The sequence below is a fragment of the Pseudomonas sp. NY11955 genome, from assembly GCF_048068035.1.
Taxonomy (GTDB): Bacteria; Pseudomonadota; Gammaproteobacteria; order Pseudomonadales; family Pseudomonadaceae; genus Aquipseudomonas.
The window spans coordinates 1-41,016 of the sequence record NZ_JBLUPS010000025.1 but is presented as its reverse complement, the minus strand read 5'-3'; the positions used below and the strand labels follow the sequence as shown (position 1 = coordinate 41,016).

The 41,016-nt window shown below is 59.3% G+C and carries 23 protein-coding genes and 5 tRNA genes; 10 read left to right on the top strand and 18 right to left on the bottom strand.

Annotated elements, in window-relative coordinates; all coding sequences use genetic code 11:
* Positions 1-160: 160 nt before the first annotated feature.
* Positions 161-2,374 (bottom strand): DNA internalization-related competence protein ComEC/Rec2, encoded by a 2,214-nt coding sequence (locus tag ACNFBR_RS28220; RefSeq protein ID WP_416737775.1) that lies wholly within the window; start codon positions 2,372-2,374, stop codon positions 161-163.
* 142 nt (positions 2,375-2,516) lie between these two features.
* On the opposite strand from ACNFBR_RS28220, the gene ACNFBR_RS28215 reads away from it, so the two are divergent.
* Positions 2,517-3,155, top strand: a complete 639-nt coding sequence (locus tag ACNFBR_RS28215; protein ID WP_416737774.1) for a DUF2062 domain-containing protein — start codon at positions 2,517-2,519, stop codon at positions 3,153-3,155.
* Here ACNFBR_RS28215 and ACNFBR_RS28210 read toward each other — a convergent pair.
* The 3 genes from ACNFBR_RS28210 to ACNFBR_RS28200 all read right to left on the bottom strand — a co-directional run bounded on the left by ACNFBR_RS28210 (position 3,039) and on the right by ACNFBR_RS28200 (position 5,504).
* A complete protein-coding gene (locus ACNFBR_RS28210) occupies positions 3,039-3,818 on the bottom strand; it encodes an ABC transporter permease (protein WP_012271145.1) in 780 nt (259 codons plus the stop codon). The two genes, ACNFBR_RS28215 and ACNFBR_RS28210, sit on opposite strands and share 117 nt — an antisense overlap.
* A complete protein-coding gene (locus ACNFBR_RS28205; protein ID WP_012271144.1) occupies positions 3,815-4,747 on the bottom strand; it encodes an ABC transporter ATP-binding protein in 933 nt (310 codons plus the stop codon). The genes ACNFBR_RS28210 and ACNFBR_RS28205 overlap by 4 nt, the downstream gene beginning before the upstream one ends.
* Positions 4,748-4,880: 133 nt before the next feature.
* Positions 4,881-5,504 carry a glutathione S-transferase gene (locus ACNFBR_RS28200; protein ID WP_416737773.1) on the bottom strand — a complete coding sequence of 208 codons (624 nt, stop codon included), beginning with the start codon at positions 5,502-5,504 and terminating at the stop codon, positions 4,881-4,883.
* Positions 5,505-5,786: 282 nt separating this feature from the next.
* On the opposite strand from ACNFBR_RS28200, the gene ACNFBR_RS28195 reads away from it, so the two are divergent.
* The 4 genes from ACNFBR_RS28195 (at position 5,787) to ACNFBR_RS28180 (ending at position 10,286) form a co-directional block, all read left to right on the top strand.
* A complete protein-coding gene (locus ACNFBR_RS28195) occupies positions 5,787-8,234 on the top strand; it encodes an acyl-CoA dehydrogenase (protein WP_416737772.1) in 2,448 nt (815 codons plus the stop codon).
* A gap of 77 nt (positions 8,235-8,311) precedes the next feature.
* Positions 8,312-8,722, top strand: a complete 411-nt coding sequence (locus tag ACNFBR_RS28190) for a PA2817 family protein (RefSeq protein ID WP_416737771.1) — start codon at positions 8,312-8,314, stop codon at positions 8,720-8,722.
* Between the two features lie 217 nt (positions 8,723-8,939).
* Positions 8,940-9,485: a fimbrial protein gene (locus ACNFBR_RS28185; protein ID WP_416737770.1), complete on the top strand. Its 546-nt coding sequence runs from the start codon at positions 8,940-8,942 to the stop codon at positions 9,483-9,485.
* 57 nt (positions 9,486-9,542) lie between these two features.
* Positions 9,543-10,286: a molecular chaperone gene (locus ACNFBR_RS28180; protein WP_416737769.1), complete on the top strand. Its 744-nt coding sequence runs from the start codon at positions 9,543-9,545 to the stop codon at positions 10,284-10,286.
* Here the strand turns inward: ACNFBR_RS28180 and ACNFBR_RS28175 are convergent.
* From ACNFBR_RS28175 to ACNFBR_RS28145, 7 genes are all read right to left on the bottom strand, one after another.
* Complete coding sequence (locus ACNFBR_RS28175; protein ID WP_416737768.1) at positions 10,270-11,721, bottom strand: hypothetical protein; 1,452 nt, start codon at positions 11,719-11,721, stop codon at positions 10,270-10,272. The genes ACNFBR_RS28180 and ACNFBR_RS28175 overlap by 17 nt on opposite strands.
* A gap of 60 nt (positions 11,722-11,781) precedes the next feature.
* Positions 11,782-13,962: an autotransporter outer membrane beta-barrel domain-containing protein gene (locus ACNFBR_RS28170; protein WP_416737767.1), complete on the bottom strand. Its 2,181-nt coding sequence runs from the start codon at positions 13,960-13,962 to the stop codon at positions 11,782-11,784.
* A 130-nt stretch (positions 13,963-14,092) separates the two neighbouring features.
* Entirely contained in the window at positions 14,093-16,072 is a 1,980-nt protein-coding gene (locus ACNFBR_RS28165) for a hypothetical protein (RefSeq protein ID WP_416737766.1), read from the bottom strand.
* 209 nt (positions 16,073-16,281) lie between these two features.
* Positions 16,282-20,259 carry an RHS repeat domain-containing protein gene (locus tag ACNFBR_RS28160; RefSeq protein ID WP_416737765.1) on the bottom strand — a complete coding sequence of 1,326 codons (3,978 nt, stop codon included), beginning with the start codon at positions 20,257-20,259 and terminating at the stop codon, positions 16,282-16,284.
* Positions 20,256-23,087: a hypothetical protein gene (locus ACNFBR_RS28155; RefSeq protein WP_416737764.1), complete on the bottom strand. Its 2,832-nt coding sequence runs from the start codon at positions 23,085-23,087 to the stop codon at positions 20,256-20,258. The genes ACNFBR_RS28160 and ACNFBR_RS28155 overlap by 4 nt, the downstream gene beginning before the upstream one ends.
* Before the next feature lie 50 nt (positions 23,088-23,137).
* The gene (locus ACNFBR_RS28150; RefSeq protein ID WP_416737763.1) at positions 23,138-25,582 is read right to left on the bottom strand and encodes a hypothetical protein; all 2,445 of its coding nucleotides are present in this window, start codon (positions 25,580-25,582) and stop codon (positions 23,138-23,140) included.
* Between the two features lie 28 nt (positions 25,583-25,610).
* Complete coding sequence (locus tag ACNFBR_RS28145; protein ID WP_416737762.1) at positions 25,611-27,431, bottom strand: hypothetical protein; 1,821 nt, start codon at positions 27,429-27,431, stop codon at positions 25,611-25,613.
* Positions 27,432-27,676: 245 nt separating this feature from the next.
* Between ACNFBR_RS28145 and ACNFBR_RS28140 the strand changes: the two genes are divergently transcribed.
* The 4 genes from ACNFBR_RS28140 (at position 27,677) to ACNFBR_RS28125 (ending at position 37,762) form a co-directional block, all read left to right on the top strand.
* The gene (locus ACNFBR_RS28140) at positions 27,677-28,732 is read left to right on the top strand and encodes a hypothetical protein (protein WP_416737761.1); all 1,056 of its coding nucleotides are present in this window, start codon (positions 27,677-27,679) and stop codon (positions 28,730-28,732) included.
* 14 nt (positions 28,733-28,746) lie between these two features.
* Entirely contained in the window at positions 28,747-33,912 is a 5,166-nt protein-coding gene (locus tag ACNFBR_RS28135) for an RHS repeat-associated core domain-containing protein (RefSeq protein WP_416737760.1), read from the top strand.
* Between the two features lie 227 nt (positions 33,913-34,139).
* On the top strand, positions 34,140-36,674 hold the full coding sequence (locus ACNFBR_RS28130) for a fimbria/pilus outer membrane usher protein (RefSeq protein ID WP_416737759.1): 2,535 nt from the start codon (positions 34,140-34,142) through the stop codon (positions 36,672-36,674).
* Positions 36,671-37,762: a fimbrial protein gene (locus ACNFBR_RS28125; protein ID WP_416737758.1), complete on the top strand. Its 1,092-nt coding sequence runs from the start codon at positions 36,671-36,673 to the stop codon at positions 37,760-37,762. The genes ACNFBR_RS28130 and ACNFBR_RS28125 overlap by 4 nt, the downstream gene beginning before the upstream one ends.
* Positions 37,763-37,859: 97 nt before the next feature.
* Here ACNFBR_RS28125 and ACNFBR_RS28120 read toward each other — a convergent pair.
* The 5 genes from ACNFBR_RS28120 to ACNFBR_RS28100 all read right to left on the bottom strand — a co-directional run bounded on the left by ACNFBR_RS28120 (position 37,860) and on the right by ACNFBR_RS28100 (position 38,419).
* A tRNA-Gly gene (locus tag ACNFBR_RS28120) sits at positions 37,860-37,935 on the bottom strand.
* Positions 37,936-38,018: 83 nt separating this feature from the next.
* Positions 38,019-38,094 (bottom strand) — tRNA-Gly (locus ACNFBR_RS28115).
* 3 nt (positions 38,095-38,097) lie between these two features.
* Positions 38,098-38,173: transfer RNA gene (locus tag ACNFBR_RS28110), tRNA-Glu, on the bottom strand.
* A gap of 91 nt (positions 38,174-38,264) precedes the next feature.
* Positions 38,265-38,340 (bottom strand) — tRNA-Gly (locus tag ACNFBR_RS28105).
* Between the two features lie 3 nt (positions 38,341-38,343).
* Positions 38,344-38,419 (bottom strand) — tRNA-Glu (locus ACNFBR_RS28100).
* 333 nt (positions 38,420-38,752) lie between these two features.
* Between ACNFBR_RS28100 and ACNFBR_RS28095 the strand changes: the two genes are divergently transcribed.
* Positions 38,753-39,520, top strand: coding sequence for a hypothetical protein (locus tag ACNFBR_RS28095; protein ID WP_416737757.1), 768 nt, complete (start codon positions 38,753-38,755; stop codon positions 39,518-39,520).
* 37 nt (positions 39,521-39,557) lie between these two features.
* On the opposite strand, the gene ACNFBR_RS28090 is transcribed toward ACNFBR_RS28095, so the two are convergent.
* Both ACNFBR_RS28090 and ACNFBR_RS28085 read right to left on the bottom strand, forming a co-directional pair.
* A complete protein-coding gene (locus ACNFBR_RS28090; RefSeq protein ID WP_416737756.1) occupies positions 39,558-40,040 on the bottom strand; it encodes a GAF domain-containing protein in 483 nt (160 codons plus the stop codon).
* A complete protein-coding gene (locus ACNFBR_RS28085; protein ID WP_416737755.1) occupies positions 40,041-40,928 on the bottom strand; it encodes an ATP-binding protein in 888 nt (295 codons plus the stop codon).
* Between the last annotated feature and the right edge of the window lie 88 nt (positions 40,929-41,016).

Below are 41,016 nucleotides of genomic sequence, written 5' to 3'. Positions count from 1 at the left end.
CGATATCGAGCCATGCGCCAAAGGGCCGCGCGCCCTTGCCACAGGAATAATTGGCCCGAAACAAATGTAGGAGCGAGCTTCGCTCGCGATGCGCCGCGCGGGCGGCGCTCGGTCTCATAGGCGCCACACCTGTAACGGCAAACACCTGCAAGCCCACACCTCAATTCCCCCGAACCCGCCAAAACCGTCGCTGTCCCCTCACCCCTTCCACCTCCCCATGCCGCCCCAACACCAACCGCAACGCCCCCTCCACCGCCGTGTCATGCATCACCACCCCATGCCGCCGATACCGCTCCACGACCTGCGCATGCGGGTGCCCGAAACTGTTGTTGCGCCCACGCGAAACCAATACCCCACGCGGTGCGATTGCACGAACAAACACTTCAGTGGACGAACTGCGGCTGCCATGGTGCGGTGCTTGCAACCAGTCGACACGCCGAGCCTCGTTAGCCGCCAGCCAGGCCCGTTCGGCGCCGGCCTCCATATCACCGGCCAACAACAGTCGCTCACCCTGGGCCTCGACCAGCAGCACGCAAGACCGATCGTTGCTGCTCTGCCCATCAGCCCAACGCCACAGCGAAAAGCGCACGCCGTCCCATTCCCACAGTTCACCACTGACGCAAGGCTCCAGCTCAACGCCCTCCAGTGCTTCCCCTCCGACTATCCGCCCGACCGGCAAACCACGCTGAATGGCCCCTGCCCCGCCGGCATGGTCGGCATGCGCATGGCTGATGACCATCAGATCAAGGCTGGCCACGCCCAGCTTGTGCAACGTCGGCAGCACCACTCGCGCCCCCAGGTCACTTTCGCCCATGGCCGGCCCGGCGTCATACAGCAAGTTGTGATGCCGGGTACGCAGCAGCACCGCCAGCCCCTGGCCAACGTCCAATTGCCAGACCTCGACCTGCCCGAATGGCACTGGCTCCCTGGGCACCCACAAGGCCAGCAGCATCACCCCTCCCAACCCGCGCAGCGGCACACCACGGGGCAGTAAAACCAACAGAGCACCCAAACACACCAACAACCACGCCCACCAGGGCAAAGCCGGCGACACCCATGCCGGGCGCTGCTGCGCCACCAGCGCCAGCAGCCGGAACAGCCCATCCAGCAAGCCACCCGCCAGCCACAACAGCGCCTCCCCTACTCCGCCCAGCGGCAGCAACAATGCACCCAGCAGCGCCAACGGCAACACCGCCAGGCTTATCCACGGCACCGCCACAAGGTTGACCAACGGCGCACTCAGACTAACCGGCAAGCCTGTAACCAGCAGTACCGGTAGCAAACCGATAGCAACGACCCATTGCGCCCGCGTCCAAGCCTGCCAGGGCCGCCAACCGCCCAATCGGGCACTGAAGCAATAAATGAGCGTGGCCACGGCGGCAAACGATAGCCAGAACCCCGGCAACAGCGCCGCCAGCGGCTCGACCAACAGCACCATGACCAGCGCCAGCAACAACGGCAGCATTGCACCAAGGTGGCGAAAGCGCAGGCGCCACAACAGCACCACGGCCAACATCAGGCAGGCGCGTTGAACCGGCACGCCTGCACCGGCAAGCCAGCCGTAGGCCAGCGCTGCCGCCATGGCCAAACCGCAGGCCCAGGGTAACCACGGCAACCGGGCCGGCCATAGCCCCCAACGTGCCAACCCGGCGACCAGGCCATACAGCAAACCGGCGACCAGGCCGATGTGCTGGCCGGAAATAACCAGCAGGTGCACCGTGCCGGTGGCTTGCAATGCCTGCCAGTCTTCGCGTGCCAAGCCCGCTCCATCGCCAAGCACCAGCGCCACCAACGCTTGCTCTCGGCCATTGGCCTCGACCGCCAGCAGGCGCTGACGCAGCGCATCGCGCCAACCACCGGTGACCGGTGCCAGCATCTGCCCAGCCTTGACCGTACCCGTGGCACCTATCCGCCGCGCCAGCAAATACGCCTCGCGGTCCGGCCCATGCGGATTGAGCAGCCCGGCCGGGCGCTGCAAGGTCACGGCCAGCCGCCATTGCTCGCCTGCCCGCAGCGGCGGCCCATCGAACCAGCTCAATTGCAGGCGCTGCGGCAGTTCGGCCCGCCGCGAGCGTGCCGCTTCCAATTCGAAACGCACACCTTGTGCCGTTCGGCCAGGCAAGCCAACCACTCGCCCCTCCAGCCACAAGGTACGGCCATCCAGGCCAGCAGCCAGGCGATCATCAAGGGCTTGCTGCGCAGACCAGCAAGCCCAACAAAAGCCCAAGAGAAAACAACCCAACGGCCAACCCCGGGTAAACAGGCTGGCGACAGCGCAGGCAGCCAGCGTTATCAACCATCCGACCGATGGCAATACGGGGAGAAAGCCCAGGCACAACAGCCCGAGCGCGAGCGCAAACATCCCTGTGCGCATGAGGTAGAGCTCCAGAAGGCGAATCACCTTCTGAGGCATAGCCCAATTGCCGGCAGAGCTTGCTCAACAATTGTCACAAACTCTAAACGAGGCTGAGCAGGATTAAGGGCATACTGCCCGGATCAACGCTCCGGGAGCCTACATGCCGCGCCGACTTTTCAAACGCTACATGCCGGACCCGACCAGCATTCGGGAACACAAGTCCTTACGCTTTTTCGGCAAGTTGCTGCACGACCCGAACCTCTGGCACCTGAATCGCCATTCGGTGGCACGGGCCATGGGTGTTGGCCTGTTCGCGGCGCTGATCCCGATGCCCGCGCAGATGCTACTGGCCGCCGCGCTGGCCATTCCGGTGCGCGGCAACCTGCCGATCGCCATCAGCCTGGTGTGGCTGACCAACCCGCTGACCATGCCGCCGGTGTTCTTCGTCACCTATATGACCGGCGCCTGGCTGATGCAGCTGCCGCCACGCAGCCTGCCCGATGAACTGACCTTCGAGTGGATCACCGACCAGCTGGCCACGGTATGGCAGCCGTTTCTGCTGGGTTCGGTGGTGTGCGGGGTGGTGTTGGGCATCGTCGCCTACTTCACCACTCTGTTGTACTGGCGCTGGTGGATTGGCCGGCAGTGGCGCCGGCGCAAGCTCAGGTGTGCGAAACAGGGCTCATGCCCGCATGCCGCGGCCGCTGACCAGCAGGCGCACGCACAGCAGGTAGAGCACCGCGGTGGCCACCAGCATGAAGGTGATCGCCGTGCCAATGCTGATATCCGACACCCCTAGGATGCCGTAGCGGAACGAGTTGACCATGTGCAGCACCGGGTTGGCCAACGACACGGTCTGCCAGAATGGCGGCAGCAGGTTGATCGAGTAGAACACCCCACCGAGGTAGGTCAGCGGCGTCAGCACAAAGGTCGGGATGATCGAGATATCGTCGAAATTGCGTGCGAACACCGCGTTGACGAAGCCCAGCAGCGAGAAGATGGTGGCAGTGAGCAGCACCACGATCACTGTCACGCCCAGATGATGCACCTGCAGGTCGGTGAAGAACATCGACAAAATGGTCACGATCACCCCAACCGCCAGTCCGCGCAGCACGCCACCCAGTACATAGCCGACGAGAATGGTGTGCGGCGATACCGGCGACACCATCAGCTCTTCGATCGAGCGCTGAAACTTGCTGCCGAAGAAGCTCGACACCACGTTACCGTAGGAGTTGGTGATCACCGACATCATGATCAGCCCTGGCACGATGTACTGCATGTAGGTGAAGCCACCCATATCGCCGATCTGCCGGCCGATCAGGTTACCGAAGATGACGAAGTACAGCACCATGGTGATCGCTGGCGGCAGCAACGTTTGCGGCCAGATACGCAGGAAGCGCCGCACCTCGCGGTAGACGATGGTGTTCAAGGCGACCCAGTTGGTGCGCAGTTCCACACTCATACGGCCACCTTCGACAAGTTTTTTTCCACCAGGGACACGAACAGCTCCTCGAGTCGGTTGGTCTTGTTGCGCAGGCTCTGCACCTCGATGTTCTGCAGCGCCAGTTGGCCGAACAGCGCGGTGATACCGATGTCCTTGTCCACCTGCACTTCCAGGGTATGCGGGGTCAGCAACCGGCTCGGGTAGCCTTGCAGCACAGGTGCGCTGGCCAGGTCCTGCTTCAGATCGAGCACGAAGGTTTCCACATGCAGCTTGCCCAGCAACTGGCGCATGCTGGTGTTCTCGACGATGGTGCCGTGGTCGATGATGCCGATGTTACGGCACAGCTGCTCAGCTTCTTCTAGATAGTGCGTGGTCAGAATGATCGTGATGCCTTTCTGGTTCAGCTCGGTGAGAAAGCTCCACATCGAGCGACGCAGCTCGATGTCCACACCAGCGGTGGGCTCATCGAGGATCAGCAGGCGCGGCTCGTGGATCAGCGCGCGGGCAATCATCAGGCGGCGTTTCATGCCACCGGACAACGAACGCGACTGCACATCACGCTTGTCCCACAGGCCCAACTGGGTCAGGTACTGCTCGGCGCGTTCCTTGGCCAGCTTGGGCGGGATACCGTAGTAGCCGGCCTGGGTCACGACGATGTCGAAGGTTTTCTCGAACTGGTTGAAGTTGAACTCTTGCGGCACCACGCCCAGGCAACGCTTGAGCGCCGAGGGCTCGCGGTCCAGGTCGTGGCCAAACACATTCACCGTGCCACTGGTCTTGTTCACCAGGGTGGAGAGAATGCCGATGGTGGTGGACTTGCCAGCGCCGTTGGGGCCGAGCAAGGCGAAAAAATCGCCTTCGGCAACATCGAGGTCGATGCCTTTGAGGGCCTGAAAGCCATTGCCGTAGGTCTTGGTCAGCTGTCGGATGGACAGGGCGGAACTCATAGCGGGTCACTTACCGAAGAAAAAGGTGCAGGACACGCCAGGTAAAGTCACTGGCGCAGTGAGTGCGGCCATGGTGCAAGGCCAGGCCGCACAAGTACAGTCACATCTATTGATAATGACTATCGAAGCAGGGTCAGGTGAGCGCGGTCATCACTGCGGCCTGGTAGGCCGGGCGCTGTTTCAGGCGCTCATACCAGGCTTGCAGATGGTACATGGCCGGGCGCTCGATGGGCATTTCGAACCAGGCGTAGATAAAGCTACCCAGTGGGATGTCGCCCATGCCGATCTGGTCACCGGACAGGTAAGGCTGCTTGGCCAAGGTTTCGTCGGCGATGGCCAGCAACTGCGCGCACTGTTTGTGCGCGGCGTTGATCGCCACCCAGTCGCGCTGGTCTTCCGGCGTGCGCAAAAGGCCCCAGAACAGCGGGCGGAACGGTGCGGCGAAGGACGAGGTGGTCCAGTCCATCCACTTGTCGGCCAGGGCACGCTGCCGTGGGTCTTCGAGGTACCAGCCCTGCTCGGCGCCGTACTCGGCGCACAGGTAGCGGACGATGGTGTTGGACTCCCACAGGGTCAGGTCGCCGTCTTCGAGCATCGGCACCAGGCCGTTCGGATTGCGCGCGCGGTAGTGCGGCTCGTTGACCACACCGAAGGCGCCACCGGCGTCGATGGACTCGAAGTCCAGGCCCAGCTCGTGGGCGATCCACAGCGCCTTGCGCACATTGCTCGAATTCTTGCGGCCCCAGATCTTCAGCATGGCAACGTCCTTATGAATGCACAGGTGATGCAGTCTACTCCAGACCTTCACCGCCTGTACCGGCCTCTTCGCGGGCAAGCCCGCTCCCACAGGAATACCGGTGGCTTGAAGATTGTGGTGATCCTGTGGGAGCGGGCTTGCCCGCGAAGAGGCCGGTGCAGGTGGACAATCCACTGAAACTCCCGCCGCCAAGCCCTGTCACTGTTCTGAACAGGCCGTTCACAGCGTTGCGTCTAAGCTGTCTGGGACGGCTCAAGCCCTTGGTTCCAAGGAGGACCGATTATGTTGCTGTTGTGGTTGGTAGTGCTGGTCATCGGCGCGGCGTACCTCACGCATCGGCGCCTGGCGCCCCTGCAGATACTGGGCATCATGGCGGCCTATGTGCTGCTGATGGGCATTTTCAGCAGCGCCCCCGGTTGGTTGCTGGCCTTGATCTGGGTGGTACTGGCCTTGAAGATCGCCCTGGTTGCGCTCCCAAACTGGCGCCGCAAAGTGTTCACCGGGCCGGTATTCAGCTGGTTCCAGCGTACTCTGCCGCCCATGTCGCAAACCGAGCGCGAAGCGATCGATGCCGGCACGGTGTGGTGGGATGGCGAACTGTTCAGCGGCCGCCCCGACTGGCGTACCTTGCTGGCCTACCCGGCACCGAAACTGACCGAAGAAGAACAGGCCTTCATCGACGGCCCCACTGAAGCGCTATGCGCCATGGTCAGCGACTGGCAGATCGGCCAGGACCTCGACCTACCACCTGCAGCCTGGGCGCACATCAAACAGAACGGTTTCTTCGCCCTGATCATCCCCAAGGAATACGGCGGCAAAGGTTTCTCGGCTTACGCTCACTCCCAGGTGGCGATGAAGCTGGCCACCCGCAGTGGCGACCTCGCGTCCACTGTGATGGTGCCCAATTCCCTCGGCCCGGCCGAACTGCTGCTGCATTACGGCACCGACGAGCAACGCAACCACTACCTGCCACGGCTGGCGCGTGGCGAGGAAATCCCCTGTTTCGCCCTCACCGGCCCGCTGGCCGGCTCCGACGCCGGCGCCATGCCCGACACTGGGGTGGTCTGCAAGGGCCAATGGAACGGTGAAGAAGTCATCGGCCTGCGCCTGAACTGGGAAAAGCGCTACATCACCCTCGGCCCTGTCGCCACCCTGCTTGGCCTGGCGTTCAAGGCCTACGACCCGGATCACCTGCTGGGTGAAAAGGAAGAACTGGGCATTAGTCTGGTACTGATCCCCACCGACACGCCCGGCGTTGACATCGGCAGGCGCCACCTACCGCTGGGCGCCGCCTTCATGAACGGCCCCAACAGCGGCAAGGACGTATTCGTGCCACTGGACTTCCTGATCGGCGGCCAGGCCATGCTCGGCAAGGGCTGGATGATGCTGATGAACTGCCTGTCGGTGGGCCGTTCGATCTCCCTGCCGGCGGTCGGCACCGGCGCTGCCAAGTACACCAGCCTGGTCACCGGCCAGTACGCCAACATCCGCGAGCAGTTCAACGTGCCGCTGGCCGCCTTCGAAGGTATCCAGGAATCGCTGGCGCGCATCGGCGGCAACGCCTGGCTGATGGACAGCGCGCGCCTGCTGACCGCCAAGGCCGTCGACCTGGGCGAAAAACCTTCGGTGCTGTCGGCAATCCTCAAGTACCACCTGACCGAGCGCGGCCGCGAATGCATCCAACACGCCATGGATGTGCACGGCGGCAAGGCCATCATCATGGGCCCGAACAACTACCTGGGCCGCAACTGGCAAGGGGCACCGATCTTCATCACGGTCGAAGGCGCCAACATCCTTTCGCGCAACCTGATGATCTTCGGCCAGGGTGCCATCCGCTGCCATCCGTTCGTGCTCAAGGAAATGGCCCTGGCCGGCCGAGAGGACCGTGATCAGGCACTCAAGGCATTCGACGACCTGCTGATGAAACACATCATGTTCGCCGCCGGCAACGCGGCCAGCACGTTGGTGTTCAACCTGGGGCTTGGGCGTTTCGAGCCAGTGCCAGGGGATGCTTTGAGCCAAGGTTACTTCCGCGCCCTCAACCGCCAGGCCGCCGCCTTCGCCCTGCTGGCCGACCTGTCGATGATGCTGCTGGGTGGCGCCCTCAAGCGTCGCGAACGCCTGAGTGCCCGTTTGGGTGACGTGCTGAGCTACCTCTACCTGTCCAGCGCCGCGCTCAAGCGCTATCACGACCTGGGCTCGCCGGAGCACATGCAGCCCTTGCTGCGCTGGGCCCTGGAAGAGAGCCTGGGCCAGGCGGAAAAAGCCCTGGACCGCCTGCTCGACAACTTCCCCAACCGTTTTGTCGGCTGCGCGCTACGGGTGCTGGTGTTCCCCTTCGGCCGCCGTCATACCGGGCCGAGCGATGAGTTGGATGCCGAAGTGGCGGCGCTGATTGGCCGCAGCAAGGGCGATCCGGCCCTGGAGGAACTGCTTGCAGGCTGCTTCCGCCCGCAGGCCGATGGCGACCCAGTGGCGGCACTGCAGCGGGCCGCCGACTTGCTGGATGAGACTGCCCCGCTGTACAAGGCGCTACACCAGGCTATCAAGGAGGGCAGGATTCAGCCTGCACCCGGGCAGTCGATAATCGATGCGGCAGTGGAAAGCGGTGCGCTGCAGCCTGGTGACAGGCAACGATTGCACGAAGCAGAGCACGCCCGCCGCGTAGTGATCGATGTGGATGCCTTCGACAAGGCGCAGTTACTGCCTGAACCAGGCAAGGTACGCTGAGCAAGGGGCCGTTTTGCGGCCCCTTCTGTAACCCGCGTATACTCCGCCCCCGTTTCGACCACCCCGAGGACCGCCCCATGGCCAACCCACACTTGGAATATCACCTGCAACTGCTCAACCACCTGCGTACCATTCTGGTGGCGCTGGGGGAAGCTGAGCAGGTCCCAGAGGAAAGCCACGCCCTGTTCCTCGAACGCTTTGACGAGCTGCGGACCCTGCTGCCGCAGAATCCACTGGAAAGCCAATATCTGGGCCAGGACCTGATCTGTCAGGTGATTCAGCGCTACCCGCAAATCGCCCACCTGGTGCCCCGCGACCTGCTGTGGTTCTTCGGTGGAGACTGCCTGCATTACATGCCTGACGAGGAGCTCGACCTGTACCAGCGCCTCGAAGAGCGCCGCTACGAGGCGGATCAAAACGACGAGCCTTTCGACTGGCATCAGGAGAAGCAACTTCTCTCGTTGCCAGGCGACTCTGCCAACCACTGACCCCCTCGACGGTCGCGCCTGATTTTCGGGCGCGATTTACGCAGCAACCAATCGTAATCTCCCGTATTGAAATGGATTCGCCTTACAGACGCTCAGTGCCGCCGAGCCTAATCTGCACGCGTCTCTGTGACAGCTGAGCAGCGCTGTCCAGGGCAGAAAATGAGCCCGTCATCCGTAACGATGATCGCGCTCTTCAACTGACCATCGGGTATTACCAATGAAAAAAACCTTGATCGCCCTCGGCCTGGCCGCGGCCGCCAGTACCGCCCATGCCTTGCCGGACACCGGCACCATCCTCTTCACCGGCAAAGTCAACGGCAACACCTGCTCCATCGAGATTGTCGACCCTTACAACGGTGCGGTCCTGAACCCAATCGTGCTGCCCGAGGCAGATGCGTCTCAGCTCTCGGGTGCCGCTGGCAAAGATTCGGCCCCTCTGGCCTTTGGCCTGAGCATCACGGCCGGAACCAATTGCGACACAACAGGCAAGAAAGGTGTCGTGTCCTTCTCTGGCAAAGACGGCCCAGCAGGCGCAGGCGATACCCTGCATGCACTGCACACTGGCAGCGCCGCTGGCGTAGCGCTGGCAATCAAGGACAACACCGGCACCCTCATCCCTTGGGGGGCCGAATCCAAGGAATATGACCTGAACGACACTGGCGAAAGCACGATGCTGTTTTCTGCCAACCTGCGCTCGACCGCAGCCACTGTCAGCCCCGGGCCAGTTAACGCCACGGTTCCTTTCGTGTTCGACCTGAAATAAGCCCCAGGCCGCGCCGAATACGGCGCGGCCCCTACTTCACAACGCCCTGTGCAGATCATGCCTAACTTCGGATACCAACGCCTTCGACGCGCCCTGCTCCCTTTGTGCCTGGCCCTTTCACTGCCAGTTGCCGAAGCCGCGCTGACCATCAACGCCACTCGGGTAATTCACGCCAGCGACGCTCACAGTTCATCGGTAGTGGTTGCCAACCCGACCAACAGGCTTTTTGCCGTGCAGACGTGGGTCAACACCCAGGCAGACGATACACTCACGGCCGTACCTTTGGCCCCCACCCCCGTGCTGTTCCGCCTGCCCCCTGGCAAAGAGCAGCTTGTGCAGATCAACCGGCTGCCCAACGACCTGCCGCAAGACCGTGAGTCGCTGTTCTTCTTCAATGTCCAGGAAATCCCGCAGGAGGAAACATCCGGCCAGAACCACCTGAACATTGCCATGCGCACACGCATCAAGCTGTTCTATCGGCCCAGCCAACTCAAGGGCTTGCCGAAGGATAACATCAAGCATCTGAGCTGGTTCCTGCAGAAACGAGATGACAGCCTGTATCTGGTGGTCGACAACCCGACGCCCTTTCACTTCACTTTCGACCAACTGGAAGTCAGTGGTGCCGGGGAGTCGGAAAAGCCCAGCGCCATGGCCATGGCACTTCCGTTCGCCCAACAGTTCTACCGCCTGACGCAAGTCCGCAAGGTGCAGGGGCTACAGGTGACCTTCAATACCATCAACGACTATGGCGCCTCTACCGCCGTCATGCAGCAGCCTCTGGCACTCAAGCCAGCAAAGTGATCTCCAGCGGCTCGAAATTCGGCAACGCCGGCCAGGTACGGCCGGCGTCGAAACTGACCTTCACCTCGACCGTGAAGTTCTGCCCCAGCAACAAACTACCCAGGAACGTAAGCGGCACCGTTAAATCACCTGTTGCACCGATCCCTGACTCCAATTCACTCTCGGTGACCGCATGATTGTGCATGACTGGCAGATTACTGGCGCCTTCGCTGGACACCCCGCGAATCTCGATGCGGACCCACTGATCCACACTGATCAGCTTCCAGGGCGCCAGGGTAATTGCCGGATCCCGCGTCTGCTGCTTCAAACTGAATGTCGTACCTGTCGTACCCGATAGCTGTGGAATAGGCATGCTGGAGCGCGGAAGCGGTGCTATCGCGACCCGCCTGACATCCGACCACCATTGGCCGTCGCTCCCGTCTACTGCGTAACGCAGCGGGACTGTCTTGCCACTCAGGGCAACCACATTACGCTCGGCAACTCGATAGCTGCGCACACCCTCCACACCCGGCAACAACTGCTCGCCGAACATCCCAAGCGCCCACTCCACCGTGAACGGCTCGCCCGGATAGATGACTGCCGGTTCAGGTATACGTATTTCCAGAGGCTCATGAATGTCGATCAGCATCAGGGTCACCAGCTCCTGATTGCCAGTCGCCAGCGGCACCTCTGGCCAAGGAAGTACCCGTGGCACCGGCTTGGCATCGACGATAACGGCCTTGGGGACCGCCACCTGGCTTTCGTTTCCTGCACGGTCACGCACCAGATACTGCCCATAGCGGACGCCATCACCGCGCGCCCGGATCATCTGGCCGTCATATTCGATGATCACGGGCGTGCCAGCATTCGCACTGGTCAAAGTGAGTTCACCTACCTGGGTGTTGTCCAGTGGCTGATCATCCCAGTAGTACACGATCGTATCGCCGGGCATGAACACTTGGTAGTCCGGCACCTGCCCGCGCAACACTTCACCATGCTTCTTGAGAAATTCGTCAGTCAACGGCAGCGAGCCCAGCTCTGGAAACTCCAGGCGCCCTCTGTCACCGCCCAGAACCGGAGCGGTGCGATCGATGGTCAAGGTCAAGGGCTTGGAGCCGGTTTCCACGCCGTTATAGCCCAGAACGCGGTAAGTAACCTTGAATTCGCCCTCTTTAAGCAATGAGTCGACCGGCACATCGATAAACAGCTCATTGGGATCGATGGCCGCATACCAGGTCTTTTCATCAACGAATTCGCCATCCCAGTACAGGGAGAGTGTTTCCGGCCTATCCGGGCTAGGACTGGAAATCGGCCACTGCGGTACCTCGATACGCAAGGGCCTGCTGAGATCTGCAACTGGTAATAATCCCGGCGCGCCATCTGTGATGTCGTCCAGCGCCGCCGGTGCCGACGGAGGGTCTAGGACATCGTAATTGCGTATTGAATCCATTGGCATGATGCCTTCCTCCAAGACCGAAAACGGCAAGGGCGAGCTTTCGCTCGCCCTTGGCCAACATTACCAGCGATAACTCACACCGATATTTGCACCCCACGGCTGCTCGATTTGCTCACCGTTGCTGTAATCGAAATCAGCATGCATCTGCAGGCGCTCGTCCAACGCCACCGCAATCCCGACCCCCAGTTCACCTCGCGAACCGGCCAGGTCATTGTCGAAACGGTGGTCATTGACCTTTACCTGGTTATTGCTCACGAACTCATGTGCATACGCGGCGCGCACATAGGGCTGGGCAAAACGCCCCTCCCCCAGGTCGAAGGTGCGTCCCAGCGTGGCACCGGCCTTGCCCAGCAGCGACCGGGTATCGTCACCCTGTGCCTTCAGACCGTTGTCCAGGTGGTAATCCTTGCCCGCGATGTTCACTGCCGACCACTGGGTATAAGGCTCGACGAAGTAACCATCACCCAAGGCGATATGGCGGCCAAACTCCACAGACCCACCAACGCCCAGGTTGTCATAGCTGCCCTTGGCACGCTCGCCATCACTCAACGTTACCTTCGAATCGTTGTCGAAGCGGTTGAGTTTGACCACGCTATCGAAGTAGTAGCCACTGCTTGCATCGAGCCACGTGGCATACAGGCCGAGGTAGTAGCTTTTGACTTCGGCAGAACCGCCACGGGTCAGGTTGAGGTCGGACGAACTGTGCCCGGCCATGACCCCAGCCAACCACTGCCCATCGCCCCAAGGCAACGGCGTATCGGCCCCTAGAGAAAACCCTTGTTGCGTCTGCTTGTAACCTGCTTGGTCGCTAACGTTGTACTGATTGCCGTAGGCTCTGGCCCAGGCCCCAGCCTTGCGCTCGTCCAGGCGCAATTCGCCCATGCGCCCACGCAAGCTGGTCAGCTCACCGTACCAGACCGTCGGAGCAGTGTTGAACAGCGCCAGCACCGAAGCGGTGCTAGGGCTGATGACTTTGCTGGAGCCGTCTAGGAACCAATCGTTGCCGCGCTGCGCCAAGGCATAGGAAAACGCGCCCAAGTCGACCGGCCCGTTGAGCAACGAAAACGAAGCATCGCCACTCTCGACGTGAACCAGGTGCAACGAATTCGGCGCGGTCGGCTCGGCACCACTGCTACCAACCAGCAAGCTATGGTTGCCGCTGGCATTCCCGGCTACTTCAAGAAAATCGGTCTGCCCGGTGGCGAAATCGGCATCCATGATGAAGGTGCCGCTCCCCGACAACTCTCCCAGGGTCAAACGTTGGTACTGGTTGGCTTCGCCAAAGCGCACCTCACCGCCGTTCATCTGCAGTTGGCCGACCTGACTGTCCTCGACCATGGTCCAGCGGCCTTGGTTGGCGAGCGTCAGGCTGGCCACATTTTCCAGGCGACCGGTCAGGCTGGCATGGTTATCCAGGCTCACGTTCGCGGTCGAGCCTGCTTCAGCACGAATGTCACCTACCAGTTGGGCGTTGTCGACACTCAGGTTCGCCGTGGAATCGCCCAGCACCTCCAGCAGGGTACCGTTACTGCCCTTGAGGGTCGACCCCGCGCCGACCAGGATATTGGCGCTCGCTGGCCCCAGGAAGGCATCGCCCACGACGATTGCCGAACCGTCCAGGCCTTCGACATGAGATCCGACCAGGCTTACCTCGGCCGCATCGGCAAAATCTGGGTCGGCCAGAATCTCCAGACCGGTGCGTGCCCCACTGATGGTGCTGCCGCTGGCAGTCAGGCTGGCGTCACCGAACATTTGCACCGCCCCCGAGTTGCCATTGCTGACCAGCGAGCTGTTTTCCAGCACCAGTGTAGAGCCGGCACTCAGCGACGCGCCCCCACGCCCCCCTTCGACATGGCTGTCACTGACCGTCACCGTCGAGCCCACACCGCCTTGGCGAACAAGGCGTAAACCGAACAGATCGGCGCGTATGGAACTATTGCCGCTGATAATCCCGTTCGCCGCAACCAGCGCTACGCCTTCCGACGCCCCCCCCTCAACCGTAGTGCCTTGTAAGTTCAAACCACTGCCTGCGTTTGCCCTGATGCCCTGGGTGGTGGCGCCCGTGGCATTCAGTTGCCCCCCCGAATTGACCAGGTAACTGTCAGACGCGGTCGAAGCATCAATGTTCAATTCACCATCGACAATGGTTTGCGCCCAAACCGGCGCCGTCCAGAGCAGCAACAAGGGTGCTCTGAGACTGCGTGTTACAACATTAAGACCGAAAATATGAATGGACGTCATAAGAAAGGCTTGCCTGTAAGAAATGCGAAAACGACGTATGGGTCGAAGGCTCACAAAACTACAAAGAAATACCTTCAAGATATGTAGGAAAAGCCGACAAATGCCGAATGGACGGCCTTTCCTCAAACCCTCAGGGGCCCACTGGGCAAGAGCCGTTAGCGTCGTGCATTGAAACAACACGCTCTTCGAGGTCCGATACATAGGTGCGACCTCCGAACTCAAACTCATAGTGCACCCTTCCTCGCCCATCGCGATCGGGAGGTGCGGCGTGATAAATCGGCAGAATATGATCTGCATAAGGCTGAACACGCCAAACGAAACCATTGATGTTGGTTGTTGAGAGTACAATTTCTTCTTCTAAATCCACGCCAGCTACCGGTACATCGCCATCAAGCCCTTGAACGGCAGTCCATTTCATCGTCACCTTGTCACCCACTTTGAGCCCGTATTGCGCCAGATCCGGCACCTGAACACGGATTGCAGGGACAGACGGGTCACTTGGATCCCAAAGCGCATCGCAGGTCAGCCAGCCTACAGGGGGTTGGGTATTGCCGCCCAAGAACTCTGGTTTTTCCGGATGGATGTCGATGGCAGTCACATCCACCTCGGTGCTATCGGACCATACAACGTTCGGGTTGCCCGGTCGCGTGACCTTGTAGTGGACCGGAACGATACCGTTGCCACTCGCTGCGATGGCCGCCCATGGCACCTGGAGCTCCAGTTGTGCACCGATATCACCGCTTTCCAATGGATAGTCCAATGTGTCGAGATGGGTGTCGCCCCAGTAGAAACTGAGTTCGTCCAACTCCTTCAACGACATATGAATATCCAGAATCAAGCGCGCATCTTCAAACTCATCAGCAGGAAGCAATTCGTTCTCCGCGCCGGACACCTTGCCGTAAACAGTAGGAAGCGGCAGCCGCGGGTTTACCGGATCCGGCCAGTCCGGATCAGGATCAATAGGGTTGATCGGGCCAATTCGCTCGAGATTGACCATGACCTCGATGTCCCGCCCCCCTTGCGGCACGGTACCCCTGCGCACTTCGTAAGCCACCGTCACGGGAACCTCACCCGTGCTGCTGGCACCGTAGCTGTCCCAAACAACTTTCGGTGCCATCCGAAAGTCCATCGGAAATGCGTTGATGCTGCCCACCTCACGCCACTCGGACTCATCGTTGCCCCAAATCACCCGCACCTGGTCGGTCGACTTGGCGTTATCGAAGGCCCGCACTTGCACGACGACGCCGTCAAACACATCCTGCTGGTCGATCACGCCATCATCAGCTGCGGCCACTAGAGGGTCTTGCAAATTGCCAGGCAATGGGCCTATGGCCACCCCCACCGCCCGTGGGGCCGAAAGCCGGCTGATATTACCCGCCTTGTCCATCAGTACGTAGAACGCGTATACACCGCCGTCCCCCAGCGCTCGGATGGTGTCGACAGGCACGGCGATATCCTGTGGCAATGTACCCACGTCGGCGAAGCCATCAGGGTCAACAACTTCACCTTCAGCCGGTACTTCGTCGAGCCAGAACCAGAACACCTTGTCGCCGCCGGCCCAGTCTGGATAATCGGGTAATGATAATTTTGCTGTAGCTATATTCGCCTCAGTAATATCGGCAATGGACGGAAATGCGACAGGCGTGGCTTTATCGTAAGGAGGCTCTCGGTCAAATCTGAGTGTCAGCCTATCTGACGTATCACTAGCATTATTGTATTTCAATAACCTGTACTCAAAACTGTTATCGCCATCTACCCACCCCTCCAGCTGCGCGCGATCAAATATGACCGGGAGCGGAAACATACCAGCATCATCGCGATCGAACTGCTGCTCCAGAACCGGCCTGTCGGTTGGCACATGTATAACTGTCAGCGAGTCATAGTAGCCAGGCGGCGCCATTGGATTCCAGGCAGGAATGGTAATCTGGAATACCTTGCTATCATCTTCCAGGTATTCGACCTTGACCGTATTATCGGCAGGGTCTGCAATCAATGTTGCGTCTACGCTCGGAGCGACCATCGCTTGTGGCTGAGCATGATGAATACGAATCGGGCGCAGTTTCGGCTGACCCTTTTTCACTGCAGGTCGTTTGCCAGCTAAATCATTCATTGCAAGATCTCCCGTTAATCGGCACAGGTACAGATCAGCGGCTCAAGCACCTGATTGGCATCAGCATCCCGGAGCCTCGGTCCTGATTGAAGCCTGTACTCAATCACGATGCATCACAACTGGCATTTTTATCAGGTATTCGAAAAAACTCAGTCTTGACAGGCATAAAAAAGCCCGTGCAAGCACGGGCTTTCTCATTCATTTTTGCATCACCCGTTTGAAGTTTCTTGACTGGCCAAACGGTCCACAGGGTCATAGCCGTAGCGGCTCGTTTGCTCGGGCACATCACCGCTTGCAGGTACGGTCACTGCCACCAAACGGTTCAAACCATCATAATTCAACTCACGCCCTGCCTCATCCGTGATCAAGCATCCGTTGCCGTCATACTTAAGCGTCACATTACCACTCGAGTAATCAGGGTGATCATTGTCAATACTGGTTAACTGCGCCGGATCAAGGGCATTTTCGAATCCGTATGTCGCCATGTTGCTGCCACCGGGGAATACCGTAAAAACCCGGGTGATATTATCTATATCGTCGAAACGAAAATACTGTTCATGGATTACCTTGCCAAATGGATCAACGGGTGAAAGTTCACCGTCGCTGGTATATTCTTCCAGCCGACCGCGATCATCGTAGGCATATGCCTCCTTACGCAGTACACGCTCACCCTCCTGCAACGTTCGCGAAGTCAACGCATCCCGTACATCATATTCCTGCGCCAGGCTCTGCCCTGCGGTATTCATCGTGAACGTGCGCAACACTTCCCGATCAAACGCGTCGTAGCGCAGCTCCGTTGTCAGGAACTGCTCCCCTTCACGCGTATCAATCTTGAGCTGTCGGCCAAGGGTGTCATAGGTGAAACGGGCCGTTAACTCCCCTAACGTCGTCAGCTCCAGCTGGCCCGCAGCGTTGTAGGAATAGTGCTGAACCTGGCCGAGCACATCGGTGTACGTCAGTGCACGTTCACGCAGGCTGGCCTGGTAATGCATGACGTGATCGTTACGCACTTCCGACTTGATCGCTCCGGTGCTGAAGTAAGTGCGCCTAATCCGATCCCCTGCCTCCTCGGCGGTGCTGAGGCGCGCATTCTTGGCGTCGTATACATAAGTGGCCTCGAAATTCTGCGCAGCAACCTGGGACTTCGTGTTGACGACCTTGCGAGTGACAGGCTGCTCGTTCAATTGAAGGTTGTACGCGTAGTGAATGATCTCACCGGCTGGCGTAATCACCCTGTTCGGTTGGCGCTGACCCGGCAGGTAGAACATCTGCCGCTTGCGCCCACCGGTAATCGACACAACCATGCGGCCCAGGCCATCGAACACTTGTTCACCAAGCACCTTGTCGCCTACCTTGATAAGCACCGGCAAGTCTTCACCGCTGTGCGAGGCATAGTCGCGGTGCACCCTGCTCCCGTCTGCAAGGGTTTCGTCCACCAGCCGGTCAAACAGGTCGTAGGCAAAGTGTTTGCTGGCCTTGCGAGGGTCTATCTCTTGCGTCAAGCGCCCCAGCCCATCGTAGTGGTTTTCCTGCACACTGTAGGATGTGCCGGGCTGGCTCGGCCCATCGAGAGTGAAACGCTCCACTTTTACGGGCTTTTCGAACAGGTTGAGCCAGCTGACAGTCTTGCCGGTTCGGCCTACTCCGCCAGGCTCCAGCAGGTCACCCGTACTGGCGTCACGCAGTTCGCCATCCTCCGTTTCGCTCCAGTTGATTTGCACTGGGCCGTTCTGCCACTGCGCACTGCCCTGCGGGTCGATCTGCTCGAAATGCCTGACGTTGTCCGGGCCGATCTGGCAATACTGCTGGCCCCAATCATCGTACAGGTAACGCGTGGCGTAAGCGGTTTCCGCCGCCGTCGCTTCCACCGGCTTGCCAGCCCGTTGCGCAGCCTGGGCATCGACCTTTTGGGGTTCATAGTCGAGCCAGTCGTATTCGGTTTCCTCGACAAGGTTGCCGAAGCCGTCATGGGTCATCTTGTAACTGGCACGGAATGCCTTGGCACGCAAACCATCGGGGTTGTCCGCATCCTGACGTTCCTGCGCCACGGCGCGGTTCAGGCCATCTATCCAGGTCCGGGTGACCACGCCTTTGACATCCTCGCTGGTCTGATCAGCTTGCTGGCCGGCCAGGGTAACCAGGCTGTAAGTATAACGGCGCGAAGCCTTGAACTCGGGGTCGTTGGGCGAAACAATCTCCTCGATCACCCGACGTGGCGGATCGTAGCGGTACTCAATCTCTACCTCATTGTCGTCACGGTTGAGCAGCGGCAGATTATTCAACACATCCTGACGCAGGGTTATCACCTTTTCGGCATGATGCGGGCTACCGTATTCCTGCTCCGTCTTGTGGTCAAAACCAGTATGGGTCTGCACCGTTTGCAACACATTGGCACCGATCGCGTTCGACATCTCATAGAGGTAGGAAATCTTGGTCGGTTTGTTGTCGAGTGTGGTGACCTGAGATCGGACACGGCCGTATTGCATAGCGGCACGATGGGTACCGTAGTACAGGTAGTCCGTCGCACTATAGGGCTGGCCGATCGGGTCGCTGCCACTGGCAAGTTTCAGCAAGGTCTCATTCTTCACCACTAGCGCACCCGCCCTGTCAAGGGCGCCCACCTTGGCTGGCAGGCGCCCATAAGTGAGGCGAGTGCAGAGGATTGGCGCCACCGGTTGCCCCTGCTCGCCAGGGCCGGGTATCACCGTCGTGTCGCGCAGGCTGCGCACAAATTCCTGCGGATCCGGCGGGCAGTCGGCACCCTCGCCCTCCTTGGGGTAAAACGCGTACCGGGTGCACACACCGTTGGCCAGCGCTTCTTCGAGCAGGTTGCCGTAATCGTCGTAGAGTGTCTTGTCCGTTTCTTCCCGTGGCCAAGTTTCGCTGCCTTTCTTCCAGCGCCGCGTCACAGTGTCGGGCATCTGGAAGAACTTCGCCTGCTGGCTGAAGGGCAAGCCGGGCGTCTCGTGATACTTCGTGACCACTTCGTGCACGTGCTCGTTCTGCGCGTTGACTTGGCGGGTCATGAGGTGAAAGCGGTTGTAGTACTGAACAACGGTTTTCACAACCTGCTCGGGTGCGTTTTCCGGCTTGTCGGCGTGCAGGTAGTGAGTAACCTGCGTGTGATACTCGAAGTCCGAACCCGTGAACTTGTAGAGGTTGTCAAGGCCATTGTCGACCCAACTGACGCCAGCAGCCCCTCGCCCCAGGAAGTTGTTGTCCGAGTACGCGTAGGTGGTCAACATGGCGGGCTGCCCAGCACCAGGCTCGGCGAGATGACGCTTCACCCTTGGCAACGCTGGATGCACATCCCCCGGGAAGCGATGACCAATCCTGTCACCGTACTCGTATTCGATGGTCTCGCTGCCGCCTACTGGGTTGTCCACCTTGCTCAACACCGCAAGGTTGCGGTCGCGCTCGTAAGCGATGTGTTGGTATTGCAGGCGCCAACTGCCCTTGTTCGCGTTCGGATCATTCTGGTCAAAGGGCAGTTGCACCGATACGAGCAAGCGCAGTGCCGGTGTGCCTTCGACACTCAGGCCCAGCGTATAACGTGCCGACGGCCTGCCCTGGTCACCTGCCTCTGGATGCAGGTCAAGCAGCACCTCTCCACTGCTGTAAGACAAGGCAAGCAGCTTGATCCCGCCGCCATCTTCGATGCTGGTCAGGCAGGGTGTACCATTGTAACTATCGTTGTACGCCAAGGTGATCCAGTGCCCCAGCGGGCCTTCGACGCGTACCGGTAGTGCAACGGTATTGTCACCGCTGCCCTGCAGCTCCAGAAATTCCACCAGACCGGATTTGTGCACCACCCGCCAACGGGCACCCGGCGTGTCTTCATGCATGTGGAAGCTTTCCAGCGTGCGCTCGTCGATGCCTAGCCCTGTGCCGTCGCCGAGGTCAGATCCGGTGATCTTGTAACGCTCCCCGGTGTGCATTTCGAGCATGCCGCTGGCGGGCGTGAATTGCGTAAGGTTCAAACTCCAGCCATGACCAAAGCCCGCATCTTGACTGCTCGTCGGGTTGAACCCCAGGCGCAGTGGCAGCGATGGGCCCATGAGCTGGTTGCCCACCAACTCCGGAAAGGCGATACCCAAGGTGTACTGACCGGTACGGGGATCGACACTGTTCTGCACGAAACTCATGAAATTGAAGGCATTGGAATGCAACCAGTTTTTATTGCTCATGGTTGATTACCCTCTTGCTTGGCGCCTATGTTGAGTACCAGTGCATTGCGGCTATCCAGCACGGTCCGCCCCGGGAAGTTGACCCGCAACCTATGAAGGTTGCCCTCTTGATCGTACAGCTGGGCTTCGAGGCCTCGATCCAACACGGCACGGTACATTTTCTGGACGCTGCCCTTGGCCATCTTGTCGTGCCAGTACGGCATGTCGGGTACGCGATGCAGGCAGATCATCAGCTCGCCTTTGCCAGGTACCCGATTATCGATAAAGTCGGCTTTCAGCCCTTCGTACTTCAGTTCCTCAGCCATCGCCAACAGGCAGCCGTCGATCGTCAGTTGCGTCGGTACAGGTTCGCCCGGGGGATTGAAGGCATATGACAGGTAGCTGAAGTAGGTTTCCTTGACTTGCTCGCTTTCCCAGCGAACAGCAGATGCCGCACTCAGCTTGCAGATGAGGAACAGCACCGGAACCCCCAGGTGGGTACACGACAAGGTCCAGTAATCGATCGTTTCGTCGCTGAAGCTGAATAGGTCTTCACTACCGATTGGAGGAGGCGGATTGTGGAACATCCGCTCAGGCGTGATGCTGTATTCCGACACGGGAAAGTGCGGGACAGTGAGGCTCTGCAACATGAGTGTGCCCTGCTTGTCGCGCGAGTCAAATTCACCGCCGCCGTCCTTGGTGAACTTGGCAAAGATTTTCGGGTTTCCGGGCGTGGTGCTCTGGAAGTAGAACCGCTTGTGCTTGGTCGCATCATCCTCTTTCACCTCACTGAGCACGGTCGGGGTTCCCCGGGGCTTGAACGGGTTGCGAGCCAGGTTGACATACCACTCCGCAACATCTGGCCCAGGCTCGACCCCATCGTCACCCGCCTCCACGAACGGCAGTTGCAGTTTGCTTTCGTCGTAATAGAACTTCAGCGTCGCCATCTCGGTCGGGCTCAACGGAATCGCCAGGTCGCCCACTTTCTCGGTCTCGATGGAGACCAGCACTTCCACCTGTTGCATGCCGTTGGCAAGGCATTCGTGGGTGCCACGCACCTGCAACTCGAAACGCTTCAAGCTGCGCCAGACCGGCGGAGTCGTCGATTTCTCGGCCAGTTCGATCACGGCATAACCGGTGGGCTCTCCGTTGACTTCCGCCATGACCACAGCTGCAACTGATGAACTCGTGGCCGGCGGGGTGTACAGCCCATTCTGGTCAATGCTGCCGTCACCGAAAACTGCCCACCGGGTAGTCGTAGCCGGGTCAGGCAGACTGAGGGACTGACCATCTTTCAAAGTAACGCGCTGTTTGGCCAGCGCGAACTGGATGGGTACTGCGGCATCGATTTCGGATACATAATTGGGCTCGAGCGTAAGTGTGGCTGGGTAGGCAAAGATGACTACCACGGCTTCGGCACTCTTATCACTGCTGGTACTCGCGACGATGTGCTGCATCAGTACTTCCGGGATAGGCGCTTCAGGGGTGTACGGCTCGAACATCACCACCCCCCCTCCCAGCCGCGTCAGCTTACCGAGCTCGGGTTCACCCTGCGCAATGTCAATGGTTGCCGAACTGTCGGAACTCGAAAGCGTGATAGCCCGCTCGCCCTCCGACCAGGTGGCAACCCGCGGTGATAGCTCCAGGGCCTTGACCGACTCGACGATCAGGGCGTTGCGCACTTGCTCGCCCTGTGGTGTCTGGAAGCGGTTGGAAACCACCACCACCTGCTGCGCCTGGCGGAAGTTTTTGGGCTGCGAGGTATAGCTCCCGCTTTGGGTAATATCCTTGGAACCCGTGGAGAACTGCATCAATTCGGCCCCCCACGACTGTTCGGCGGCGTCGAAGGCAGTCGTGCCCCCATTCAATTCAAACTGGCGCTGCTGGCCAGCCTGCATCTGCGAGCGCAGTGGCTCGACATTGAAGGTCCCCGCGGTTGGATCGATGCTGCCGAACAGCACCCGGTCCAGAGGGTCGTACTCCTCCAGAACGCCCACTTCCTGGGCGTTGGGCATGCGCAATTGACCCAGCATGCCTGGCTGGTACTTGGTGAACAAGCCTTTGAGGTCCTGGTTCAATACCACCGTGGTATTGAACTTCCGCACGCCATCTACGCGGGTATCATCTGGAATCAGGTAGGGGAACGTAGCCGGGTTGGCCGGCAAGGTGCCATCCTGGGCGCCGACCTTGAGCCTGCAAAACAGCACCACCGCCCCCTCTCCAGCATGTGGCGAATCCTTCGACTGGCCTTCGGGATGTGCCTGGGTACGCAGGGTAAAGCCCACAGGGCACAAAGGCCCGAAGTCACTGAAGTCCAGCGTAGCGGCTACCGTATTCCGCCGGTACGAGGATTGTTCCAGGATTTTACTTTTGATGCGCCCACCTATGAGCAAAGCTGCCGGGCCGGTCAACCCAAGGTTACAGCTTGCCACCCCGCTCTCCGCCAGATTGAGCGTCAAGCGGCCCTGGCTGCTGACGTCGGTCATTTGAACTTGCAACGTGACGGTCATGCTCAGCTGATAACCCATGTGCTCATGTAGGTTCATGCTGTAGTTCAGACGCGGCGGGCGGCCGGTGTAGTGCAGGCTGGAGACGACACTGCCGGTGAGGATGGGCAGCGTTACCTTGGCATTGGCATTGGCCATGGAAGCGCCTTCGAAAGAAAGGCGCGGCGGCCCGAGCACCACATTGGAGAGGGTGAGGAATTCGGTCTGGCTTTCATCCAGGGCAAAGCTATCTTCGACGGGCAGGATGAAACGCTGGTCATCGAATGCGGCCAGGAACTGCTGCTCGAGCATGCTATTGATTTGTGCGCCGTCGATCGCCACGATCGCGCCCCAGTCATGCATCACACCACCTTTGCTCAGGCGTTCCAGCAGGGCATCTTTCGAATAGAGGTTCATTTCAAGTCCTCCTTTACCATGTCAAGGTAAGTTTCCACGCCAACGAACGGGATCGGCAGAATCGCGGGCACCCATTTATAGAGATCGTCGTTGGCCTCGATTGCCACGATGACAGCGTAGGTTTCATCGGACGAAGGATCGGGCGTGTACACGCCGTCAACCAGCGTTCCCGAGCCCTTGACCTTGAACCAGAACGTCTTGTCTTTGGGTACGATGTGATCACCCAGCACTTTGTTGGTGGTCCAGTGCTCCAGTTGGATGCCTTGGCCTGACGGCTTGAACTCGAACCAATTGGTAATGTTCAGCAGGGGCAGCAGCACTTCGACTTCCTGCTTGCTTCCTTTGGAACCTTCTGCGAGTACCTGCTCGACATGCAAGTACTGGGATAGCTCTTCCTCAAGGGTCCATGCTGGGGTCTTGCGGTATGCCAGCCAGTGCGCCGGAATGGGTTGCGGCCCCGGAGCGAAGTCCGCTCGGATGGCAGGGGATACATACAGTTTCGAATAGGTGAAGTCTGGGTCGGAGTCCGGGTCGTCGATCAATTGGCCCAACGCGCCGTTCGACATGCGGAAGGTGAACGTTTCGCTGGCGTCCAGCGACGTGGCGCGAACCTTGTATGATACGGCACCCAGCTTGGGCATCAAGACGATCGGATCCAGGCCGATATCCCGGCTGACGATGCCGACCAATGCCCGGCTCACTGCACCACCCGTTTTTGCTGTCGCGGTGACGATTACTCGCTTGTGGTTGTCGGGCAGGTTTGCCCGCTCGGGGGCTGTATATTCCCCTGTCTCGGAGTCGATTTGGCCTGCGTCGCCGCTACCATCCGGAAGGTTGTCGACCGACCAGGTGACCGATACGTTTGCACCGGTGGTCTTGAATGTAAATTTGCGACCTGCGCCCACGATGGTCTCTACCGGGTCGATCTGGAAGGTTGTCAGTTCTGGGCTCAATTGTCCGAGGATGACTAATGGGCCGGGAACATGGACGCTTTCGGAGCTGAATCGCTGGTTTCCTTGGAACAGCAGACCGTGCAGGAGGAAGAGGTCAATTTGCATATCCAGATCACCAAACCCTTTCGACAACTCCGGCATGCGCTCATTGTCGAGAAGAGCTTTATAACCTGACTTATCCAGCGCCGATTGCGCCCTTGCCATATCGTTCCAACCTCGCGGCTGTAGCGTGGAACTGTAACGCTTGTCTTTAGCTTTAAATGCAATTACCCCATTAGCATCAGGCAGCAAGTCATATGCACAGCTATACTCGTAATCGAATACGAACTCACCCCGATCCACTACCACGCCTTCTGGATTACGAAACGACGCACTACTCGCCCCATCCCCCTTCCATCGCAGTTGAATAGCTCCATCAATTAGCCGTAACGTCAGCTCTCCAAAATGACCGTTTCTGATACGTTGATCCGAATAAACCGCACCAATCGGAGTCGTTTCCAACGTGTATCCGGGAACGTCCACGTTCCCAGGGTTCTGCAACCTACCACCCTCTGTAGCCGTGATCACCCCACCCAGATATGTTGCAGCAAAACTAATCCCCTCATCCTTCATATTTTCTATGAGTACGGGCACCACCCTATTAAACATCTTTAACTTCGAAAAAAGCATGACAGCCGAGAATTCGTCCTGGCTACCCGGAATGAAGTAACTGAAGCCATTGCTCGGAAACTTTGGCTGTGAATCACTGCCTTCCATCGCAACAAAAACCAATACAGCTCCATCGCCCTCGCTGTCGGCACCCAACACGTTGCTGTCCGCGGAAGCCTGTGTCCGTATCGATATAAACTCAGGCTTCATCAAATTGTCCGTACGTGGCATTTGACTGAGCTCAAAAATTTTCTTTTCGCCCAACCAGCTTTCAAATACCTCCTTCACGCTTGCCCCAGCAAGCGCGCCCTCTTCGGAGGTATCAGAAAACGAAAGTTCGTATGCCGTCCCTGCACTCAAATCTATGCCAACCCTCCCTTCGCTAACCCCGATGTTGACTTCCTCCAAGCTCACACGGGCACGAAGGACTGGGCCATTCAAACTATCTGCCATCTTGATACGGGTCAACTGCCTGAGCTTTTTATTATTCGGATTTTCGATCGTCAGCTGCTTACCGCCGACGACTTTCATAATCAAGTCGAGCCTCGAACTTTCGAGATTGGCGTTTGCAAAGGACAGACGTGGCTTGTCAAAACGGTAGTCGATGACACGTTCAATCACGCCGGCTGTGGTAGATACATCAAAATTAGCAGGTGGAAACCAGGAATCTGCACTGAAACGCTGAATATACTCCTGCAGCAGAATCACGTTTGTCTTAAGCCTGTCATAAACAAGAATCGCATCCCACCCAAGCCCCTCGACCTCCCGTTCCATCAGTGCCAGATACTCATTGACTGGCAAGCGCTCACCCGCCACAAAACGTTTAGTATTATTTTTCATAATCAGTCCTCAATCGATTTTTTGACATTCACGCAATCAGCGTCAAATCCAAAGCAGGGAAATTAAACCAAGTATCCTGTTGTTCAACTTCATTCTCAAAGTTGACTCTGACCTCCACCGAAAAAAGCTCACCCAGCTTCTGCTCACTCAAAATGTGCTTATCCAGCGTGACCACTACTTCGCCACGGTCCACTTCCTGTTGTTCGGTGAGTGCACTGCGTAACAACTCCACGAGGGCACTGCCACTTCCTTTCACGCCTCGGTACAAAACGTTGACCCGCTGCCCCTGTGCCATGAACACCCAGGCTGACAGCCTCAATGTGGCACCTGCCTGTGGCACCGCAGCCAGCGACAAGGTGGTGCCCAATGCTTGGTCGCACTTGATGATCGGATAGCGTGCTTGCGCCAACGGTTTAATCCGCAGTTGCACTGGCGGCGATTCCAGCGGGGGCAAGTTGTCGCGCAGCAGGCGGAATAACACCGGGAAACGCTTATCCATTGCACTTTCAGTCGCCTCCATGTTGGCGGCGACGGCAGTTTTCGGAACAGTGAAGAGATACGGTGGGGTACTTCCTTCCACCAGTGTCTGTTCGTATTGCCCGGCCTTCGAACGCCCTTGCCAGGCCAGCTGCAGCCGCTCGCCCGGACGCAGGCCAGGGTCGGACACCTCGACAGTGGCACCGGTTGTCGCCAAGTTAGCGTCCAGCCACATGTTCGGGGCAGGGCTTTCTGTCTGCCCATCCTGCACAACAACAGGCAGTAACCTGCGCGGCTGCAGCACTTCGATATCCAGCATCTGGCCGGCAAGGCCCAGCCCTTCCCGCGCAACCTGATAACCCAGCGTCAACCGCGTAGTGCCCTTGAGCACCTGCGCATCCAGGTGAACACCCTGTACTCCACTGGCCAGCGTGCTCAGGTCGGCACGCAGCGCAGCAGCACCCGGCTCATCGTTGACATGCAGCAATGTCCAGTCAGCGGTATGCAACCTTGGGTAAGCAGGTACATTTACCATCAGGCCGTCAGGGAAATTTTCAGGATCAAGCGGGCCACCGGTGTAGCCCACGATCTCAAGGGCAGGCAGAAGCACCGGGTCTACGGGAATCGAGTCAATCCGATAGGTTTGGACTGGCCCCTCAAGAACTCCTGCGCCACCGACAAATTCAATCTGGTAATAGACTTCCGCACGCCCCTTCTTGATGAAGTTGAACTCACCTTTGCCCACCTTCCAATTCAGGCTAAGGCCGACACGGTCCTTCTGAACGGTCAGCGGATAGCGTTTCTCCTGATCAAGATTACCGTTGGCTTCGTAACCGCGAAAAACCAATGTTGCGGTGTCCCCCTCACGCATCGCCGCATAGGGCGGCGCTACGAAGGTGGCACCGCTGCTGCCCAACTTATCGGGGTCGATATGCAGGGCATGGGATTCAACGGCTTGCGTCACGGGCATATGTTCCATGCGATGCGGTCGTACGCCGACGAAGCTGAACGTGCGCAGTGACTCGACGGGCGTACCGCTCACGCGTTCATAGTAATAAAAGGCATAGCCTTGATCGCCCTGCCTGACATATTCATTGCCAATAAGTACGCGCAGGCGTTTTGTGACCGGGTCAAACTCCGGTTGCTCAACTTCAACGCCGATACCCACCGCTTCCAGGGCTTCTCCCGTTTCCGTGGCCCCTCGCCAATGAACCCTGAGCTGGTCGCCTTCGGCAATGCCATCGTAATGGATGTACGTCTCTAATGGCTGATTGCCTAATTCCTCCAGATCGATTTCGTCATACGCATTACGGATCTTAATGGTCGGTGCAGACAGAAAACCTGCGCGCTTTGTTACCGGGAGGCTTCGCATGAAAATCGCCTTACTTAGATGGACTTGCCATACGTTATAAGCCCAATCGGCAGGCGCACAACTGCCAAAATTACTAGGTATACGTTGGCCTATCACACTATTGGCGGAGACGCACCTGACAATTTTAACAGGTGCTCCCCTGTTATTTTTGCTAGGTGCCTGCAGCCACACAACCTTTTAGGCTAATAGCGCGATCCGCCAAAATTGAAACAAACCACTAACAAATTCCGCGACAGGGCATAACGATGGAATTATCAAAACGCAATATCCTGCTACCCCTAACGCTTGCCATGTTCAGTGCCACACTGAACATGCCGGCATTCGCCAGTGAGCCGCTCGGTGCCGTCAAACTACTGAGCAAAAACAACGAGCCTTGTAGCTTCACTCCGCCAGCCGAGGGCTCGGGGCAAACGTACAATTATGCGACGAACAGCCCCAGCTACGGTTGTTATCCCACCACCGCACGAAGCGTTCTATTTGACCGGCTGCCTTCAGCCATGGAAATTATCTTCTCTTCGCGACCTGACTGTAATACTAAAGTCGCTGAAGACAATGAGTACTGGATTAAACTCAAAACTACCGCCACCGATACGGGCTCTTCGAAAATTTATTCATTTGAAGAACTTCAAACCTATTTAAAAAACCAAACCATCTTCCGCGGCCTGAAACTCGTCGACAAAAAAGAGGTATCCGGCGAGTTAATGCGCGATGCGACGACATGTGTAAAGTTCATTGCATCTGGCAACATTGACACACCCGAACCCCTTAACTTTCTAACGCTGGAAGACACCACAGGGATACCTGGAGAGTCAGAGAGCAATGACAGTGAACGCGTCTGTTCGGGGTCATCGATAATTTTTCATCGATACCACCAGGGCAAAGAAAACGAGGACACCTCTTATGGCTGCCGCCTGGCTAAAAACTATGAAATCCGCGACCGAAAATGGTCTGTAAGTTTTCGGGAGTCGGGCCTGGACCCAGAAGCGGCAAGCGTAATCCCATCCGCGAATAACAAGCGCTATATCTATTTTACCTGCCCGATCAACACCGTCATGACTGGCCGCCATCACAAGGGCGATGAAAATGGGGATACCAAATATCAATGCGCTTCCCTCGTCGATCCTACACACAACCGAATCGTTCTGGTCGAGCCCACCCAGTGGTCACCAGAGCACAAGGAAAACAGCGAAACTTCCGAAACATGCCCAGCTAACCAAGTCATGATCGGTCGCGCGCACAAGAACGATGAGGAGGGCCCAACCCGCTACCTCTGCGCCAATCTTCGCCCTGCTGCACAATAAAGGAGGACACCGATATGTCCACGACCTCAACAGCCCAATCCAACGCCTACAACTTCAGCAGTTTCGTGCAAAATAGCGTAGACCCGCGAACCGGGCAGTACACCTTGGCTATCGTGCTGCCAGAATTGGTCGGTAACGATCAGATGGGCCCGGCGTTGCCACTGCGCCTTGGCTTCAACCCAATGAACCATCTGGATGCAGGTTTCGGCCACGGCTGGAGCCTTAACCTCAGCCAGTATGTGCCTGCCAGCAACCTGCTCAGCCTGCAGACCGGCGAGACGCTGAAAGTTACCGGTAGCGACATGGGCGACGGTACTGGGCTGGCGATCAAAGAGCGCAAGCTGGAGAGCTTCCACCTGCATCAGGAAGATACAGAAAATTGGCGTGTGGAATACAAGAATGGCCTGGTGGAGTTTCTACAACTGAAAGGCCCCAGCAACCGGCGTGTTGCCCTGCCAGTCCGCATCGAAGCGGCGTCGGGGCATGGGATCACCCTGAACTATGATGACGACTTCAACCAGATACCCTGCCTGACAAGCATCGTTGATGGAAACAACGAGACACTGCTGAAGATTACCTACGACAGCGGCAGCGTAGTATTCGACCTGTACCCAGACGTCGACAGCAACACCCTGACCTCGGCCCGTTACGAGGTCAAACTCGAGCAGCGAGGCACACCAGCGCTAAGGCTTCCCCAACAAGTGCTGCTACCGGCCGAGGAAGGCGCCGGCTGGAAATTTGATTACCAGCACATCGAGTATGACGTGGGCCTGGGACAGAACCTGGCGCTGCTGCAACAGATCACCACCCCTTTTGGTGCAGTGGAAACAGTCGAATACTGGGTCGGAAACAACGGACATCGGTTCCCGAACGACGCCCGCCCGCCCCTGCCAAGGGTCAAGCGCCATGCCGTCGACCCACGCTTCGATCAGCCGGTAATGGTCACCACCTACGAATACACCGACAACAACTATCTCGGCCGAGGTGCCAGTGGCATCACGTGGCGTGACGATGGTCTGGACAATCTGTACCAGTTCACCGGCGGCGATTTCGAGTATGGCTCAACTGCCAGCCATTGGCTCAAGGCAGCCGATGACACGTCACCTGGCGATGGCAGGGTGCTACGTACCGTTACCAGTCGCTATAACCGCTTCCACCTGATAACCCACGAAACCGAAGCGCAGAACGGTTGCGTGCAGGAAACCTACACCGAATACCACGAGCAAGAGGGGCTGGAATTCGCCCACCAACCGGCTTACTTCCAGCTGCCGCACAAGGTGACCCAACGCTGGAAGGTCGAGGACGGTGCCACCTGGCCCCGTGAAGAAACCAAAACGACCACCTTCGACGAACATTGCAACCTGCTCGAAGAGATCGAGCACAACGGTATCCGCACGGCATACTCCTACTACCCCATCGAAGGCGAAAAAGAAATCATCGATGGCAAAGAACAGGTAGCCTGCCCAGCCGACCTGCAGCACTTCAAGCGCCGAGTCAAGTGCAAGACCACCTACCCTTCTACCCAAGCAGAAGGTCAAGCGGCAATCCTGCGCAGCCATTATCGCTACAAGGAAATCGCCCCCCTCAATGGCGCACGCAAGACCTTCGGCGAAACGGTGATCAAGGATCAGCGCACCTTGCAACTGGCCAGTGCCGACGAAAACGCAGCCACTACCTTGTTGCAGCACTCCAAACTCACTTACCTCGAAAGGCCGGACGACCCGCTGCTGCACATGCGCCCGGACACCGTGAGCCAGACCTTGAAAAACGGCGACGACCCGTTGAAGGACAGGACCACCACCAGCAAATCGTTCTATAGCCTGATCAACGGCGATGACGGCAAGCAGAGCCTGCTCCAGACCCGTCACACCTCGAAGGGCCACGACCTCATCAAACGCGTCCTTTACAGTGCCGTATCACGCTACACCGGCCAAGTGATGCGCCAGCAGGACAGCAACGGTGTGTATACGCACATCTACTACGATGCCTTGCGCCGCCGGGTCCGCGAAACCGTGGCACCCAAAACCCTCTTCGAGGTGTCGCGCACCTACGCTTATCACCTGAGTGTGAACGGCTCCCAGCCAACACAAGTGACAACCGACGTGCAGAACGTTGTGAGTACCCTGTTGCTCGATGGCCTCAACCGCGGCGTAGGCGAGACACGCGACATCGATACGGCCAATAATCCGCGTACCCCCGTGTACAAGACCTTCCCGGTGGCGAGCAAGCAATACGACAGCCTGGGGCGCCAGTGCGCTGAAACGATCCATGACGAACTCGCTGACGACGTACACCTCGAACTGACCACCCGCTTCGAGTACGACGACTGGGGCAACCTGAGCAAGACCGTCGGCCCCGATGGCGTCATTCAGCGCCAGCAACGCACACCGTTCGGCAAAGACGGCGACATCGTCGAAACCTGGCAGGAGCGCGCCAATGAAGGGACGCCGGTGAAGCGCCAACGGCAAAAAACAGAACTGAACCGCTTTGGCAAACCCGTTTATGAACAGCGCATCGACCTGGACGGGCAAGAGGTGGGCAGGCGCGATTACCTGTACGACGGCCTTGGCCGTAGCGTGCAGGAGACACGCACCCAGCGCGACCCGCTGAGCACGCCAACGGCGCTCAAAGCGCCGATGAGCCATACTTGGAAGTTCAGCTACGATGTCTGGGGCCGCATGATGCGCAACGAACGCCCCGACCAAAGCGCATTGCTGCGCAAATTCGCCGATTTTACCAGCGACACCCTCACCACGCGGCTAGAGCTCGAAGGCGATACCACGCCTATCTGCACACGTACCTTCGATGGCCTCGGCCGCATGAAAACCCTGGCCGTCGGGCCGCGGATCGAACGCTATGACTACCAGGAAGGGCGCACACTGGTGCACCAGCATCACCGCAGTAGCAAACGCACCCATACCTATAGCTACCAACCTGAAGTCACGACCCAGCCCACCCAGATCATCACCACTCTCACCGACGAGAATGGGCAAAAAACGGAAACCCTCGACAACCCGAGCTTCGAGTTCGAGCGCCCGGACGCCTCTATTACCTCGGCCACCAACTCCGAGGGCGTACGTACCTACAGCTACACCGACCAGGGCTACCTGCTGCGGGAAAGCTGGAAAGGTAACGCGAAGAACAGCCGCATCAACGACGACCATACCATCAACTACCGCTGCTCGCCGCAAGGCCGTATCTTGGACCGCAGCGGTGACGAAGAGCGCACCGTTCACCACTATGACCCGCAGGGCCGCCTGGTAAAAACCCTGCGCGGCAAACTGGAGGCCAGCTTCGAATACGACGACGATGGCCGGCTGAAAAAAACCGAAACCGTGGACCAGCACAGCCAGCGCAAGGTCACTTGCGAGCAGCAATACGACTGCTTCGGTCGCGAGGTGCAACGTACCTTGACCCTGGACGACGGAACGGCACAGGTACTGGAGCAGACCTGGCGTGACGATGATCAGCTGCATGCCCGTACGCGCCATCAGAACGGCGAGCTGCTACTCGGGGAAACCTTCGCCTACGACAACCTGGACCGCCTGGAAAGCGTCGACTACAGCGGCTCGCAACTGCCCCGCAACACCGCTGGGCGCGCCATGACCGGCCAGATCATGCGCTTCGATGCAAGGGATCAACTGACCCGCTGCAATACCACCTTCGCAGACGGCGAAGTGGACAGCGCCCGTTTTACCTACAAAACCGATGGCAGCTTCCAGCTCGAACGCGTGACCCACAGCCTGCAGCCGGACTACCCGGCCGACCAGGCCTTCAACTACGACGCCGACGGCAACATGCGCAACGATGAATGGGGCCGGCTGCTGCACTACGATGACCGCAGCCGCCTCATCGAGGTTCGCGCCAGCGACGATACAGAGGTACTGGCCAAGTACCGCTACGACGGCCATGACCATTTGCTTGGGGTCAAGCACGGCAACGCCGCCGAGGTACAGCGCCGCTACCAGGGCTATCGCCTCAGCGCCACCCACGACAGTGGCGTGCTCACCCAATACCTGTATGACGGTGAAACCGCACTGGCCATGCAGGTGAACGCGCAGCCTGACGACAACCGTCTGCTACTGACCGATGCAGCGGGCAGCGTGGTCGGCGAATATGCCGGCAGTGGCCTGCACAACACGCGCTACAGTGCCTACGGTGAGCGCACGCTGGACAAGGAGAACGAGGAAGAGAAAAATCTGGCCAGCCTGCTGGCGTTCAATGGCGAGGTGCGTGAAGCCGCCTTTGGCTGGTACCTGCTGGGCCGCGGCTACCGCGCCTACAACCCCGGCCTGATGTGCTTCCACAGCCCGGACTCGCTCGACCCGGAGCAATCCGGGATCAACCCATACCTGTACGTATTGGGCAACCCGGTCAACTGGCGCGACCCCACCGGGCATTACGCCGAGAGCAACAACGATCCGCTGCCGCCGGTCATTGATCCAATCAAGCAGCCCAAGCCAACCTTCCTGGAGAAGTGGCAGAACGTGATCTATTCCGCGATAGGCGCTATTGTCGGCCTGGCCTTCGTATTTGCCTTCCCGCCTGCCGGCATCGGCATTGCGTTAGCCATTGCCGGTAGTGTTGCTGCGGTTGGTGGGCTAAGTATGGCGGTGTACGGTACACTGGCCGATAACCCAGAGATTGCCCAATATGGCGCGATAATATCGGCCGCTGGTGGCGCTATCATGTCCCTGGCTTCGGTAGGCCAGAGAGTTCATGGCTGGGCTAAACAAAAGTTTTTCAGCAAGGCTGGGGCTGATACGATTTTGAGAGGACCGCTGGCAGAGCCAGTTGTAAACGCAGCGCCCCACGTTGCTGTCGCTGACCCAGTCCTTCCTTCAAACAGTCCACCTGCTTTACCTGCCGGGGGTAGCGTGCGTTCACGAGCCTCATCAACCCCAAGGACTGTGACTCCCGATTATGGGAATACCCCCGAAGCCAGCCCTGTGGCCGTTAGAAGGAAAGCGCCCGCCCGTCCTGTTAACCCTCCACCTTCAACTAACGTTACCGGCGGTGTTGGTGCTCTGGGTAACCTTGCTGCTGCAGGACGAACAGGTTTAAGGAAGTTGTTCCTAATCCCAAAAGACAGGAAAAATGCTAATGACTCCCTTGGACGAAGTAATACCAACGGCATGAGAGGCTTGACTCAAAATGAACTTAATCAACTTTATCCGTAAAGTTAACGGCAAAGGGTCTTCATAGATAATTTCAAGTGCTGCTAATGTTCAGGGCCCTTCGGGGCCCTGATTTTTTACTCCGCCACATTTGCAACAATTTCCCCGCTCATAAAGAAATCACCTACATCCTGCATCACCGTTAATTCCTATCGTGCAGCCCTTCGTTCCCGCTGCCACGGCCAGCCTGTGCAAAGGCCAGGCCCGTCGCCCCCGATAGGTAATCGTCCATGCCCCCCCTCCCCCAACGCTCACGCACGCCATCCCGCCTGCGCCTAGCGCCGCTGCTGGCGCTGGGTGGCACCAGCCTGCTGCTGTGTGCCTTCCGGCCGGTGCTGGCCAGCCCGCCAGCACCGACCTTCAACGCCAGTTTCATGCGCCAGGCCCCTGGCGAGTCGGCCGATGCCGCACAGCTGGCGCTACAGTCACTCGCCGCCAATGAGTCCCTGGCGCCCGGCCGTTACCGCGTCGGCATCACGCTGAACCTGGCCCACCTCGGCGAGCGCGAACTGGACTTCTTGCCCAGCCTCGACCAGCAAGGCCTGCAAGCGTGCCTGTCGGCCGACCTGCTGCGCGAATTCGGCCTGCGCGAGGAGGTCCTTGAGCAGCCGCTGGATGACAGCATGCCCTGCCAGGACCTGGCCCGCCTGCTGCCTGACGCCCGCGCCGAACTGGACCCCGGCAAGCTGCAACTGGCCGTGTCGATCCCGCAGTTCGCCCTGCGCCGCGACATTGCCGGCGCGGTACCGGCCGAGCACTGGGACGCCGGTATCAACGCCGCCTTTCTCAACTACCAGGTCGCCACCCAGGCCCTCAACCACCGTAATGGCAGCCAGAGCAGCCATGACCTGCTGCTCAACAGCGGCGTCAACCTCGGCGCCTGGCGCCTGCGCAGCAGCCAGGCGCTGCGCGACGACGGCCAAGGCGAACGCAACTGGACCCGCAGCAACACTTACCTGCAACGCGACCTGCCCGACAACCGCGGCAACTTCACCCTCGGTGAAACCTTCAGCCACGGCGAAGTCTTCCGCAGCCTGCCATTCAAGGGCATGCAGGTGGCCTCCGACATGGGCATGCTGCCTGACGTGATGCAAAGTTACGCCCCAGTCATCCGCGGCGTTGCCCAGACCCGGGCAAAAGTGGAGGTGCTGCTCAACGGTTACCTGATCTACACCACCTTCGTCGCCCCTGGGCCCTATGAGATCGACGACCTCGGCATAGGTGGCGGCAGCGGTGAACTGGAAGTGGTGCTGACCGAAGCCGACGGCCAGGTACGGAGCTTCATCCAGCCGTATTCCAGCCTCGCCAACCTGCTGCGCCCAGGCGTGTGGCGCTACAGCGCCACCTTGGGCCGCTACAATGGTGCCGAACACCTCGACAACCCACTGCTGTGGCAGGCGACGCTGGCCCGCGGCGGCAGCTGGAGCACTTTGTATGGCGGCGTGCAGGGCGGCGATTACTACCGCGCCGCACTGCTCGGCATGGCCCGCGACCTGGGGAATCTGGGCGCGGTGTCGCTGGATATCACCCAGGCCAGCGCCGACCTCGGCGAGCGGCTGGGCCAAGTGCAAGGCCAGAGCTATTCCGCCCGCTACGGCAAGGCCTTCACCACCGGCACCAACCTGCGGTTCGCCGGCTACCGCTACTCAAGTGAAGGCTACCGCGACTTTGACGAGGCCGTACGCGAACGCCATGCCTACAGCGGTTACCTCGGCAACCGCCGCAGCCGCCTCGAAGCCTCGGTGTACCAGAGCCTGGGCAATCACGGCTCGCTGAGCCTGACGCTGTCCCAGGACGACTACTGGCGCAGCAACCTGCAGCGCAGGCAATACCAACTGCAGTACAACACCCAGTACCGCAACATCAATTTCAACCTGTTCGCCTCGCAATCGCTGGACAACGACAGTCATCAGGACCGCCTGATCGGCCTGAGCATGACCTTGCCCCTGGACTGGTTCAATGGCGCCAGTGCCACGTTCGCCACCCAGTCCAGTAACGGCCGCCAGAGCCAACGCGCCACCCTCAGCGGCGGCGCGCTGGACAACCGCTTCAGGTACACCGCCTCGACCACCCGCAGTATCCAGCAAGAGACATCCGGCGCACTCTCGGTCGGTTACCAGAGCGCCAGGGCCAACTTCGGTGCCGGCTACACCCAAGGCAGCAACTATCAGTCATTCTCAGCCAACGCCAGTGGCGCCATGTTGCTGCACGCAGGTGGCCTGACCCTGGCCAGCCAGCTAGGTGAAACCAATGCCTTGGTCGAGGTCCCCGGTACGCCTGGCCTCGGGCTGCAAAACACCCCCGGCGGCAGCACCGACAGCGCAGGCTTTCTGATCGCACCACACCTGCGCCCCTATCGCAACAACCCGTTGTACCTGGAAACCGCCAACCTGGACCCTCAGGTACAGATCGACAACGGCAGCACCCAGGTAGTGCCCCGTCGCGGCGCAGTCGTCAAAGCAACCTTTTCCGCCCGCAACGTCAGCCGCCTGATCCTGACCTTGCTACAGGCCAACGGCAAACCGCTCCCCTTCGGCGCCCAAGTCAGTGATGAGCAGGGCGAGGTGCTGGCAGTTGTCGGCCAGGCCGGCCAAGCGCTGGTGGCCACCGACGACAAACCACAGCAATTGCGCGCGCAGTGGGGCAAACAGACCTGCCACCTGGCCATCACCCCTAGCAGCATGCGCCAGGAACAAGGCTACCACCTGGACACCCTGCAATGCCCGTCACCCACGACAAACAGCCCCCTGGACCTGAACTCATGAAACTATCCACTTGCGCCTCGTTGCCCCCCCTATGCCTGGCACTGCTGACCAGCGGGGAAGCATCTGCATCATCGCTCTGCGAGTGGGCGTTCCCCGTTACCGGCGAACTGGTGCATAACCTCAATCTCGGCAGCACTTGGATAGGCCGGGATGCGCCAATCGGATCCGTGATCGGCCAGGCCAATGTGCGCTACAACCTGCCTAACGAAGATGGTTCGATGGTGATTTGTACCAACTTCCTGGCCCAGGGACCACGCCTTGTAGCCAGCGTGAACAATACCCAGCCACTGTTCACCGGTTCGCTGCCGCCGGTCAACGGCGAAGACCTCACCGGTCGAGTGATCCAGACTGGCGTGGACGGTATCGGCATTCATGTGCGCCTGGACATGCCCTATACCGGCGCAGGTGCCGTGCCTCCCAATGCGTGGACCTATACCAAATGGACATCTGTCCCATGGCAAGGCTACGCTGACCACGACCCCGGGCCTACCGGCATCCAGATGAGCAACCTGCGTGCGTTCATCACCTTGATCAAGACCGGCCCGATAGCTCCCGGCCCCCAGTCGTTCAACGGCGTGCAACTGTTCAGTGGCACCTACAGCCACGTCGGTACCGTGATGCGCTATCACCTGCATGGCACGGTGACCACCGCGCAGTGCACGCTGAAGGCCGATGCGGTCAACCCAGCCCCGGTCGAACTGGGCACACACGAGGTGAAGGACTTTGGCGCTCCCGGTGACGTCACCAAAGCAATCCCCTTCCAGATCAGGCTCAACGACTGTGAAAGCGACGCGCCTGGCGGCACCCAGGCCTACGTCCGGCTCGACGGAGCCAATGGGTCGAGCACGATCAACGCCGACGAAGGCGTGTTCAGCCTGTCCAGCGGCTCGGGGGCTTCCGGCATTGGCATCCAGGTACTGCAAGCAGACGGCATCACCCCGTTCCAGCTTGAAAAAGACGTTGCTGTGAAACCGCTGAGCCCCGGCGACATCGCCCTGGATTTTCACGCCCGCTATTACCAGATCGCCCCCATCGTCACCCCTGGCGAAGCCAATGGGGCGCTCAACTTCACCATCACTTATCGCTGATACCCAACCAGCCTGGCAATGCGCTGCCAGGCTGGCGGTTTTTGGAACGACGAAAACGCAAAAAGGGACCCGAAGGTCCCTTTTTGCTTTACATGTTTGGAGCGGGAAACGAGACTCGAACTCGCGACCCCGACCTTGGCAAGGTCGTGCTCTACCAACTGAGCTATTCCCGCATTTGAAGCTTTACCACTACGGCGTGAAGCGCCATGAAGACCTTCACTACCACTGCACCGCATAGACGCCACAGTATTTAAACTGGAGCGGGAAACGAGACTCGAACTCGCGACCCCGACCTTGGCAAGGTCGTGCTCTACCAACTGAGCTATTCCCGCAAATGGCGTCCCCTAGGGGACTCGAACCCCTGTTACCGCCGTGAAAGGGCGGTGTCCTAGGCCACTAGACGAAGGGGACACACAACACTTTTCAGTGCACCAGGTTTGAACCTCACGATTCAGCCTGGATTTTCTTTTCCTGCCCCGCCGTTAAGCGTTGCCGGAGAAACTGGAGCGGGAAACGAGACTCGAACTCGCGACCCCGACCTTGGCAAGGTCGTGCTCTACCAACTGAGCTATTCCCGCATTTGGCGTCCCCTAGGGGACTCGAACCCCTGTTACCGCCGTGAAAGGGCGGTGTCCTAGGCCACTAGACGAAGGGGACACGCTACAAGCATTACTGCTTGCTTTCACTCCCTGCCGCGTTTCGCTGTGTGCTTTACGCTGCAAGTGGCGCGCATTCTATGGATGGTTCGGGAAGGCGTCAACCCCTTTGTAGAAATTTATTTAAATCAATGACTTCCGGGTATAGCCAACGCTGTTTCAGGCAGCCCGGTGGGGTTTGCCGTTGATTTTCTGGCGTCAAGTCAGCATTAATGTGCCAGCATCCAGTCATGGCACAGTTTGCCGATAGAAAAAGAGAATGGCTGCTTGGGCCTCTCGCGAGCAAGCTCGCTCCTACACTCAATAGTGCAAACCTATTCATGAGGCATTAACGGTGACACCACTTCTGATCACCCTGCTCATCGTGGCGGGCATCGCGTTGCTGATCGTGATCGGCTACCTCAACAATGTGGTCGAGAACGGCAAGCTCGAACGCGCCCGGACTAAGATCGAGCTGGCCGACCGTCTGCGCCGCTGTGGCGAAATCACCGAGACCTTCCCCGGCCAGTTCATGACTCCAGCCCTCAAGTTGCTGCTGACCCGCCTGGAACTGAACCTCAACCAGCGCCTGCTGGCAGTGGACAAGCACAATGCCGAACTCAAGGCGCGCATCGCCGAACTGGAAGCGCTGATTGCCCTGGGCGACAAGATCCCGGCCAACAACCCACCGAACCCGATCCACACCGAGGTCAAGGCCAAAGACGTGCGCTTCCTATTGGAGGCCATGCACAACCAGGTGACCCGTGCGGCCCAGGAAGGCTTCCTGGCCACGCCCGAGGCCAAGCACTGGATCAAGGAAATTCGCCATATCCTGGTTTTGCTGCATATCGAATTCTTCAACAACCTTGGCCAACAGGCCCTGCAGAAAGGCCAGCCCGGCCAGGCGCGGCTAGCGTTCGAGCGCGGCGTGCAATACCTGCGCAAGCAACCGGAGCCGAAGGTGTATGAAGAGCAACTGACGTACCTTGAGAAACTGCTGGCCCGCGCCAACGCCCAGGTGCTGGACCGCATGACCCCGGCCGAGGACGAGCACAACGAATTGACCGATGGGCTCAAGACCGATGAAGAAGAGACCTGGAAGAAGAAGGTGATGTACGACTGATGGTTTAACCTGTAGCGGCCTCTTCGCAGCACAACAATCAGCAGTCAGTCAGCTCAAGAAAGATCGCCGCCAACCGCTCCAATCCCACCTGGTCCGCCTCACTGAAACGCCCAACCTTCGGGCTGTCCAGGTCCAGCACGCCAATCAACCTGCCTTCCTTCAGCAACGGGATCACCAGCTCGCTGTTGGACGCGCTGTCGCAGGCAATGTGCCCTGGGAACGCATGCACGTCCTCCACCCGCTGGGTCTGCCGCGTGGCCGCCGCCGCCCCGCACACGCCTTTGCCGAAAGGAATGCGCACGCACGCCACCTGCCCCTGGAACGGCCCCAGCACCAGTTCTTCGTTGCGGTTCAGGTAAAACCCCGCCCAGTTCAGGTCGTCCACCTGGTTATACAGAAACGCCGAAAACTGCGCGGCATTGGCGATGAAGTCACGCTCGTCGGCAAACAGCGCCTGCACTTGCGCCGCCAGCAGGTTGTAGCCGTCGAGGCCGGCGCCACTGGCATTGAGGTCGATCATTTACTTTTGCTCCAGCAATTGCAGCCCAACCCAATAGCGGGCGAACTGATAGGCACAGCGGCCATTACGGTTACCGCGGCCGGTGGCCCAGCGCACGGCGAGGATGTCGAGCTGCTCGTCACGCTGCCAGGCCAGCCCCGCAGGGCGTGCCAGCTGGCCGATCCAATGCTCGACAACATTCAGGAAGTGGTCCTGGGTGAACGGGTAGAACGACAGCCACAGGCCAAAGCGATCAGACAAGGCAATCTTGTCTTCCACCGCCTCGCTAGGGTGCAACTCGCCGTCCACGCGTTTCCAGTTCTCGTTGTCGCTCTCCTTCTCCGGCACCAGGTGGCGGCGGTTGGAGGTGGCGTACAACAGCACGTTGTCCGGAGCCTGCTCCAGCGAGCCGTCGAGCACGCTCTTTAGCACGCGGTAATCGCCCTCCCCGGCTTCGAACGACAGGTCGTCGCAGAACAGGACGAAACGTTGCGGCAGCTTTTGCAGTTGCTCGACCACCCGTGGCAAGTCTGCCAGGTGATCGCGCTCGATTTCGATCAGGCGCAGGCCGGCGTTGGCGTGCTCGGCCAGCAGGGCACGTACCAGCGACGATTTGCCGGTGCCGCGCGAGCCCCACAGCAGCGCGTGGTTGGCTGGCAGACCGTTGATGAACTGGTGGGTGTTGCGGCCCAGCTGGTCACGTTGCTTGTCGACACCGATCAGGTCGGTCAGGCGAATGTCCAGGCTGACTTCCAGCGGCAGCAGGTAGCCGCTGCGGCCATCGCGCTGCCAGCGGGCGGCCAGGGTGGTGCCCCAGTCGATGTTCGGGCGTTGTGCCGGCAACAGGGGTTCGAGGCGCGCCAGTACCGATTCGGCACGGTCCAGGAAAGCAATCAAGCGAGCGTCCATGACGACTCCTGCAAATTCAGATTTGGGGTGGCTTGTGCCGGGTTTTTTGCGGCTGAAGCCCGCGAGAAGGCCGGCCCAGCCATTGGGG

What these genes read in the sequence shown, in the direction of transcription:
- ACNFBR_RS28220 (WP_416737775.1), bottom strand. Translation starts at nt 2,374, where the DNA reads ATGCGCACAGGGATGTTTGCGCTCGCGCTCGGGCTGTTGTGCCTGGGC.
- ACNFBR_RS28215 (WP_416737774.1), top strand. Translation starts at nt 2,517, where the DNA reads ATGCCGCGCCGACTTTTCAAACGCTACATGCCGGACCCGACCAGCATT.
- ACNFBR_RS28210 (WP_012271145.1), bottom strand. Translation starts at nt 3,818, where the DNA reads ATGAGTGTGGAACTGCGCACCAACTGGGTCGCCTTGAACACCATCGTC.
- ACNFBR_RS28205 (WP_012271144.1), bottom strand. Translation starts at nt 4,747, where the DNA reads ATGAGTTCCGCCCTGTCCATCCGACAGCTGACCAAGACCTACGGCAAT.
- ACNFBR_RS28200 (WP_416737773.1), bottom strand. Translation starts at nt 5,504, where the DNA reads ATGCTGAAGATCTGGGGCCGCAAGAATTCGAGCAATGTGCGCAAGGCG.
- ACNFBR_RS28195 (WP_416737772.1), top strand. Translation starts at nt 5,787, where the DNA reads ATGTTGCTGTTGTGGTTGGTAGTGCTGGTCATCGGCGCGGCGTACCTC.
- ACNFBR_RS28190 (WP_416737771.1), top strand. Translation starts at nt 8,312, where the DNA reads ATGGCCAACCCACACTTGGAATATCACCTGCAACTGCTCAACCACCTG.
- ACNFBR_RS28185 (WP_416737770.1), top strand. Translation starts at nt 8,940, where the DNA reads ATGAAAAAAACCTTGATCGCCCTCGGCCTGGCCGCGGCCGCCAGTACC.
- ACNFBR_RS28180 (WP_416737769.1), top strand. Translation starts at nt 9,543, where the DNA reads ATGCCTAACTTCGGATACCAACGCCTTCGACGCGCCCTGCTCCCTTTG.
- ACNFBR_RS28175 (WP_416737768.1), bottom strand. Translation starts at nt 11,721, where the DNA reads ATGCCAATGGATTCAATACGCAATTACGATGTCCTAGACCCTCCGTCG.
- ACNFBR_RS28170 (WP_416737767.1), bottom strand. Translation starts at nt 13,962, where the DNA reads ATGACGTCCATTCATATTTTCGGTCTTAATGTTGTAACACGCAGTCTC.
- ACNFBR_RS28165 (WP_416737766.1), bottom strand. Translation starts at nt 16,072, where the DNA reads ATGAATGATTTAGCTGGCAAACGACCTGCAGTGAAAAAGGGTCAGCCG.
- ACNFBR_RS28160 (WP_416737765.1), bottom strand. Translation starts at nt 20,259, where the DNA reads ATGAGCAATAAAAACTGGTTGCATTCCAATGCCTTCAATTTCATGAGT.
- ACNFBR_RS28155 (WP_416737764.1), bottom strand. Translation starts at nt 23,087, where the DNA reads ATGCATGACTGGGGCGCGATCGTGGCGATCGACGGCGCACAAATCAAT.
- ACNFBR_RS28150 (WP_416737763.1), bottom strand. Translation starts at nt 25,582, where the DNA reads ATGAAAAATAATACTAAACGTTTTGTGGCGGGTGAGCGCTTGCCAGTC.
- ACNFBR_RS28145 (WP_416737762.1), bottom strand. Translation starts at nt 27,431, where the DNA reads ATGCGAAGCCTCCCGGTAACAAAGCGCGCAGGTTTTCTGTCTGCACCG.
- ACNFBR_RS28140 (WP_416737761.1), top strand. Translation starts at nt 27,677, where the DNA reads ATGGAATTATCAAAACGCAATATCCTGCTACCCCTAACGCTTGCCATG.
- ACNFBR_RS28135 (WP_416737760.1), top strand. Translation starts at nt 28,747, where the DNA reads ATGTCCACGACCTCAACAGCCCAATCCAACGCCTACAACTTCAGCAGT.
- ACNFBR_RS28130 (WP_416737759.1), top strand. Translation starts at nt 34,140, where the DNA reads ATGCCCCCCCTCCCCCAACGCTCACGCACGCCATCCCGCCTGCGCCTA.
- ACNFBR_RS28125 (WP_416737758.1), top strand. Translation starts at nt 36,671, where the DNA reads ATGAAACTATCCACTTGCGCCTCGTTGCCCCCCCTATGCCTGGCACTG.
- ACNFBR_RS28090 (WP_416737756.1), bottom strand. Translation starts at nt 40,040, where the DNA reads ATGATCGACCTCAATGCCAGTGGCGCCGGCCTCGACGGCTACAACCTG.
- ACNFBR_RS28085 (WP_416737755.1), bottom strand. Translation starts at nt 40,928, where the DNA reads ATGGACGCTCGCTTGATTGCTTTCCTGGACCGTGCCGAATCGGTACTG.